Origin of the sequence: Exiguobacterium sp. ZWU0009 (assembly GCF_000798935.2) — a bacterium.
GTDB classification, from domain to species: Bacteria; Bacillota; Bacilli; order Exiguobacteriales; family Exiguobacteriaceae; genus Exiguobacterium_A; species Exiguobacterium_A acetylicum.
The window spans coordinates 1537894-1592807 of sequence record NZ_CP018057.1 but is presented as its reverse complement, the minus strand read 5'-3'; the positions used below and the strand labels follow the sequence as shown (position 1 = coordinate 1592807).

General features: G+C 47.9%; 71 protein-coding genes (2 of these 71 only partly in view). 32 read left to right on the top strand and 39 right to left on the bottom strand.

The features are described from left to right. On the top strand, positions 1-3022 hold the 3' portion of the coding sequence (locus L985_RS08310) for an ABC transporter permease (protein ID WP_047395291.1). Its footprint begins 197 nt before the window's first position; only the last 3022 of its 3219 coding nucleotides appear in the window; the start codon falls outside the window, past its left edge; the stop codon is at positions 3020-3022. A 114-nt stretch (positions 3023-3136) separates the two neighbouring features. Here the strand turns inward: L985_RS08310 and L985_RS08305 are convergent, their stop codons facing one another. Further along, positions 3137-3421, bottom strand: a complete 285-nt coding sequence (locus L985_RS08305) for a hypothetical protein (protein WP_052169488.1) — start codon at positions 3419-3421, stop codon at positions 3137-3139. Continuing rightward, positions 3418-3720 carry a DUF2089 family protein gene (locus L985_RS08300; RefSeq protein WP_047395294.1) on the bottom strand — a complete coding sequence of 101 codons (303 nt, stop codon included), beginning with the start codon at positions 3718-3720 and terminating at the stop codon, positions 3418-3420. The genes L985_RS08305 and L985_RS08300 overlap by 4 nt, the downstream gene beginning before the upstream one ends. Positions 3721-3907: 187 nt before the next feature. Here L985_RS08300 and L985_RS08295 point away from each other — a divergent pair, with 187 nt between their 5' ends. Genes L985_RS08295 through L985_RS08285 form a run of 3 tightly spaced genes read left to right on the top strand, consistent with a single transcriptional unit; the run spans position 3908 to position 5964 of the window. Then, entirely contained in the window at positions 3908-4321 is a 414-nt protein-coding gene (locus tag L985_RS08295; protein WP_047395297.1) for a DUF4064 domain-containing protein, read from the top strand. A 24-nt stretch (positions 4322-4345) separates the two neighbouring features. Continuing rightward, positions 4346-5035: an ABC transporter permease gene (locus tag L985_RS08290; RefSeq protein ID WP_047395300.1), complete on the top strand. Its 690-nt coding sequence runs from the start codon at positions 4346-4348 to the stop codon at positions 5033-5035. Then, positions 5035-5964 (top strand): ABC transporter ATP-binding protein, encoded by a 930-nt coding sequence (locus tag L985_RS08285; protein ID WP_052169489.1) that lies wholly within the window; start codon positions 5035-5037, stop codon positions 5962-5964. The genes L985_RS08290 and L985_RS08285 overlap by 1 nt, the downstream gene beginning before the upstream one ends. Positions 5965-6054: 90 nt before the next feature. On the opposite strand, the gene L985_RS08280 is transcribed toward L985_RS08285, so the two are convergent. From L985_RS08280 to L985_RS08270, 3 genes are read right to left on the bottom strand one after another with little or no spacing between them, the layout of a single operon-like run. Further along, a complete protein-coding gene (locus L985_RS08280; RefSeq protein WP_335583433.1) occupies positions 6055-7023 on the bottom strand; it encodes a FecCD family ABC transporter permease in 969 nt (322 codons plus the stop codon). Continuing rightward, a complete protein-coding gene (locus L985_RS08275; RefSeq protein ID WP_071908788.1) occupies positions 7020-8003 on the bottom strand; it encodes a FecCD family ABC transporter permease in 984 nt (327 codons plus the stop codon). The genes L985_RS08280 and L985_RS08275 overlap by 4 nt, the downstream gene beginning before the upstream one ends. A gap of 59 nt (positions 8004-8062) precedes the next feature. Then, positions 8063-8929 (bottom strand): ABC transporter substrate-binding protein, encoded by an 867-nt coding sequence (locus L985_RS08270; RefSeq protein ID WP_442856722.1) that lies wholly within the window; start codon positions 8927-8929, stop codon positions 8063-8065. Positions 8930-9166: 237 nt separating this feature from the next. On the opposite strand from L985_RS08270, the gene L985_RS08265 reads away from it, so the two are divergent. Together L985_RS08265 and L985_RS08260 are read left to right on the top strand one after the other, a co-directional pair. Continuing rightward, positions 9167-9913, top strand: a complete 747-nt coding sequence (locus L985_RS08265; protein ID WP_052169490.1) for an arylamine N-acetyltransferase family protein — start codon at positions 9167-9169, stop codon at positions 9911-9913. A gap of 3 nt (positions 9914-9916) precedes the next feature. After that, on the top strand, positions 9917-10387 hold the full coding sequence (locus L985_RS08260; protein WP_052169491.1) for an NUDIX hydrolase: 471 nt from the start codon (positions 9917-9919) through the stop codon (positions 10385-10387). A gap of 44 nt (positions 10388-10431) precedes the next feature. Here L985_RS08260 and L985_RS08255 read toward each other — a convergent pair whose 3' ends face one another. The 4 genes from L985_RS08255 to L985_RS08240 all read right to left on the bottom strand — a co-directional run bounded on the left by L985_RS08255 (position 10432) and on the right by L985_RS08240 (position 13602). After that, positions 10432-11133, bottom strand: a complete 702-nt coding sequence (locus L985_RS08255; protein ID WP_047395308.1) for a DUF554 domain-containing protein — start codon at positions 11131-11133, stop codon at positions 10432-10434. 16 nt (positions 11134-11149) lie between these two features. Next, positions 11150-12082 carry a DMT family transporter gene (locus L985_RS08250; protein WP_047395311.1) on the bottom strand — a complete coding sequence of 311 codons (933 nt, stop codon included), beginning with the start codon at positions 12080-12082 and terminating at the stop codon, positions 11150-11152. Beyond that, the gene (locus tag L985_RS08245; protein ID WP_047395314.1) at positions 12082-12747 is read right to left on the bottom strand and encodes a GntR family transcriptional regulator; all 666 of its coding nucleotides are present in this window, start codon (positions 12745-12747) and stop codon (positions 12082-12084) included. The genes L985_RS08250 and L985_RS08245 overlap by 1 nt, the downstream gene beginning before the upstream one ends. Before the next feature lie 84 nt (positions 12748-12831). Then, positions 12832-13602 carry a CPBP family intramembrane glutamic endopeptidase gene (locus tag L985_RS08240; RefSeq protein ID WP_047395317.1) on the bottom strand — a complete coding sequence of 257 codons (771 nt, stop codon included), beginning with the start codon at positions 13600-13602 and terminating at the stop codon, positions 12832-12834. A 156-nt stretch (positions 13603-13758) separates the two neighbouring features. On the opposite strand from L985_RS08240, the gene L985_RS08235 reads away from it, so the two are divergent. Both L985_RS08235 and L985_RS08230 read left to right on the top strand, forming a co-directional pair. Then, entirely contained in the window at positions 13759-14082 is a 324-nt protein-coding gene (locus L985_RS08235) for a PadR family transcriptional regulator (RefSeq protein WP_029341625.1), read from the top strand. A 1-nt stretch (position 14083) separates the two neighbouring features. Then, positions 14084-14842: a hypothetical protein gene (locus L985_RS08230; protein ID WP_047395321.1), complete on the top strand. Its 759-nt coding sequence runs from the start codon at positions 14084-14086 to the stop codon at positions 14840-14842. Between the two features lie 59 nt (positions 14843-14901). On the opposite strand, the gene L985_RS08225 is transcribed toward L985_RS08230, so the two are convergent. Both L985_RS08225 and L985_RS08220 read right to left on the bottom strand, forming a co-directional pair. After that, complete coding sequence (locus L985_RS08225; RefSeq protein WP_047395324.1) at positions 14902-15474, bottom strand: GNAT family N-acetyltransferase; 573 nt, start codon at positions 15472-15474, stop codon at positions 14902-14904. 15 nt (positions 15475-15489) lie between these two features. Continuing rightward, positions 15490-16725, bottom strand: a complete 1236-nt coding sequence (locus tag L985_RS08220) for an MDR family MFS transporter (RefSeq protein WP_047395327.1) — start codon at positions 16723-16725, stop codon at positions 15490-15492. Between the two features lie 102 nt (positions 16726-16827). Between L985_RS08220 and L985_RS08215 the strand changes: the two genes are divergently transcribed. Together L985_RS08215 and L985_RS08210 are read left to right on the top strand one after the other, a co-directional pair. Beyond that, positions 16828-18459, top strand: a complete 1632-nt coding sequence (locus L985_RS08215; RefSeq protein ID WP_047395330.1) for an ABC transporter substrate-binding protein — start codon at positions 16828-16830, stop codon at positions 18457-18459. A 139-nt stretch (positions 18460-18598) separates the two neighbouring features. Then, on the top strand, positions 18599-19738 hold the full coding sequence (locus L985_RS08210; RefSeq protein ID WP_071908786.1) for a globin domain-containing protein: 1140 nt from the start codon (positions 18599-18601) through the stop codon (positions 19736-19738). Positions 19739-19789: 51 nt separating this feature from the next. Here the strand turns inward: L985_RS08210 and L985_RS08205 are convergent, their stop codons facing one another. After that, entirely contained in the window at positions 19790-20530 is a 741-nt protein-coding gene (locus L985_RS08205) for a sugar nucleotide-binding protein (protein ID WP_047395332.1), read from the bottom strand. A 379-nt stretch (positions 20531-20909) separates the two neighbouring features. Further along, positions 20910-22109: an MFS transporter gene (locus L985_RS08200; protein WP_047395335.1), complete on the bottom strand. Its 1200-nt coding sequence runs from the start codon at positions 22107-22109 to the stop codon at positions 20910-20912. A 174-nt stretch (positions 22110-22283) separates the two neighbouring features. Between L985_RS08200 and L985_RS08195 the strand changes: the two genes are divergently transcribed. After that, entirely contained in the window at positions 22284-22601 is a 318-nt protein-coding gene (locus tag L985_RS08195) for a hypothetical protein (protein ID WP_023468204.1), read from the top strand. A 47-nt stretch (positions 22602-22648) separates the two neighbouring features. Here L985_RS08195 and L985_RS08190 read toward each other — a convergent pair whose 3' ends face one another. The 3 genes from L985_RS08190 to L985_RS08180 form a co-directional block, all read right to left on the bottom strand. Further along, positions 22649-23584, bottom strand: a complete 936-nt coding sequence (locus L985_RS08190) for a cation diffusion facilitator family transporter (protein WP_047395338.1) — start codon at positions 23582-23584, stop codon at positions 22649-22651. A 66-nt stretch (positions 23585-23650) separates the two neighbouring features. Beyond that, a complete protein-coding gene (locus L985_RS08185; RefSeq protein WP_047395340.1) occupies positions 23651-24280 on the bottom strand; it encodes a class I SAM-dependent methyltransferase in 630 nt (209 codons plus the stop codon). Between the two features lie 116 nt (positions 24281-24396). Continuing rightward, positions 24397-25302: a methyl-accepting chemotaxis protein gene (locus tag L985_RS08180; protein WP_047395343.1), complete on the bottom strand. Its 906-nt coding sequence runs from the start codon at positions 25300-25302 to the stop codon at positions 24397-24399. A gap of 261 nt (positions 25303-25563) precedes the next feature. Here L985_RS08180 and L985_RS08175 point away from each other — a divergent pair, with 261 nt between their 5' ends. Then, positions 25564-25980: a hypothetical protein gene (locus L985_RS08175; RefSeq protein WP_047395346.1), complete on the top strand. Its 417-nt coding sequence runs from the start codon at positions 25564-25566 to the stop codon at positions 25978-25980. A gap of 203 nt (positions 25981-26183) precedes the next feature. Here the strand turns inward: L985_RS08175 and L985_RS08170 are convergent, their stop codons facing one another. Both L985_RS08170 and L985_RS08165 read right to left on the bottom strand, forming a co-directional pair. After that, a complete protein-coding gene (locus tag L985_RS08170) occupies positions 26184-26378 on the bottom strand; it encodes a hypothetical protein (protein WP_029341613.1) in 195 nt (64 codons plus the stop codon). Beyond that, positions 26371-26667 carry a hypothetical protein gene (locus L985_RS08165; protein ID WP_029341612.1) on the bottom strand — a complete coding sequence of 99 codons (297 nt, stop codon included), beginning with the start codon at positions 26665-26667 and terminating at the stop codon, positions 26371-26373. The genes L985_RS08170 and L985_RS08165 overlap by 8 nt, the downstream gene beginning before the upstream one ends. A 73-nt stretch (positions 26668-26740) precedes the next feature. On the opposite strand from L985_RS08165, the gene L985_RS08160 reads away from it, so the two are divergent. Then, positions 26741-27067 (top strand): DUF3139 domain-containing protein, encoded by a 327-nt coding sequence (locus L985_RS08160; protein WP_029341611.1) that lies wholly within the window; start codon positions 26741-26743, stop codon positions 27065-27067. 68 nt (positions 27068-27135) lie between these two features. Here the strand turns inward: L985_RS08160 and L985_RS08155 are convergent, their stop codons facing one another. Both L985_RS08155 and L985_RS08145 read right to left on the bottom strand, forming a co-directional pair. Further along, positions 27136-27384: a hypothetical protein gene (locus tag L985_RS08155; protein WP_029341610.1), complete on the bottom strand. Its 249-nt coding sequence runs from the start codon at positions 27382-27384 to the stop codon at positions 27136-27138. Between the two features lie 770 nt (positions 27385-28154). Then, positions 28155-28904, bottom strand: a complete 750-nt coding sequence (locus L985_RS08145) for an SDR family NAD(P)-dependent oxidoreductase (RefSeq protein ID WP_029341608.1) — start codon at positions 28902-28904, stop codon at positions 28155-28157. A gap of 82 nt (positions 28905-28986) precedes the next feature. On the opposite strand from L985_RS08145, the gene L985_RS08140 reads away from it, so the two are divergent. After that, entirely contained in the window at positions 28987-29394 is a 408-nt protein-coding gene (locus L985_RS08140) for a MerR family transcriptional regulator (protein WP_047395349.1), read from the top strand. Here L985_RS08140 and L985_RS08135 read toward each other — a convergent pair. Continuing rightward, positions 29364-30437: a threonine aldolase family protein gene (locus L985_RS08135; RefSeq protein WP_071908784.1), complete on the bottom strand. Its 1074-nt coding sequence runs from the start codon at positions 30435-30437 to the stop codon at positions 29364-29366. The genes L985_RS08140 and L985_RS08135 overlap by 31 nt on opposite strands. Before the next feature lie 124 nt (positions 30438-30561). Between L985_RS08135 and L985_RS08130 the strand changes: the two genes are divergently transcribed. Both L985_RS08130 and L985_RS08125 read left to right on the top strand, forming a co-directional pair. Further along, the gene (locus L985_RS08130) at positions 30562-31239 is read left to right on the top strand and encodes a hypothetical protein (RefSeq protein ID WP_029341605.1); all 678 of its coding nucleotides are present in this window, start codon (positions 30562-30564) and stop codon (positions 31237-31239) included. A gap of 200 nt (positions 31240-31439) precedes the next feature. Continuing rightward, positions 31440-31733, top strand: coding sequence for a hypothetical protein (locus L985_RS08125; protein ID WP_029341604.1), 294 nt, complete (start codon positions 31440-31442; stop codon positions 31731-31733). Between the two features lie 59 nt (positions 31734-31792). Here L985_RS08125 and L985_RS08120 read toward each other — a convergent pair whose 3' ends face one another. The 4 genes from L985_RS08120 to L985_RS08105 form a co-directional block, all read right to left on the bottom strand. Next, the gene (locus L985_RS08120; protein WP_235609887.1) at positions 31793-32914 is read right to left on the bottom strand and encodes a GGDEF domain-containing protein; all 1122 of its coding nucleotides are present in this window, start codon (positions 32912-32914) and stop codon (positions 31793-31795) included. Between the two features lie 149 nt (positions 32915-33063). Further along, positions 33064-33309, bottom strand: a complete 246-nt coding sequence (locus L985_RS08115; RefSeq protein ID WP_029341602.1) for a phage holin — start codon at positions 33307-33309, stop codon at positions 33064-33066. Beyond that, positions 33306-33941, bottom strand: coding sequence for a M15 family metallopeptidase (locus tag L985_RS08110; protein WP_047390453.1), 636 nt, complete (start codon positions 33939-33941; stop codon positions 33306-33308). Before L985_RS08110 ends, L985_RS08115 begins: the two co-directional genes overlap by 4 nt. Then, positions 33941-34696, bottom strand: a complete 756-nt coding sequence (locus tag L985_RS08105) for a helix-turn-helix domain-containing protein (protein ID WP_047390455.1) — start codon at positions 34694-34696, stop codon at positions 33941-33943. The genes L985_RS08110 and L985_RS08105 overlap by 1 nt, the downstream gene beginning before the upstream one ends. A 90-nt stretch (positions 34697-34786) precedes the next feature. Here L985_RS08105 and L985_RS08100 point away from each other — a divergent pair, with 90 nt between their 5' ends. Further along, a complete protein-coding gene (locus tag L985_RS08100; RefSeq protein ID WP_047390457.1) occupies positions 34787-35269 on the top strand; it encodes a DinB family protein in 483 nt (160 codons plus the stop codon). A 50-nt stretch (positions 35270-35319) separates the two neighbouring features. Here the strand turns inward: L985_RS08100 and L985_RS08095 are convergent, their stop codons facing one another. Then, the gene (locus L985_RS08095) at positions 35320-35805 is read right to left on the bottom strand and encodes an NUDIX hydrolase (RefSeq protein ID WP_029341598.1); all 486 of its coding nucleotides are present in this window, start codon (positions 35803-35805) and stop codon (positions 35320-35322) included. A 19-nt stretch (positions 35806-35824) separates the two neighbouring features. Further along, a complete protein-coding gene (locus L985_RS08090; RefSeq protein WP_029341597.1) occupies positions 35825-36334 on the bottom strand; it encodes a DUF402 domain-containing protein in 510 nt (169 codons plus the stop codon). Positions 36335-36489: 155 nt separating this feature from the next. Here L985_RS08090 and L985_RS08085 point away from each other — a divergent pair, with 155 nt between their 5' ends. After that, entirely contained in the window at positions 36490-37599 is a 1110-nt protein-coding gene (locus L985_RS08085; protein WP_051656259.1) for a GGDEF domain-containing protein, read from the top strand. Positions 37600-37684: 85 nt separating this feature from the next. Then, positions 37685-37933: a hypothetical protein gene (locus tag L985_RS08080; protein ID WP_047390460.1), complete on the top strand. Its 249-nt coding sequence runs from the start codon at positions 37685-37687 to the stop codon at positions 37931-37933. Positions 37934-37979: 46 nt separating this feature from the next. Here the strand turns inward: L985_RS08080 and L985_RS08075 are convergent, their stop codons facing one another. Genes L985_RS08075 through L985_RS08065 form a run of 3 tightly spaced genes read right to left on the bottom strand, consistent with a single transcriptional unit; the run spans position 37980 to position 40493 of the window. Next, on the bottom strand, positions 37980-38666 hold the full coding sequence (locus tag L985_RS08075) for a polysaccharide deacetylase family protein (RefSeq protein WP_047390462.1): 687 nt from the start codon (positions 38664-38666) through the stop codon (positions 37980-37982). 15 nt (positions 38667-38681) lie between these two features. After that, the gene (locus L985_RS08070) at positions 38682-39809 is read right to left on the bottom strand and encodes an MGDG synthase family glycosyltransferase (RefSeq protein ID WP_052169367.1); all 1128 of its coding nucleotides are present in this window, start codon (positions 39807-39809) and stop codon (positions 38682-38684) included. A 54-nt stretch (positions 39810-39863) separates the two neighbouring features. After that, positions 39864-40493, bottom strand: coding sequence for a DedA family protein (locus tag L985_RS08065; RefSeq protein ID WP_029341592.1), 630 nt, complete (start codon positions 40491-40493; stop codon positions 39864-39866). Positions 40494-40707: 214 nt separating this feature from the next. On the opposite strand from L985_RS08065, the gene L985_RS08060 reads away from it, so the two are divergent. The 4 genes from L985_RS08060 (at position 40708) to L985_RS08045 (ending at position 42811) form a co-directional block, all read left to right on the top strand. Next, complete coding sequence (locus L985_RS08060; RefSeq protein ID WP_029341591.1) at positions 40708-41250, top strand: GNAT family N-acetyltransferase; 543 nt, start codon at positions 40708-40710, stop codon at positions 41248-41250. Positions 41251-41275: 25 nt separating this feature from the next. Further along, positions 41276-42079, top strand: a complete 804-nt coding sequence (locus tag L985_RS08055; RefSeq protein WP_047390464.1) for a hypothetical protein — start codon at positions 41276-41278, stop codon at positions 42077-42079. Next, complete coding sequence (locus L985_RS08050) at positions 42072-42440, top strand: hypothetical protein (protein WP_148662022.1); 369 nt, start codon at positions 42072-42074, stop codon at positions 42438-42440. Before L985_RS08055 ends, L985_RS08050 begins: the two co-directional genes overlap by 8 nt. Before the next feature lie 89 nt (positions 42441-42529). Further along, complete coding sequence (locus L985_RS08045) at positions 42530-42811, top strand: hypothetical protein (RefSeq protein ID WP_029341588.1); 282 nt, start codon at positions 42530-42532, stop codon at positions 42809-42811. Positions 42812-42869: 58 nt separating this feature from the next. Here the strand turns inward: L985_RS08045 and L985_RS08040 are convergent, their stop codons facing one another. Beyond that, a complete protein-coding gene (locus tag L985_RS08040) occupies positions 42870-43052 on the bottom strand; it encodes a hypothetical protein (protein ID WP_029341587.1) in 183 nt (60 codons plus the stop codon). Between the two features lie 128 nt (positions 43053-43180). Next, complete coding sequence (locus tag L985_RS08035) at positions 43181-43816, bottom strand: NAD(P)-dependent oxidoreductase (protein WP_047390468.1); 636 nt, start codon at positions 43814-43816, stop codon at positions 43181-43183. Positions 43817-43979: 163 nt separating this feature from the next. On the opposite strand from L985_RS08035, the gene L985_RS08030 reads away from it, so the two are divergent. Beyond that, positions 43980-44411 carry an Rrf2 family transcriptional regulator gene (locus L985_RS08030; RefSeq protein ID WP_047390472.1) on the top strand — a complete coding sequence of 144 codons (432 nt, stop codon included), beginning with the start codon at positions 43980-43982 and terminating at the stop codon, positions 44409-44411. 17 nt (positions 44412-44428) lie between these two features. On the opposite strand, the gene L985_RS16950 is transcribed toward L985_RS08030, so the two are convergent. From L985_RS16950 to arr, 3 genes are all read right to left on the bottom strand, one after another. Beyond that, the gene (locus tag L985_RS16950; protein WP_156501836.1) at positions 44429-44605 is read right to left on the bottom strand and encodes a hypothetical protein; all 177 of its coding nucleotides are present in this window, start codon (positions 44603-44605) and stop codon (positions 44429-44431) included. A gap of 106 nt (positions 44606-44711) precedes the next feature. Further along, positions 44712-45227 carry a hypothetical protein gene (locus L985_RS08025; protein WP_052169368.1) on the bottom strand — a complete coding sequence of 172 codons (516 nt, stop codon included), beginning with the start codon at positions 45225-45227 and terminating at the stop codon, positions 44712-44714. Between the two features lie 20 nt (positions 45228-45247). Beyond that, positions 45248-45649, bottom strand: coding sequence for an NAD(+)--rifampin ADP-ribosyltransferase (gene arr, locus L985_RS08020; protein WP_047390475.1), 402 nt, complete (start codon positions 45647-45649; stop codon positions 45248-45250). Between the two features lie 199 nt (positions 45650-45848). Here arr and L985_RS08015 point away from each other — a divergent pair, with 199 nt between their 5' ends. The 6 genes from L985_RS08015 to L985_RS07990 all read left to right on the top strand — a co-directional run bounded on the left by L985_RS08015 (position 45849) and on the right by L985_RS07990 (position 50449). After that, positions 45849-46379, top strand: coding sequence for a hypothetical protein (locus L985_RS08015; protein ID WP_051656257.1), 531 nt, complete (start codon positions 45849-45851; stop codon positions 46377-46379). Positions 46380-46532: 153 nt separating this feature from the next. Continuing rightward, positions 46533-46952, top strand: coding sequence for a MarR family winged helix-turn-helix transcriptional regulator (locus L985_RS08010; RefSeq protein WP_029341581.1), 420 nt, complete (start codon positions 46533-46535; stop codon positions 46950-46952). A 19-nt stretch (positions 46953-46971) separates the two neighbouring features. Beyond that, positions 46972-47394 (top strand): MarR family winged helix-turn-helix transcriptional regulator, encoded by a 423-nt coding sequence (locus L985_RS08005; RefSeq protein ID WP_023468160.1) that lies wholly within the window; start codon positions 46972-46974, stop codon positions 47392-47394. Positions 47395-47476: 82 nt separating this feature from the next. Then, positions 47477-48238 (top strand): hypothetical protein, encoded by a 762-nt coding sequence (locus L985_RS08000; protein WP_029341580.1) that lies wholly within the window; start codon positions 47477-47479, stop codon positions 48236-48238. A 233-nt stretch (positions 48239-48471) separates the two neighbouring features. Next, positions 48472-49002 carry a PH domain-containing protein gene (locus L985_RS07995; RefSeq protein ID WP_071908782.1) on the top strand — a complete coding sequence of 177 codons (531 nt, stop codon included), beginning with the start codon at positions 48472-48474 and terminating at the stop codon, positions 49000-49002. Continuing rightward, the gene (locus tag L985_RS07990; protein ID WP_029341578.1) at positions 48971-50449 is read left to right on the top strand and encodes a PH domain-containing protein; all 1479 of its coding nucleotides are present in this window, start codon (positions 48971-48973) and stop codon (positions 50447-50449) included. Before L985_RS07995 ends, L985_RS07990 begins: the two co-directional genes overlap by 32 nt. Positions 50450-50489: 40 nt before the next feature. Here L985_RS07990 and L985_RS07985 read toward each other — a convergent pair whose 3' ends face one another. The 4 genes from L985_RS07985 to L985_RS07970 all read right to left on the bottom strand — a co-directional run bounded on the left by L985_RS07985 (position 50490) and on the right by L985_RS07970 (position 54212). Then, positions 50490-51479: a DUF2268 domain-containing putative Zn-dependent protease gene (locus tag L985_RS07985; RefSeq protein ID WP_047390483.1), complete on the bottom strand. Its 990-nt coding sequence runs from the start codon at positions 51477-51479 to the stop codon at positions 50490-50492. A 149-nt stretch (positions 51480-51628) separates the two neighbouring features. After that, a complete protein-coding gene (locus tag L985_RS07980; RefSeq protein WP_047390486.1) occupies positions 51629-52420 on the bottom strand; it encodes an ABC transporter permease in 792 nt (263 codons plus the stop codon). Further along, entirely contained in the window at positions 52417-53211 is a 795-nt protein-coding gene (locus tag L985_RS07975) for an ABC transporter permease (RefSeq protein WP_201247406.1), read from the bottom strand. Before L985_RS07975 ends, L985_RS07980 begins: the two co-directional genes overlap by 4 nt. Further along, complete coding sequence (locus tag L985_RS07970; RefSeq protein WP_029341574.1) at positions 53208-54212, bottom strand: ABC transporter ATP-binding protein; 1005 nt, start codon at positions 54210-54212, stop codon at positions 53208-53210. The genes L985_RS07975 and L985_RS07970 overlap by 4 nt, the downstream gene beginning before the upstream one ends. A 141-nt stretch (positions 54213-54353) precedes the next feature. Between L985_RS07970 and L985_RS07965 the strand changes: the two genes are divergently transcribed. Then, positions 54354-54737 (top strand): hypothetical protein, encoded by a 384-nt coding sequence (locus L985_RS07965; protein ID WP_029341573.1) that lies wholly within the window; start codon positions 54354-54356, stop codon positions 54735-54737. A gap of 125 nt (positions 54738-54862) precedes the next feature. After that, positions 54863-54914, top strand: the beginning of a protein-coding gene (locus L985_RS07960) for a GGDEF domain-containing protein (protein WP_052169369.1). Its footprint extends 1034 nt past the window's final position; only the first 52 of its 1086 coding nucleotides appear in the window; it begins with the start codon at positions 54863-54865; the stop codon falls past the right edge of the window.

The following is a 54914-nucleotide window of genomic DNA, read 5'->3' as shown; positions in this document are numbered from 1 at the left end:
GAGCGTAACGGAAGACTTAAAGTTACTCGAGCCAAACTATATGAGTGGGCTCGATGGTGGGATTACGCGCAAACAATACGAGACGATCAAAAAAATCACTGACGTCGAGATCGCTGCTCCGATTGCGATGATTGGCTACAATCAAACAGTTTCAAGTGTCGGTACGCATACGATCGACCAAGAAGGCATTTATAAACTAACGATCAAAGATACGCAAAATACCGGATTACAGAACGAATCCTCGATTGGAGTCGTCTTCTTAGCAGCAGGATGGGAACCGACAGAAAATGCAGTAAAATCAGGTGTGTCCCCCCTCCCCCTTGGAAAGCAACCTCTTTACGAGTATGGAAGTCAAGTCATGATTGCGGGGGTTGATCCCGAAGCGGAAGCCGCACTCGTCGGCTTGGACCAAGCGACGACAAAAGGAACCTATAGTAACTATTTTTCAAAAGATGATCAGGTCATCTCGTTTGGTGAAGACGGTGTCCAAATTCCAATCCTGTTGAACAATCGTGAATACGTGGACGCGTCACGCATCTACACGTACGAAAAAGTAGAGCTGCCGTCAAAAGAAAAATCAATTAACGATCTGGTACAACAGGTCGAACAAAAAGGCGGAAAAAAATACTTAGAGTCCTTACCGGCAAGTGGTGCGAAACGTTATACGATCACGACACAAGATGTCCAGAAGAAGCTCGTAAATGATATTCTGAAACACACGTTACCGACCGCTGAAGAGACGAACAGCAATTCCTTTACGTGGATTGCTTTAAAGCCGTCTCCAATCGACTACCGCTCGATCAAAAGTCCTTACGCATCACGTTGGCCGTTCACCTATCAAGTCCAACCGAAACAAGTCGAGCAAGATTCCTTGCTCGCTAAACGCAGCATGTACCGGGAAGCACGCATGTTCGGAAAAGATAGCGTGGACTGGCCAAAAGTCAATTTGAACTACATCGGGGTCTTTGATCCGAAGAAATTGAATATCTCGAAAGACCCGCTGACGGAACTGCCGATGGAGACGTACTTCCCGTCGAAAGCCCAGTGGGTGATGGACAAGCATGAACGTCCCGTCAATCCGGTCCGAGACGTCAAACCGACGAATGATCCGTACGATTTCCTGACGAAACCACCATCGATGCTGACGACGCTCGATGCTGCGTTCAAAATTCGTGGTGACAAAGCAATCTCAGCCATCCGCGTCAACGTCAAAGGTGTCGAGACGATGAATGCCGCTAGCGAGAAGAAGCTCCAACAGGTGGCGACAGAAATCGAACAGAAGATAGGATTAATTACGGACGTGACCCTCGGCTCGTCGCCGCAGCTCGCCTTGACCTATTTACCGGGTCTAAAAGACGAATCAGCGCTCGGGTGGGTTCAACAACCGTGGATCAAGCTCGGCTCGTCGATTGCGATCTTCCAGGAAGCAAAAGTCGGGATGAGCGGCATCATCGCCAGTGTCATCGCTGTCGCGCTCGTCTATGTCTTCAGTTCGAACATCATCCTACTGTATGCACGAAAGAAAGAATTCGCGATTTTACTATCACTTGGTTGGCGCCCGCGTCAGCTGGCAAAACTATTGTTCCTCGAGGCCACATTGCTCGGAACACTCGTCGTCTTGATTGCCTGGACGATTCTCGGTTCGTTCTGGGTCACGACGGACAACCCGATTGCGATCGGTCGAATTTTATTGATTGGTCTTGCTGGTTTACTTATTTACTGGGGTGGAACGCTCGTGCCGATGACGCTCATCCGTCGGATCAAACCGTTCGAAAGCATGCGTTCCGGTGAAGTCTCAAAAGGTCGCCGTTTCGTTCGTGCGCGTAGCGCCCTCGGGATGAGCATCAATCAGCTCGTCACGTACTGGCAACGGACATTACTTTCGGTCGTTGCGATCGCCTTACCGACGAGTCTGTTCATCTTCTTCCTCTTCATCACGTTCCGACTGAAAGGCGTCTTGTACGCAACGTGGCTCGGCGAATATGTCGCGCTTGAAGTAGGGACGATGCATTACGTCGCGATGGGTGTCGCTTTACTGATTGCCATCCTGACGACGACAGAAATCATGTGGCAAAACGTCAATGAACGCAAGAATCAGCTTGCTGTCCTTAAAGCGACGGGCTGGCAAGACGGTCAAGTTCGTTTACTCGTGCTAAGTGAAGGCATGATGACAGGACTCTGCGCTGGCGTGATTGGTCTTCTGACAGCACTTGGGATGATTGGCTTCGTTTACGGGCAATTCCCGGTCCAAGAGCTTGGTTTCCTCAGCATCATGCTCTTGATTCCGGTGATCACCGGTCTGTTGGGTGCCTTACTTCCTGCCGAGCGTGCCGTCCGGATCACACCGAATGCCACACTCGGTAGTATCGTCGAGAATACACAGGCGACAGAACGGCGTTTCAAATGGGCACTCGGATCAATCGCTGCTTCCTTATGTGTCGGGGTTGCGAGCCTGTTCTTGTTCGCCTCAACAGAATCCTCGACGACTACACCACAGAATGCTCCTCAACAACAGACGAGCGGACAAAAATTAAAAGACTTAGCTTCTGAAACGAAATCGCCAGCTGACAAGAAAACAGATGATCAAACAGCACTAAAAAAACTGATGAAGAAAGGGGTCATCCAAACGTATCCCGGTGATCCGAAAGCAAAATATGAGCTATTTTATGCTAAATCACTCGCTCCGACGCCAAAAGAATTGAATTTAAAAGAAAAGCCTGGTTATCGGTATGTTACGATTCCTGTCTTCATGCACAACTCGGATACACAAAGTAAAGGTGCATATTCAACTTATAGACCGGGAACATTTACGTTGACGTCACTAGATGGTAAAGAATATTCTACCATTGATTATGTCAATCACAATGAAAAAGCATTCAAGAACGGCTATCAATACTTCGCCCCGTATGAGTCACTTGTCGACTTAGTCTATCAAGTCCCTGTCGACCAAAAGACATTCGTTCTCTTTGCGGCAGATGAAGCTTTTCCAAAGGATACGACAGTGAAGATTGAACTCGATTAGAATGAACGGAATATGAATCTAGCCCGGATCACATAAATGAGAGTAGCCTTGGTTTCATCATCGAAACCGAGGCTACTCTCATTTTCACTATAAAACGATATGTATGGTTTTAAATCACAATGTATCGTGCACGCGCATTCGTTCCAGTTCTTTTTCTTGCTTCTTTTTAAAAGATTTACGACCATTCGACCATTCAACTGAAAGTACAATCCAACCGAATCCTAAAATTAAAGCATAGGCAAGAAAACTATTGTACCCACCATTGAGATATCGCCATGTCATGACGATTGTCAATAGAATTGGCATAATGATGCCGAGATACGGATTGTTTCGGCTTGATAATAACTGCTGTAATCCTAATCCGACGGTGATGAATAAAGCAGAAATGATAAAATTCATTTGTTTTTACCCCTCTCAAGTCGATATTTTTCGATGATTTTTTTGGCATCTTCAATCGTGATGCGGTCCTCGATGGCCATTTGTTTAATGTATGCGATGAACGGTTCATTCTCGATTTTTTCATTCACTTCGATTTTCTGAATGATCCGATCGACGCGAATCCGGACTGTGGGATAGGAGACATCATAATGTTTCGCCAGTTCCTTCAAAGAACCCGAGCTTACGATGAATTTTTTAACGAATTCCATCTCTTCCAATTCTAGAGATAAAACCCAATCTGGAACATCATCTTTTTTCATTTTCTATTTCCCTCCCATGTCACCATAATAGCATTCACTTAAATAAAGTTAAAGTATTTTTGATATTAATTAAACATTTAACCAATAAACAATTAAAATATATTCAATATTTCGCTTGTCATAGTGATTCGAGTCATGGTAGTTTAGGATTGTCAAATCGGAAAAATAAGGAAAAGGAGTGTTTTACTTGAAAAGAACAACGGAATACATATTTGCTGTCATCGGTATCGTCTTGTTTGGATCATTATGTTTAGGTGGGTTTCTATTGTCTGGATCGATTGCGGATCACGCTGGCATGAAGGATTTGGTCGATCAATTCATCCAGGATGAGAACATTACGGATGTCACGTCTACCCAAATCCTCACATCCTTCCAACAATTCTTCTTGTACCTTGGTGCCGTCTCTCTTTTATGTACGATAGGCGGAATCGTCTCAATCGTCCGGATTCGCAAAAACGGTTCAGCAGGAAAGATGTTGATCATTACTGCAATTCTTGGTGGGATTTTCACATTACTCGCCGGTGTCTTTGGTTCAATCGCTTACTTGATCGCCGGTATCACTAACGTCACGAAGAATAAAAAGATAGCACGGCAATACTAAACTCAAACAGAAAGGTGTGTCGATATGTTCGCGATTACACTTCGAGAATTTAAATCGCTTTTCCAAAGTATTCGAGCCATCCTGATCATCGTCGTCTTGTTCGGTGTGACGATTGGTTCTGCTAAACTCGTCAGCCAGTTTAAAGGACAACTCAGTGATCTCGGTCTAGGTGACAACGCCTATATCATCGGTTTGATGCTGCTTCTGTTCTTAGCATCTCCTTTATTCGTGACGAGTATTTCTCATAGTAGCGTCAATAAAGAGATGGAATCGAAGACGATTCGTTTTCTCGCGACGAAAACATCTCGTGAAAACATCATTTTCGGAAAGTTTTTAGGCAACGTCTCGTTTTGGGTTCTCTGTCTGACAGTTGCCCTCTTGTTGATCGTTCCATTTTCAAAATCGTTCCCGATCGTCGATTTGATCCAAAGCATCATCTTCGTCTCTTACTTCATCGGTCTGTCGCTGTTTCTTTCAACAGTCGTCAACAGCTCTGCAATGACGATGTTCGTCGGCATCTTCATCTCGATCGCGCTTCCGGTCATTGGGATGTGGAGTCTTATTTCGAAGAATGTCATCGTTGATACGTTGTCTTACTTGACGCCCTATTATTACTACACGCAAGAAAACACTGCATACACGTATCTTGTCTTGATCCATATCGCCGTCTTCGTCATCGCGAGCTTGATGATCTTTAAAAGGAGAGATTTATGATGCTAGCCCTTCACGCAACAAATCTAACGAAACAGTACGGCAATAAGACCGTCGTCAACCAGTTGAATCTCGAAATCAAACAAGGGGCCATCTTCGGCTTCCTTGGTCAAAATGGCGCCGGTAAATCAACATTCATCAATATGATCACAGGACTTGTCCGCCCGACATCCGGAACGTTCGAGTTACTCGGAGCACCGAACGATTCCTTGAAGGACATCCGAACTCGAATCGGCGTCCTGCCGGATTACTCGACCTTTTACGAAAACTTCACGGCGCTCGATCACTTGAAGTATTTCAGTAAAGTCCTCGGTCTGAAGACGACGACGGACGAGTTAAAACAACTCCTCCGTGATGTCCAACTCGAAGACGCCATCGATGTGAAAACGAAGAACTACTCCTTTGGGATGAAAAAAAAGCTCGGGATCGCCCAAGCCCTGATTAATCGACCGGAAATCCTATTTTTAGATGAACCGACGTCTGGCGTTGATGCCAACTCGATTCTCGGGATTCATACTTTGATTCGCAAGATCGCAGCAGACGGAACGACGATTTTCTTAACGTCTCATAACTTAGACGAGGTCGAAAAACTGTGTACGGAGATTGCGATCATGCAGGACGGAACGATTCAGACGCAAGGCACGATGGAGGAGTTACGGGAACAACATGAGAAGAACATCACCGTTCACGTAAAACATGCGTTGCTCGACAATGATACACAACAACATCTGCAGACCAAGTTGTCGACACTTGCGAAAGACGTCAACGTCTCCTCTACTCACTCGACGTTCATCGTCCAAAGTGAACACGATATTGCTACGATCAATAGCTACCTCGTCTCGCAACAGGTTAACGTGTATCGACTCGAAGTCGAGGAAGCGTCCTTGGAAGAGATCTTCTTGAATCTAGGTTCGGAAGTCCGCTCAGCATAAAGTGAAAAACATGCCTCATGATGAGTTAAACAAAAACAATCCCCTCATTTCATAATTGGAATGAGGGGATTGTTTTTTTCTGCTATCCGTTCATGAAGCCCGCTCTCTCCGTAAGAGATACAGGAAGTACGGTACACCGATGATTGCTGTGATCAATCCGGCTGGTACTTCAAGCGGCGGATGAATGCCGCGACCGAGCGCATCGGCAACGACGAGTAACCCACCGCCGAGTAACAGCGCCATCGGTAAGACGGCGAGATGTTTATATCCGACGAGACGCCGTGCCATATGCGGAGCAATCAGACCGATGAAGCCGATTGCACCGACCGTCGCGACGGCAACACCGGCTAGGACGACAGCGAGCGCCAAGAAGACGTGCCGTGTTCGCTGAATCGGTAACCCAAGACCAATGCTGACTTCCTCACTAAGTGATAAGACATCGAGTTGACGGTGTCGATAGAAGAGGATCGCACCAATCACGACGAGCACCGGCGCTAAGATCAACATTTCCTGCCACCCTTTCCCGAACAGACTACCAGCGAGCCAGACGAGTGAATCGTTCGTCTGAAGTGGAAATTTAATCAACAGGTATTCTGTTCCCGAGGCACAGATCGCACTAACGGCAATACCAAGTAACGCAAACGAACTGCGGGAGACGTTTCCTCCCCGCTCAAGCATCATCAACGCCAGCATGACGAGTGCTGCTCCGATGAAGGCGGCGATTGGTGTCAACAAGAGCGGACCATCCGGCACGAGGGCAATCGTCAAAACGGCGAACAGAGACGCTCCGTTCGTCACTCCGATTACGTCCGGTGAGATCAATGGATTACGGATGACACTTTGTAAGATGACCCCGGCAAGAGCGAAACTCGCTCCTGCTAAAAAGGCGAGGACCGTTCGCGGCAGACGGTAATTTTGGACGATGAAGGCATCCTTTCCACTAAAGAACGACTGCCATAGTTCCGTTAACGACAACTGAATCGAGCCGACCGACAGTAAGGCGAAGCTTGTGATAAAGACGATTACTGCGACAAATAGAATCCGACGCATCTCTCTCATCGTAACCCCCCTTTCATCTGGCGCCGTGCCAGCAGAAGAAAGAAGGGTGCCCCGAGCAATGACGTCACGATGCCGACCGGTGATTCATACGGATAGGCGATGAAACGCGCCAGGACATCAGCGTACGTCAACAATAGACCACCGATGACGGCAGAGACGGGTAAGACGATTCGGTAGTCCTCGCCTACGAGTCGTCGTGTAATGTGCGGCACCATCAGACCGATGAAGCCGATCGCTCCGGCGACGGCAACCGTCACGCCTGCGAGTAAGACGACACTGATGCCGGCAATCAGACGGATCCGCGTCACTTTTTGACCGAGTCCGACCGCGACGTCTTGCCCGAGTTGGAAGACGGCGAGCGACTTCGCAAGACTTGCCGCAAGAATCAAACCGGCGAGCGACCACGGTAAGACGATCCGGAGTTCGAGCCAGCTGGCGTCACTGAGCGAACCAGACAACCAGTACAAGACGTTCGTGATTCGATCATTGAACAAAATCAAGCCTTTCGTTAGCGACGTCAACAAGAGATGGATCGCCATCCCGACGAGGGCAAGTTTTAACGCCGTCATCCCGCGAATCGAAGCGAACGAAAAGACGAGCACGCCACCGAGTAAGGCACCAGCAAAAGCGAAGTAAAGCAAGTTCGCCGTCCCGAGTGACGGAAAGATGAGCAGGCTTAAGACGACGAGAAACGACGCACCGGCATTGACCCCAAAGACTTGTGGTGAAGCGAGCTGGTTCCGCGTCACAGCTTGCATGATCGCTCCAGCGACGGCAAGATTCGCTCCGAGCAACAATCCGAGTAAGAGCCGTGGCAAGCGCAGATTCGTCAGGACGAGTCCCGCTTTAGAGGTCGTGCCACTGATCCACTCCTGCACTAAGTGGACCGGATTCATTTGTGTGATACCAAAGAACAAGCTACTATAAACGGCCAAGCAACTGAGTAAGATAAGTACGAAAATCAGACGTTTCCGCTGCACCGGATGTTTCCCCTTTCATAAAGACGAAAAGCCGAATTGCTCCGGCTTTTTGTCGTTCGTTATTTCTGTTTGAGCAATTGAATTGCTTCGTCAACGATCTGTTCAGCAGCGTCCAGACCACGGTAACGTGTCCAGAGGTCACGATTGACTTCGTAGACTTCTCCGTTCTTGACTGCTGTGATCTGGTTCCAGAGCGGATTATCCTTCCACTCTTTCAGCAGTTTCGGATCGGCTTCTGCCATGAAGATCACGTCTGGATCCCATTTGACCATTTGCTCTAACGTGATCGTCACAGTCGGTTCCGCTGTTTTCGTAACGGCATTCTCAATCCCGATCTTCTCGAGCAACTCACCGTCAAACGACGTCTCACCGTGTGCTGTCAGTGAATCGGCGCGGAAGACACCGACCATGACTTTCCGGTCATCTTTTGGATCAACCTTCTTCTTCGCTGCCTGCAAGCGCTCTTCATGAAGCGCAAGGCGATCGTCCATCTGTTTCGTTTTGCCGACCGCTTCCGCAATCGTCTTGAACGAATCGATGTTCTCTTCATACGTCGCATTGCGACTCTTCAAGATGATCGTCGGTGCGATTTCTTGTAATTGCTTGTAGATCCCTTTATGACGGTTGAAGTCGCCGATGATCAAATCCGGTTGCAAGGAACTGATCGCTTCAAGATTCGGTTGTTGGCGTGTACCGACTTCCGTGAACTCGATGTCTTTTCCGAGTAATCCAGAGACATCCGTCTTGTTTTCTTGTGCAATCCCGACCGGTGTGATCCCGAGTTCGTCTAACGCATCAACGAACGAGAATTCGAGCGCAACGACCTTCTTCGGCTTTTCCGGTACTTTCGTTTTTCCTGCTTCGTGCGTGATCGTCCGCGTCTTTTCGTTCGATTGCTCTGCTTGACTAGAACAAGCCGCAAGCATCAAAATGCTCAACACGAGGAGCGTCAACGCTGTCATCCAAGTTTTCCGTCTCATGGTGAGACCTCCTTTGATTCGTGATTCGACATTGAGAATCATTCTTAATTAATCCTGTCTCAGCATATCAAAGATTTCCATTGAACAAAAGAGAAATCCTTATTTTCAGATAATATAGACTGAAATCCACATTTTCTGAAGGAATATGGGATAATCAGGTAGTGAACAAAGGAGGGATCAGAGATGGATTGGATGAAAGACTTAGAACAGCGAATTGAGTTTCCGCTCGATGCAATCACGTTTGATCAGTTACCTGACTTACTCGAAGCCTTCGCCTACCAGTTACCGTTCGAGAATACGACCGTCCTTGAGAAGCGCATCCGTCCGTTTAACGACGAGCGCTTCATCGAAACGTTTCTGACAGAACGACGCGGTGGTGTCTGTTATGACTTAAACGGACTGCTGCACCGGGTCCTGCAGGAACGGAATTGTCCCATTCGACTCGTGCATGCGACTGTTTATGATACGAAGTCGGACGCCTGGTCAGCGACCGGACCAACCCATGTCGCGATCATTTGGAATGAAACACACCTGCTCGATACCGGCTTCGGCGTTAATTTACCGCTCGTTCCGGTTCCGTTGAATGGGGAGACCGTTGATTCCGCGAGCGGCAGTTACCGGATCATCAATAATGACATACTTGAGATGAAGCGAACGGGACAAGCAGAGTTTGTGACTGGATACCGGTTCGACCGAGAGACATCCATTACAACAAATGACTTATCGAAGATGGAACAGATCATCCAGCAGAGCGACGCTTCGCCGTTCAATAAAGGTCGCCTCGTCGCGATGCGGACGCCGCGCGGACAAAAGACGTTGACTGAGCGGACGTTACGAATTGAAGAAGCGACGACAACCGAGTTACCGGTCGCAGGTCCCGCCCAATTCGAGATGCTGTATCAGACTCACTTTATAGGACGGGAGTCGTAAACTATGGATCGATATACGCTGTGTTTAATCCGTCACGCAGACCACTTTCTACTCGTCAACCGGCAAAAACGTCCAGCGATGGGCATGTGGAATGGCGTCGGTGGCAAAATCGAACCGGGCGAGACACCTGAAGCTGCCGTCATCCGCGAGACGTTCGAAGAGACAGGCATCACGCTTAACAAAGTGACGCCAAAAGGCATCGTCCGCTTACACGGGGAAGAGACATCTGGCATGTACCTCTACCTGGCTGATTTAGAAGATCGTCCGTTTCCAACACCGGTCATGACAGTTGAAGGAATCCTCGATTGGAAACCACTCGACTGGATTTTAAGCGACGATAACATGGGTGTCATCAGCAATCTCCGGCACTACCTACCGATTGCTCTGTCGACCGAGCACCTGTTACTGCATGACTTCCATTACAATGGACATACGATCACGGCTTACGACACACATGAATTGATCGAGACATAATACAACATCCCCGCTCGTCCTTTCGGACAGGCGGGGATGTTTCGTTAGAATAGATGTAAGCCCGTCACGATGACAGCGACGATGACGATGCCCGGTAACAAGTTCGCGACACGAATCTTCGTGATTCCAGCTAGATTGAGACCGATCGCTGCAATCATCACCCCACCGGTCGCCGTCATTTCCAAGATGAATTCTTGCAGCGCGGCGTCAGGAATGAACTTCGTGATCGCAACAGCACTCAGTGCAATCGCCCCTTGATAGAGGAAGACGGGAATCGCTGAGAACATGACGCCGATCCCGAGCGTTGAACTGAGGACGAGCGCCGTGAAGCCGTCAATCAACCCCTTCGTATAGAGGACGTCGTGATCCTGACGCAGTCCACCGTCAAGCGCACCGAGGACACCCATCGCTCCGATGACGAAAATCAACGTCGCGGTGACGAAGCCTTCGGCGATATTTGATGGACGACCGCGACTGATCTTGCGTTCGAGCCACGCCCCCATTCGGTCGAGCTTCTCGTCGAGGCGGAACCACTCTCCGATTGCTCCACCGAGGACAAGACTACCGATGACGATCAAAAAGTTCGTGCTTTTCATCCCCATTTGGATCCCGAGGACGACGACGGCTAGACCGATCGCTTGTAAGACCGTCTCCTTCATCCGTTCCGGAATCCGGTGGAACATCAATCCAAGCAACGTCCCGATGATGATCAGGACGGTATTGACGAGTGTACCTGTTAAAACCATCTGACAGCCTACTTTCTCAATTGATTTTTCGTTTATCAGGACGGACGACCGTTCGCTCCGCCTGATTCAAGCTATGCAGCGTCATCCCGAGCATGACGAGGATGATCCCGAATGTCGCGAGTCCCGTCGGCAGTGCCGCGTGGAGAAACAGCATCTCGCCAAGAACGGTAAAGACGATCTCAAACGATTGCGTTGCTTCGATCGCAGCTAACCGAACCGGTTCTGTCCGAACGAGCGACGTCGCGTAGAAAAAGAGCGATGTCGCGATGACGCCAGAGAATAGGGCGACGAAGCCGGACTGCGTCACTTGGCTGACACTCGGTAAGCCGACCTGTATGTAAGCAATCACGGAGAGAACGATCCAAAATGGCAGACTTGCGATCGTCATTCCAAGAATCCGCTCAAAAACGTCAAGTTTGTCCCCATACCGTTCCATCATCTTTCGGTTCCCGAGCGGATAGGCGATCGCAGCGACGAGCACCGGCAAGGCACCGAACAGAAGCGACTGCAGCGACAGACTTCCTGCGACGGATACTTGCATGACGACGACACCGAGGACGATCAAGACGGAATACTTGAGTGCCGACCACGGAATCCGTTGTTTGAACAAGGGCGCAAGCAGTGGTCCGGCTAAAATCGTCAATTGCCACGTTCCGGCAATCAGCCAGCCCGGTGCATGATCGGCAGCGAGGCAAATGCTACCGTAAAACAGCCCAAAACCAATCGTTCCGTACAGTAACCAAAAACCGATATCTGTTCGCAGGGCTTGTATGACACGTCCAATGCCCCGGCGCATCAAAACGATGACGATGAAGAATGGCAACATCAAGAAAAAGCGGAGCGACGCACTGTAGATCCAGTGCCCCCCTGCTCCTTGCATCGATTGATTCAAGATAAAGGTGACGGCAAAGAACATCGCCGCTAAGATGCCGTAAACGATCGGTCGCATCAGCTCTCCTCCTTTAGTGTTGAAACAAGTAGACGACCGAGCCCGTTCCAGTTGTGTTCCGTCGCCTGGACGAGCTGTTCAACATCCCGTTGTTCACACGCAACTAAAATCGCGGCATGGTCGGCAATCGACTGACGTCCGAGTCGATCGAACTGGGCGTATTCGAGCCGGCGGATCAGCGGTGTCAATCGGCGAATCGTTTCTCCTAGTTGAGCGTTCTGACTCCGCTTCACGAAGACATCGTGAAAAGCATCGTCAAGCGTCAGTGCCGTCTCCGTATCCTGCTGATCAATCGCCGTCGTGAACTGTTGATGAATCGTTTGAAGTTCCGTCACGTCGTCTTTAGTCAGCACTGGTCCCGCCAGGCGTGCTGCTAGTCCATGCAATGTCGCGATGATCGGATAGGTTTGCTGTGCCTGTTCAGCATCGAGCTCCGTCACGATCGTCCGCGAACCCCGTTTCGCAAAAATCAATCCCTCCTCTTCGAGTCGTTTCAAAGCTTCGCGGACCGGCGTCCGACTGACACCGAACATTTCCGCGAGCGCTTGATCGTTCACCTTCTCACCTGGGGCAAGGCGTAAGGTGAGAATGTGATGTTGCAAACGTCGATACACTTCCTCACTGAGAGGAAGTCGTGCAATCGCTAAATCATCTGTAGGTTTCATACAAGTAATATATTACATATTAATCATCGTTACTACCTTTATTCAAAATTAAAACTCACCGTCACATGACGGAGAGTCGGCTATTCAAACATTTCGCGGATTCATCGGTCCATTCAAGTGACTGAGATCATGTCGTTTTAACAAGATCAGTTGAATGACGATCGCAACTAAAAGATAGACTTGCGTTAATAGCGAGGTAATCCCTAAATTGACGTTGACGACATCCGCAGCGATGCTCGCGAAATCCCATAAGGCATGGAAGATGATCAACGGCCATAGATTATTCAGCTTCAGTGCGATGATCGCAAAGAATACACCAAATACGAACGTGTTCGCGAGTTGGAACAGCATCGCTGCCGGTGGAATCAAGGCAATCAGATTCAGCAGATGAAACGACGAGAACAGAAGCGCACTGATGAGGACGGCACGATACGGATGTTCATTCGGTCGAAGGTAACGCAGGATGATGCCTCGAAACAGAACTTCTTCGTTGAAGCCGACGAATAAGGTCGTCAGGAAGACGATCCCTACGAGTTGAAGCACCGACGACGAAAGTGACGTGGTGAACAGGGCGTTGACGATCAGTCCGACTTGAAAGAGAACGATCAATAGTAACGGAATGTACCAGACGAGTCCTCTTGCTTGTAGTTTCGAAAACCCAACGGCAGCAAACGTGGCATGACGACGAATGTACCAAACGAGAAAGAGTGCTGACGCTACTTCACCAAAAATCGCGATCCGTAACAACTCAGGATCACCGTAACGAATGCCGAAGCCAAATGCCGAGACAGCCATGACGATACCCATGATGACGAAGATGACGGTTGCCGAGACAATGGTGTTCCGCTTATCCACGATCAGGACCTCCTTTTCAAACGAGCGACCTTCCTTCTGTATCATTGATTTACCTTTTTTTCAGAGAAATGAACCTTTTTCCCCCACTACCTTGCAATACAAAATAGCTTAGCGTATCATTACCTTGTAATACCAAGTAGCGAAAGGAAGATGCGGATGTCTTCGACACAAATGTTAAAAGGGATTCTCGATGGCTGTTTACTTGCGCTGATCGCGGAAGAAGAGATTTATGGCTATGAACTGGCGACGAAACTCAAAGCATACGGTTTTGCTGACATCAGTGAAGGAACAATCTATCCCTTATTGATCCGGATGCAAAAACTGGGCTGGATCGAAGCGACTTCACGCGTTTCCCCGTCTGGTCCAAAGCGAAAATATTATTCGATCACGACGAGCGGTATGGAAGAACTTGCTGCTTTTACGAAACGATGGCATCACCTTTCGATGAGTGTCGAAAGCATTTTAAAGGAGGATGATTGAGATGACCCTATCGACGGAATCAACACGATTTTTAGAAGACTTAAAGGTATACCTACTTGCTTCCGGAAAAAATGAACAGGCAACGAACGAGATTGTTCATGAACTCGAAGACCATCTGATCGAAGCGGAATCGGACGGGAAATCGGTTCGTGCGATTACTGGCGAGAGTCCTGCTGCCTATATCCAGTCGATTTCGAAAGAGATGGCGTTTGATCCGAAAGAAGCGTTTTGGCTCGTCTTGCAAGTTTTTCTCGGCGCATCGAGTTTTCTCTATCTCCAAAATTTCCTGAATGGAACAACGACGTTCAGCATGCTGCTCGTTGGCGGATTTTTACTAATTAGTATTGTGTATTTGACGACACTGGCGCTTCTATTCCGTCAAGATGCTTTACGGGATAGCGCGCGCCCTCGTATCATGCTTTACGGGATTCATGGGAGTGTTCATATTTTACTCATCATCGGACTATTGATCGTCAATGGACTTATCGATTCGCCAAAGATCACGTTATCCCTAAGCGTCGGCTGGATGATTGGTGCCCTATTGATTGTTTGGATTCTCGTCACAGCATGGAAGACAAAGACATGGATTTTGCCGATTGCATTACTCGTCTATTTTGCTCCTCAAATCATTCTCCGTTCTGTATTTGATTGGTCGGAATTGACTTCTGGACTCGTCGGATATGCTGTTGCTGCTATTACAATCACAGTTGCTTTTATTCGAGAATCTAAACAAGATCAGTCAAAATCGTCGAGTCACTGAAAAATCTGCTTTCGTTCTGATAGTAAAAAACGACCTCAGCGATGAGGTCGTTTTGTGTATTACGTATTCTTTATCCCGTACTCTGCCTCATACCGCTTACGCGTCCAGTTGTAGACATGACTCGTCACGGTCCGACCGTCGATTCGCTCTAAGACAAATGGTCGATCAAGGACGTGTGTAAAGCCTAGTTTTTCAACGACACGGCGTGATTGGTCGTTGAAATCAAAGTGTCCGCACCAGACGACATCAATCGGCAGTTCCCGGAAGATGAAAGCGAGCATTGATTCGACGATTTCCGGCATCCGCCCTTCTCCCCAGTAGTTAGGCGCGAGGACATACCCAATCTCGACTTGACGGTCATGGGTGATCGACGCATCCGGTCGACGATTGAAGTGAAACCCGAAGCTCCCGATCACTTCCCCCGTTTCTTTATCAGTCACGGCATATTCGCCAGGTGACGCTTGAAAGATGCCAATCACTTCCTGGCTTTCCTCAAGCGACGCGTGCGGTGCCCAGCCTGCTTTCGGTCCGACATTCGGATCCTTTGCGTAAGCATACAATGCTGCTGCATCTTCGTCTTGCCAACGGCGTAACAAGTGCCGCGGTGTTTCAATCGTATCTGGTAAGTTCATCTGTACTCCCCCTTATTATGATACATTTCGCTGTCGTTCGACCGATTCCTTCACGAACAGACTTGTATAAACTAAACCAAAGCCAGTCAAAAGAATCAATCCGAGGTAAACACTCATCATCGACGGGATCAAGAAAGTTCCGACTAGAATCGTCGACCGAGAAATCAAGTCCGCTCCAGCAAACGACGTTCCGGCGAACGCTGAGTATGCCCCGCGTTGATCGGCTGGCATCATGTTCGCTTTTTGTGTGTTCAAGACCGGGGAGTAGAGCAACTCGCCGATCGTCGCGATGAAGATGAAGACCATCAGCGCTGTCATACTGTTAGCACTCGTCACGACGACGTAGCCAATCGTGTAAAGCATCAGACCAGCAGCGAGCGTCCGGCGCGGAGACAAACGCTTCGCTAGTCGCTGAACGATGAACGTCAACGTGACGACGAGCAACGTATTTTCGATGTTGATGATACTCATCATCCGGACCCCATTGATCGACCAACCAGCAAACGACAGCGGTTCGAACGAATCGGCGAGGCGGACGGCGACGTAACTGCCCATCGAAAACTCAGCCGCCAAGATACACATCGAACCGAAGACGACCTTAACGAACGGACGGTCTCGCCAAGCAAGTTGATAGCTCGTGAAGATATCCGTGAGGACTCCACGTAACTTTTGACGCTGCCACGTCCGTGGTGTGTCGTCAAGAAACAGGTAGTACGCAATCGGTAAAACGGACGACGTGAAGCTCAAGATTCCGAACAACAGCAACTGGTTACTGACGTAGAGCCAGCCTCCGAGCGCTGTTCCAATCGCGATCGAGAGGTTGATCAACCAGTAGTCGAGCGCATAAACCGCTTGTCGATTTTCCTTCGTCGTCGCATCGATGATGATTGCGCCCATCGCCGGACGACCAAGGTTACTCGTCACTGAGAAGACGGCGTAGATAACCATGAATAGTAGCATCCAGTCGAGTGATAATGAAATCGTCATCGTGATGAACGTCAGCGCTGTGAGCGCAGAAGTCGTGACGAGTAGACGTTTGCGAGAAAAACGGTCGGCGAGATATCCGCCGAGTAGATTGGTGATGAAGCTGACGAAGACCATCGCGATCAAAAATGCACCAGCGATGACTTCGTTGAATGCCTGGACGAACAGGAGGGCCATGAACGGCATGATGGAGAACGAGACAGCCCGGTTGAAAAACGATGTGATGAGACGTACTTTAATTGGTTTCGGTATTTCCTTCCATTTCATATTGTCACCTTCCATTCTCTACCTGTATCATAAACAAGACAAGACACAGGAAAAATGGACGTCATTCAAAAAAGATGTCCCCTTTTAAGGAGGAGAAGTACGATGGATGCTTATCTTTTTATGTTATGGAAGACTTGCCGAAATGGACACTACTCGATTGCGACGCTTGCCGACGCCATCCATCTCAGTCCTAAACAAACGAAACGATATCTCAATAAATGGCAGGAAGACGGCTGGATTGGTTACACGAGTGGGCGTGGACGGGGCAACTTAAGTGAACTCGTCTGGTTGCGTCACGTTGAACGGGAATATGCGAAACGGATGCTCGAGCGGATCGACCGCGACTCAATCGAATCGGTGACCGAAGAATTAACGTGGGACTGGTCGCCGGCGCAAGCAGGACGCTTCATGCGGCAACTCGAACGGAAATTCGGCTATACACAGACGACGTCTGATGCGTTATTGATTCCGCGAAAGCGGAACTTCCTGACGACCCACCCGTTAGAAGCGGCGGATATCCATAGTGCTCATCTCGTCCAGAACGTCTTCAACCGCCTGTTTACGATTGACGTCGACGGTAACATCCAAGGTGAACTGGCGCATCACTATGTCTGGAACGGGGCGACGCTCAGTCTCTTCTTACGGAAAGACGTCCGCTTTCATGACGGTTCGCTCCTGACGAGCAAAGAAGTGACGAAGAGTCTGCGTGCTTTGATTGCTTACCCTGCTTACGCCTATTCCTATCGGCACGTGAAACAGATCGTCTCGAACGGTCCGTACCGGGTCGATCTCACACTCGATCAACGGCGGAGTTCGATTTTGCCACAGCTTGCCTCGATTCACACGAGCATTATCAAGGACGGTGTCGGAACAGGACCGTTCCAACTGACGCAACACGACGACAAGAAGACCGTTCTGACGGCTTTCCCGAACTACTTCGGCATCCGTGCCCTGCTCGACCGGATTGAATTCATCCAGATGCCGGAGCAATACGACCCGGTCTACCGGACATCGGCTTCTGACTCTAGTCCAATTGATACGATCGCCACACAATCCGGCTTTGGTCTCGTCTTGCTTCATCCACGTGCTGGTGGTCCGTTCGAATCAAAAGCAGCGCGGCATTATATCCACCGGCTTGTCGCAGAAGTACGCGGTGGCATTCATGACTTTCATGAACGGGCACAACCGAACGACTGTGGTTTTCTGGAGTCCTATAGTCAACCGTATGCTGTCCCGGATGGTCCTGCCGTCTTGTTCACGCAACCGATCCGAATCAAGCTGACTGATTTTACGGACAAGGTGACACGCTGGCTCTGTCAGCGATTTGATCAGGACAGAATTCCGTATGAGTTCGTCGGAGTTGGGTTTGAAGAGAGCATCACGGATTTTCATGCGTACGATACGATCGATCTCGCCGTCCACGCCGAAGTGTTCGAGCGGAATGTCCAGTACGCCTTCTATCAGTTCATGACGAATACGTTTTCACCGCCGATCCGACTGTTTCAACAGATGCCGGAGATGCTGAAATCGATTGAACAATACGATGCGACACCGTTTGAAGATTGGCTTCCGATACATCAAGCGATTGAGCGTTACCTGATCGACGAATCGTATTTCATTCCGTTCTATCACGATACTCGTCTGATTCCGTATCCGATCGAACTGCAAAATATCACGATTGACTCGTTCGGTTACTTTGATTTCTCAAAGCTCTGGATCTCCAATCAATCGTGACGAATCGTTGACGAATTCTTGACCTGCTTGTGACAAAACGCACGACATTCGTCAATCTAGTATTTTAAATGTTGTATTAAAGGTGAGGCTACGAAATACTAAGACTGTCTTCATTACTTAATGAAAAGGAAGTGGTCTTATGTTATCAACCTCTACCATTCAAATCGTTCAATCGACTGTTCCAGTCCTTGCGTCACACGGCGCCGCAATCACGAAAGTCTTCTATCAGCGCTTGTTTCAGGCTCATCCGGAACTGAAACACGTCTTCAATCAATCAAATCAACGGAGCGACCGACAATCGCAAGCACTCGCGACTGCCGTGTATGCCGCTGCTGCTCACATCGATCGACTCGAGACGTTAAAGCCGGTCTTATTACCGGTACTCCATAAACACCGCAGTCTACAAATCAAACCGGAGATGTATCCGCTCGTCGGACAAGAATTACTCGGAGCGATGCAAGACGTCTTAGGTGAAGCAGCGACGCCGGAGATTTTGCAAGCGTGGGGCGAAGCGTACGGTGAAATTGCCGATCTGTTCATCGCACTTGAAGCTGAACTATACGCGCAGGACGAACAGGCGAAAGGCTTTTCCGGTTATCAGTCCGTCGAGATTTCTGACATTCAGGAACAAGCAGACGGAATTCGCTCGCTGACTTTTAAAACGAACGGTCCGCTTCCTGTTTATCAAGCAGGGCAATACATTACGGTACGAATTCAAGATCAAGACGGCTTATGGCACAACCGTCAATACAGTCTGACGACGGCATCGAACACGACGACCTATACGATTGGCGTCAAACGAGAAGGAATCGTTTCGGATTACTTACATGCAGCTGGAATCGGTGACACGGTATTGATTAGTGCGCCGGCTGGTGCCTTCACGCTTGATGCATCAGGTGAACCCGTCGTATTAATTGCTGGCGGAATCGGGATCACGCCGATGCTTGCGATGGCAGAGGAAGCGTTAGCTGCTGGTCGCCAGGTAACGTTACATTACGCCGTCCAAGATGAACGCAATCGTCCATTTAACGAACAACTCGCCTTACTCGAGCAACGTGGAGCGCGCGTCGTTCGTTACGCGGAACATCAGGCAACAGATCAAGCGGGACGCTTACCGAAAGACGTCATCGCAAGCATCACGGATCCGACATACGTCTGTGGTCCGGAAGCAATGATTCAATTTGTCATTGAGCACTTCAAAGCATCACCTGATAAACTTCATTACGAAATCTTTGGACCAGCGCTTGCTTTTGCAGCGGAAACGCCAGTCACGCAGTAAAAAAAACATCCCGCTCTCTTTGACACGCGTCAAGAAGAGCGGGATGTTTGATTAAAGTGGTAATCGTTCTGATAACGGACGAACTAAGACGACATCTGTCGCCATTCGGTTATCCCGGCGTGGTTCATCAACTGGTTCAATCGTCCAGTTTTTCGCGTGGAGTGTATTTAAGGCACGCGCTAAATCGTACATCGAATAACGATCGTTACCGTTCAACTGATAGAGGCCTGCTTTCTGTTCGAGTAAAATCGTAACGAGCGCTTCAGCTGTATCCTCGAGTAGCGAACTCGACGGATACCAGTTTCGACTCGCTTGAATGACGCCGTGCTGCTTCATCTCGTTCGTGAAGAAGTCGACCATATTGTTCGAACCAGCTTCCGTCCCGATTTGCCAGCCGATCCGGACGATCTTCGCTTGTGGATCGAGTGTTTGAATCGCTTGCTCGCAAGCAATCTTGTAGGCACCATATTCGTTGGTCGCATCCGGTACCGCGTCCTTTTCGATCGGTGCCGGCACGTCGTCCGAGAAAACAGACACCGTACTCGTGAAGAAAAATGGAATCTCATATTCTTGGCACAAGCGAACGAGCGCTTCCGTCCAACTGACGGACCCCATCCCGATATGTAAGAAATAATCTGGTCGTTCCGTTTCTAGAAATGTGCGCATCGCCGATTCGTCAGTCGTCGAAACTTTCGTCCGGTCCCACGCGACTGTCTTGATGTCGTGCTTTGCTAAGACATCCGCAACGACGGGTGCTACCGTTCCGTTCATGCCTGTAATGATTGCTTTCATGTTGATGCTTCCCCCTTATCTTCGATCGAAAAATCATGAAACCGCTTGCTACTTCAGTTTACACGGGAAGTATTGATTTAACTAATCTGAGGTCATTTTTCTACGACCATTTATGCCTCAAATGAAAAAAACGTCCGCTGTCCAATCTAAAATTGGTAAGCAGACGCACTGTTTAGTTAATTCATCCTTACTCCGAAACGCCTTCCGTTGCCATTCGGCGCCACAGTACATTCAAGAAGACCGTCATCCCACTGATCGGAATCAAAAACAATAGTGCCGTGATCCATAAACTCTCCATCGACTCCACTCCTCATCGTTCATTTCTATTTCTAGTGTACAAAAGCGGGAAACCGCTTACCTCCACCTCAAGGCGGATATTTCATCCGACCTTGTCCTGTCGTACTTCGGAAAAGGACAAGGTACGATGAATCAGTAACCAGATACTGGTCATGACAAGACCACTCAAGGCAAAGAACAGGAAGACGAACGAGATGCTGAAGAACGTCGTCAAGTACGACGATAGACCGTAACAGAGCGCGGAACACGCCGTTGATGCTGCGACCATCGCGGTCCGGACCCGTCCGAGCAAGTGCGCAGGCGTCGAGCGTTGTAACAAGGTCGAAAACGGAATCCCGAACAACGTCAGCGCCATGCCGAGTAAGACGAACCCGCCAATCGCAAGAGGAACGGACGAGACATAAGCAACGATTGCAATCGCGAGCCCTTGCAGTACAACAGCGACGCGAAACAGCTTATCCTGTCTTATCGAGACGACCCACTTCCCGTATAGGAGCGACATCGTGATTCCCCCGATTACTGTTGCTAGCTCAAGCGCAGAAAAGGTCTGTGCATTCCCCGATAAGACGTCCTTCGCGTATGGCGCAAGTAAAGTGTTCATCGGTGTGATCATCCAATTCGCGAGGATCGCACAACCAAGGATCCATTTCAAGCGACTGTCACGCGCGACGTGGCGAATTCCTTCGAGTAACGCTTCGCGGTACGATCCGGTACGCACCCCTTCAGCCACCTGTCCCGTCATGTGACGAACGAGCAACCAGGCAACGAGATGCAGTCCAAGATCAAGCCATAAGATACTCGCAATCGAAAAACGGGCGATCATCATCCCACCGAGCAAGAATCCGCTTAACGTCCCGATTCGTTCAATCGTTGCGAGATAGGCATTCGCTTGCGGTAATTGGTCATCTTCGACTAAATCAACGACCCATGTGAAGACGGCATTGCCACCAATGATTTGTAAAATCGTCTGAACGACGAGTAAGCCGAGTAACCACGGCAGGACGACGTCCGTCATCCCGATTCCTGCTAACGTAATACCAAGTGCAAGCAATCGAATGAGCAACGACATTTGGTACAACGATGCGCTGACGAAGCGGTCAATCCATGGTCCGACGAACGTTGAAACGAGAAAACGAATCAAGAATACACCAGTCGCAATCAGGGCGACGCCAGAAGCACTGATCTCTTCCGCGCTCAACCAGTAGATCGCGATATAAACGAAACTCGTCCCGACGGTCGATAACAAATCCGAGACATACATAAAACGAAACGCACGTGACATGATTCTTTATTCCTTTCCTAAAACGACTTCTTGTCCATCTTACAATTTTTCTCAATTACTGCCCATTCTTTTTTCGTCATCACATCGTCATCGTCTGTTAAGGCATTCTTACCCGTCTGTAACAGAGCCGACATGTTCATTCGCTATACTAAACGCATAGAGAGGTGAAGATCCATGAAAACGCAAACGCGTTATGACTATGAAACCGAACAGGAACAGGTCGACGTCCCATCTGAGGCACGTCTAGGCTACTACTTTCTTTTGATCGTCCTGCCGCTTGGTCTCGCGCATCTTGTCCAGTCGCTTGCTCCTTCGCCGGATCAACACCACTCGTCCGTATTGACGGGTTTGACGTTCTTATCCATCGTTTTTTTCATGTACTTAGGTAACCGAGCTGCTGGAAATGCCAAAACGACCTTTTTCGGATACTCGATGTTCTTGAGTATCAGTCTGTTCGCGACGCTGTTTCTACCAACGGTGCCGATCATTTGAGCATAAGCAAACGAGCACACGTCCGATTTGGACGCGTGCTCGTTTTTTTAATGCGTATGCGATTCGTGTTTGCCGTCACAATACAACGTATTGCCATGTGCGTGCTGATCCGTCTCGACCTGGATGGTCGCGTGGTTAATACCGACGTGTTTCAAATCGTGATCAATCTGTTCGCGAATTGACTCTGACTCCCGGACGGTCATGTCCTCTTTGACGACGACGTGACACGATAATGCGTTATAGCCACTCGTGATCGACCAGATGTGCAGATCATGTAGTCCGAGGACGGCTTCGTTCGTCTGAATCGTCGAAACGACCTCATCGATGTCGACATCGCTCGGCGTTCCTTCCATCAAGACGTGAACGGATGCCTTCGTCACGTAATAGCCGCTCCGTAAGACGAGGATCGCCACGATGACACTCGCCAGTGGATCCGCCCATCCCCAACCGAAGAACATGATCAGAAGAGCAGCTGCAATCGCACCGACCGATCCAAGCATGTCGCTTAAGACATGCAGATAGGCACCGCGCATGTTGAGGTTGTGCTCATGTCCACCGCCACGTGTCATGATCCAAGCAACGAGAATGTTGACGAGCAAGCCAAGGACACTGATGATCAGCATCCCGGTCGTTGCGACAGCGGGTGGATCGATGAAGCGTTGGATGGCTTCAATGAAAATATAGAGAGCGATGACGATCAATGTCACGCCATTTATGATTGCGGCTAAGATTTCAAAGCGTTTTGAACCGAACGTCTTGTTCGCATCCGGTGCTTGACTCGAGAACTGGAAGGCTAACAGGGCAATTGCAAGTGAAATCGAATCACTGAGCATATGCCCTGCGTCCGATAACAACGCTAGACTATTCGTCCAAATCCCGCCGATGACTTCGACGACCATGAACGCGGTGATGATCAGGAACGATAAGAGCAGTACCTTTTTATTGTCGGTATGATGATGGTGGTGATGATGATCATGTGCCATGACGTTGCCTCCTTTATCAGTTCATTCAAACGTCTATTTGAATTATAACGTGGATCCTCCCTTTGGTCAACGGGCACATCCTTTATATCCCACAAGTGCTACCGTATGAAACGACCGAATGATTGGACCGCGTATTAATGCGACATTTATAAAACCAGCTTGTTCAGCAAGTGGAATGAACTCCTGTTCGATTTGTTTTTGAAGATCTAACCACTCAATCCCTGCTTTTCCATCACAGTATGTTAAAACGAATCGCCCGCCTGGTCGTAAAGCGCGATACAGTTCTTGTAATGTCTGATCGACGGATTCCCAAAAATATACCGTATGAATGCTAAAGATCCCGTCGACCGTCTCATGGAGTAATTTTAAATGATTAATATCGGCTTGTTGAATCGTCGCTCGGTTTGCTTGAATCGCTTGCCGATTACGAAAAGTTGCTGACCGGACCATCGTCTTTGACAGATCGAGACCTGTAACGTGCTTCGTATCTGTTTGCGAAAGCAAATAGGCAATGCCATGTCCCGCACCTGTACCGAGTTCTAAAAAAGTTTCTCCTGCCTGAACGTTAAGTATGTCGATCGTCCATTTCATTTCTTCATGATGTTGCCGGACCATGATCTCACCAATTGACGCTCCAATGATTCCCCGTGGTTTCGCATATTGTTGATCGATGAATCTATTCCAAAATTGCTTCATTTCTATCCTCCTGACTATCTACTCCCATGACTCCATTATCATTTCCTAGATATTTCAACACTATCAAAAAAGCAATGTGATCCCCTCACATTGCTGAAATATCGCAGGTAATTGTTTTAAATGAACGACCGGAAATCCTCTGTTTGCTGCTCGAGTTGTTGTGCGACCTCTTCGATTGCGGTAAAGCGTTGCATCGTTTCTTTTACCGTCGCAAGGCTCGACGCGACTTCGAGATGGGACGCTTCAATCTTTTTCATCATCGCCATGATTTGACGATTCATCGTTTCCGTATTCGTCCGCACTTCGACAACTGCACTGCCGACTAAATCTGATAAATTTTTGACTTCACTTGCAACGACCGTAAAGCCTTTACCGTGTTCTCCAGCCCGTGCCGCTTCGATTGCTGCGTTCAGTGACAACAGGTTCGTCCGGGCAGCAATCTCCTTGATCGTATCAGCAATCTTCGTGATCTCGATTGCTTGGTCATATAACGTTTCGAACGTCTGTTGGTTTTCTGCCGTTTCACTCGCGATCGTGTTCATCGTTTCTTGAAGCTGGGTTCCCTCTTTCGATCCTTGAATCGACTGCAGATTCAGTCCTTCAGCAAGCGTCTGGAAGCTTTTCGCATATCCTTGCACACGGTCGATCCGGTCCGTGATGTTACTCGCGATCTTGACGACGCCGACGACCTCTTCTCCTTCAAAAATCGGCATGTAGGTTGCTTCAAGCCATAAGATGTCGCCCCGGGCATCGACCCGTTTGATTTTATCCGATGTACTGAAGCCCGAAAACAGGCGTGTCCAAAAGTCCTGATACTCACGGCTGTTCGCGAATTCTGGTGTGCAAAACGTATGGTGCTGTAGGCCAATCATCTCGTCTCGTTTATATTTCATCGTTTTCGCAAACAAGTCATTGACGTCGACGACACGTCGTTGGCGATCAAAACAGATCATCGCGACGTTTGCTTCAAGGCTCGACAAAATCGCTGGTGAACGTAACGGTCTCGGTAAGGTTTCATTCATGGTGTCATTAACTCCTTCTATGTATCGTTCATGTACTAAGACAGTTTTTCAAAGGAACAATCTGTACCTATCTATCGTCATCGATTGACCTTTTTTATAGCTGAATCGGCGATTATTCAAGTTGTTTTTCACGAAAACGAAATCACTTCGATAAAAAGATTGTGACAGTTACAATCGATACACCATGGCATTGTCAAAAAGCGTAGTAGATGCTACATTTATTTATGTAGTAAATACTACACCTTTAAGAAGGAAATACAAATGACACATGATAAGCCCCCTCTATTCTCGAAAGGACAAGCTATCGTCTTGGTCGTACTTGGTGCAGCATTTTGGTTCGTCGGTGCCCTGTCAGTCAGATTCGGATCTGGAATCGGCATGTTCGAAAATGTTGGAAACGTGATTGCCTTCCTGATTGGTTTACCGGTTTCGTGGATTTCCGTCATCATCATAAAAAAAGTTGCATGCTTGAATGCTGAACAGATGGTGCCGGGTGTCAGTCTCGGACTGTTAATGGCGACGTTTTTAGAGGGAATCGTTCTAACGTGGGGCACATCGCTGTATGGAACGGATCCCTTACTCGTCGGACGTGGGGCAGCATGGATCCTTTTGGGGGGCTTCGCCTTTCTTGCTGCTGCTTTCATCGAGGCGAGACGAATGGGATATAAAATGATCTAAGGCGATGAAATGTGTTCTACAGGACGACAAATAACACAAATAGACCATTGGACTCGTCACTCGTCCAACGGTCTATTTGTGTAAAAGCAGGTGAATTCCAGTGCGTCGGTGAAAAAGATAATAAATGGAATCGTATCGTGATTACCTTGAAGATTTAGTTCGGTGGGGTCATATTTAAAAAGAACGATGGACTTCAAATGAAATCAATCGTTCTTCGTTTGCGCTTCGATTTTCTCGTTCCGAGCAGCCTCAAAGTTGCGATAAATCGTAAATCCTACTAAACCAATCAACCAGATAATGCCATACCCGAGTTCCCAGTCGAATCCATAATACAAGATTGACGACGTGATGACGACAATCAGAATTAAGCGAATACTCGATAGATGATACTTACTCATGTCCCCCTCCTTTTCTTCCGCCACCGAAGTAGATGTATGTCACGAAAAGAATCAACGTCCACGTAAAGACAGCGAATATGATTTTAAACAGACCTTCAGGCAGTATTTTCGAGATGTATAACATGGTCATTAAGATCGAGAACGTCAAATGATTATTTCTCATTTGCATAGTGAGCTTTTCCCAGTGGAGTAGGACAAGTAATACCGCGACGGGTGCGAGGAGTGCCGTTAGGAAGAAGAACGGAACGTTCCTCATATAGTACGGTATCTCGTCTTTGTTTTTTCCCATCACATATCTCTCCTCATCTTCAATATAGAATACCTAGCTTCTCTATTCATTTCATCGGAACGGATGTGATTGTATGAAAAAAGAAGTACGTCCACTCATCTATACACTTATCGTTCTCGTCATCTTGATAGCTGCCTATCCGACTCACCTCTTCGTTTCTAAAACGATGACTGAAATCAAGATTGAACGAATGTTAGTTGAATCAGAATACGACCAAGATATTTCAAAAAAAGAAACGGTCTTTGAGTCGAAGACCGGAAGATACGTGTTGGAAATCAAATACACGAATGAACCAGACTATATATACAACTATGAAATCGTTGAAGATCATGTACTGACGACTGTATACGACCAGCATCATGTTGAAGTGACTGGCTCCGTTCAACATGAATTAAAGTAGATGTCGTACTTTAAATAACAATCGAGCCCATTCAGCGATCGCACGAATGGACTCGATTGTTTGATCACTTAACATTCTTCCCTCATATTCAATGATTCTGACGAGCGAATCGTAATCTGTTTTGTAGCATCGTCGATGGAAATGACACAATCCCACGTCGGCTTTAACTGAAGGACATCATTTCGATCCATCCATAAGACCGCGCTTAGTTCGATGAAGTTCCCCATCACTACCATTTTTCTCGCCTTCTCATCAATGACAGCATACAGTTCATCCTCTAAATTGATTTTCCAGTCAAAAAATTCATTGACGCTCATTCTCTCTCTCCCAATTCTTCATACGTTCTCTAGATCATTCCGCAATAGAAAACGTAATCTTCCATTTTTTTCGCGCAATCAATACTATGATCAGCGAAGCCAACAAAGATATTTTCAGCGTCGTATCACTGATGAGATGTAGCCCATAATGAAGTAAAAAGAGCATCGTGAGTAAGAGAACGACGAGTCCTAAGAACATCATGTTTTTCATTCGATCACCTTTTTTCCAATGGTCATTTGACGTTACTTTCAATACTCTGACATGTTCCGTCCAACTTGATTCCCCTTGTTTTAAAATGCGCGATATGTTTAAACTAATACAAGAACACAAAAAAAGGAAGTAATTCATGATAAATAAATCCATAAAATACTTTTTATTGTCATTTATGTTGCTTGTTATCATCTTGAATCTCTTGAATGGTCGAGTGATTGAAAATGAGCGATTAACGTTAGCCGTGAACATCGCTATCGTGCTGATGGCGTTATTCTTTATCAGCTTGAGGTTCTCAAAACAAAAACGTAAATAAAATGCTTACTCCTCTTAAAAAGGATTTAAAGGTGGTTAACTCGTGGGGCAATTTATGATTTTCGGTGCCTTGATGAATCTTCTGATCATTAGCGCAGTCGTCTATGTCGTATGGAAATTAGCGAAGAAAGTCTTTAAAAATAAGTGATGGACGTCCTTTTTTGATCCATTCATGAAACTTGTTCGAATTATGCTTACATAAGCAAGGTCCCTTTCTCATTCGAAAAAGGGACCTTGTTCTATTTTATCCTGCGTAGTTGAACAACGGACCACGCAATTCGAACTCATACGTCTCACCGTCGACGATGCCGACGATCGCGTCACTTTCGATCAACTGATGCAGGAAGCCTGCCATCTCAGCCGCTGTATGGTATTTCTTGACGTTCTTGCTGTAGTCGAACCCTGCTTCCCCGCGTGAACGATCCGCGAATTCCGTCTCTGTCGCAGCTGGTGCAAGCACTTTCGCCCGAAGTTTTGCGCCACCTTTTTGCAGTTCTTGCGCGAGCCCTTCTGTATAGGCACTGACATAGAACTTCGTCGCACAATACGTGACCGCGTTCGGCACGATCCGGTAACCGCCGGCTGATGAGATATTGACAAGTGTTGTTCCTTCGACGTCATGATGATCGCGAACGAACAGACTCGATAAAATCGTCAACGCCTCGATGTTCAAGCGGAGCATCTTTTCGATTTTTCCTAGGTCGATGTCTTGGACGAGATCAAAATCACCGAACCCGGCATTATTGATCCATGTTTCAATTTCGAGTTCTTTTAAGCCTTCGTACAGATCATGGACGTTTTGGTTATCCGAAAGATCGACCGACTTGAGGATGACATCACTGTCTGGTGAGATTTGTTTGACTTCATCCCGAAGTTTTTCGAGCTCAGACGTCCGCCGTGCGACGAGGACGAGTGATTTTCCTTTTCCTGCGAGTAGTTTTGCTGTCTCATATCCAATTCCTGAACTTGCTCCTGTAATGACCGTGTACTTCATGTAGCATATCCCCTTTTTGATTTGGTATAGTGAGAGTCTAATCCTTAGAGTGAACTCTAAGTCAAGCAGAAAGGTGAGATGTATGTATACGATTTCTGAAATCAGTCGATTGACCGATACGAGTGCCCATACGATTCGCTATTACGAGAAAGAAGGGCTACTGTTTCCGAAGCGCCAGAACGGTCAACGTCGATACGACGACCAAGATGTGACGTGGCTTCGGTTCGTCCTTCGCTTGCGCGAAACGCATATGCCGATCGAGCAGATCCGTTCGTATGTGACGCTGTTCCTTGCCCACGGCGAGCAGGATACGACACGGGAACGGCTCGCATTGCTTGAAGCACACCATGCGAACGTCTTGGCACAACTGGCAGCATTACAGGAAACGGAGCGAATGATCGCAGAAAAAGTCGACACCTATCGTCGCCTCCATCCTACGATTCCCGCTCCTGATGTTGTTCAATCCTCGGAAAATGCCTCCGTCAATTGACGAAAGACCGTTTTCCGCTCGTCAGGCGTTAACGCAAGAAAACTATCGCCGATGTTGATTTCTGTTGCGCAGCCGATGTCTTTCTCAACTAGATAGCCGGCGATACCAACCGGTCCTTGCAACTGGATGGCAATCAATTTTTCTTCGACGACTTTTTTTTCTGCCTTGAAGTAGAGATGAAACATGTTTGAGACAGGCTCAAGGGGACGAGTCGAGATGCCTGGAATTGCATTCAACCTTCTCGCTAGTGCTTTTGCGGCTGCATGGTACTCCGCCATGCGGTTTTTTCGTTGTTCATAATAATAGTCGGCGGATAGGATATACGGATAGAGACTGATCAAATCACCGCCATAGCGCCGTTTCCAGATTCGCGCCTCTTGGCAAAACGTTTCTGGTTCGGCTAAAATCGCTCCTGCAACACCGCCGAGTCCTTTATAAAATGAGATATAGACACTATCAAACAGTTGCGCGATGTCCTTTGCTTCTGCCTCATAATACGGTAAGACCTCAAGTAAACGGGCACCGTCCAAGTGAAGTCGGATATTCTGTTTACGGGCATACGTGCAGATGATTTCAAGTTCCTCACGTGACGGAAGCAATCCACCGAGTTCGCGTTGTGGCAGTTCGAGTAACAGACAACTGACGTCCGGCAAAGCTTTGATGTCGTCCATCGTCATCAACCGATCGGCTTCTCCGACTAGTACTGGTTCGATTCCGTGCAATTTCTTTAAGCCGTCCTGCTCATGGATTTCGAGATGACAAAGCGGATGATAGGCGACCTTGCGATTACCCTGTTCATCCGACCAGATGCGTAGCGCAATCTGTTGCGCCATCGTACCACTCGGGAAAAAGACCGCATCCTCATGCCCAAGTAAGTCTGCCATCTTGCGCTCGAACGTCTTGATGAATTCGCCGTTGCCATAGATGTCACTTGGTTGATCAGCTGAGACAGTTCGCAGCGCTTCTTGTAACACGCCAACCGTCCGACTACCATGTCCATCTAAACGTTTCGTCGTTTCTTGGTAACTCGATCGTAAATCCATCTCTTTCATTCCCTTCTAAATCAATGACTATTTTTTGAAAAAATCAAAATATTCCCTCTCCACTTTTGCTATACTGTGTAGCGAAAGTCTGTTAAACGTACTCGTCAAAGGAGGTGTCCCTATCGTGCAAACGCTTCGCACTCGCCTATTGCTTCTTATCCCACTTGTCTGTCTACTACTACTTACCGTGCAACAATTCGTCCCGTCGCTCTATACGTCACTGCTTGGACGAATTGATCCAGCAACGAATACATATTGCGTCGATCGTTGTGGTCCAAAGGAATCGATCTTCGATACGATCGAAGAAGGAACGTCTTATGGCGAGAGCACGGTCACGATGAGCGAAGTCGATCCACCAGCTCCATGGTTCCGGACAGGGTTCGATTCTTCGGTGACGACACCTCCTTATCTTCTCATACTATGTCTCATTCTCCTGTTTTGTAGCTGGTTTTTCTGGCATTATCTCCAGTGGTTGCGTCGACCTCGTATCGATCCATCAGGGTATGTGCTTCCGCCACGATTTCCAATCTTCATTTATGAGACAAAAGACCTGCCTGCTGACTCGATTCGAAAACAACTCGCTCACTTTAATGCACAATTGCCACTGTCCTTACAACGCCGGACCCACGAGACGGTAACGGAATGGTTTGATCGGATTGCGTTCCCATCTCCTGTTGATCCGCTCTACTTTGAAGTGCGGTATGGGAAGGTACCGGTCATCTCGACGCATCAATTGACCTTCTTCGGCCAAGCGATGGAGCAGTATCTTCGAACATGCCAAGTTCAATCATCGATCTCTTGAATCCTGCCGCCCTGCTCATTGAAGCTCGGCGGTTTTTCTTTTGCTGTCGAGTAGGATGACATCTTAAAAAAACGTTTCAAGTGTTTTTAAAGTTTGGATTGACTATTTTTCAAAATCAGACGATTAGTTGCCAGAAAACTGGGTAATATAGACTATAGTAGAGAAAAAGTCGTTCAACCAGGAGAGTGAGGTGAGAGAAGATGATCAGTGCACAAGAAGCCTATTACATCAAGAAGGAATTGAATGAAAAGTTCGAGGATCCGCGGATTTCCTGTGATTTTTCAATCTTTTCGCTTGAACCGTTCCAACTTCTCTTGCACGTCCAAGAAGATGTCGATGAGCTCAGTACTGAAACACGCTATGGCTTAAGCCGCAAGATTCGGTCCCAGCTCAAACAACTCGATGCACGTGTCGGTGGTGTTCCCGTCAAAGCGGTCTATGTCATATCGGCGCCTCTCATTTCCGATCGATCATATTGCGTCATCTTACAATGAAAAAATCCCACACGTGAGCATCGCATCTCACGCGTGGGATTTTTGTCGAATTCATATTTTCAGCCTGCCATGTCACCGATTTGGTTCCGACCATTCTCTTTCGCCCGATACAACGCTTGGTCGGCTTGATCGATCACCTCTTTTTCCGTCGTCTCTGCTCCGGGTACGAGCGACGTCAAGCCAAGACTGACACTGACCCGGCAAAGTGGTTCATACCGTTCATGTACGATATTCAAATCGAGAATGTCCTGACGGATTCGTTCTGCAATGTGCCGGGTTTCTTCTGCTCCACGCGACAACAAGACTGTGAATTCCTCCCCACCGTACCGTGCGACTTGTCCGTGACGCGCTTGACGCTTTAAGACGCGGGCGACTTCTTTTAAACATTCATCCCCTTTTAAATGACCATACGTATCGTTATACGATTTAAAGGCATCAACATCGATCAGAATCAGGGAGAGTGGTGTCTGATGTTGTTTGGCTTCTTCAAGCAGTTGCTCGAGTCGTTCATCGAACGCCCGTCGATTCGGGATACCAGTCAAGGCGTCGTGAAGAGAACGATGAATCAAGGCTTGTTTACTGCGCTCCATCCGAAACGTCTGGATGAAGGCGATCAAGACGATGACCGCGATGCTTGCGACAACGACGATGACCCATTTCGCAGCACTCGATGCTTGTTCGGAACGATTCGTTGCTTCAGCAATGATGCGATTGACGTCCGTTCGTAGACGAGCATCGATCGGACGAAACGTCTCGATGTACTGCATCCCCTGATATCGTTTTGCCTCAGCCGCTGCTTGATCTCCACTTCGAGCGAGTTCCAGTTGCGCGTCATAAAAACGCGTCGCCGTCTCAATTCGGGGAATCGCCTCGGTCCGGACGAGTTTTCGCATGATCGGATGATTCTCATCGAGTTGATTGAGTCGCTTGACCGTTTGATTAAGCCGATCAATCGTCCGTTCATACTGGGCTAAATCCGCCTCGTTCGGTGAGAGGATATAACTGCGGACGACGAGTTCAAGGTTCAATAACGCTGGAAATAATTCTGCTGCTTCCGTCGAGATGGGAATCGCCTCGTTTAAGATACGAGCATTTTCTCGTTCGATTTTCAGGAAAGCTTGATAGCTCCAGACGCTTGTAAACAAAAGCGCACAAAGTGCTAAAAACAAATACCGCTGCAACGTTGACCATTTCACAAAAAGACCGACCTTTCTTTCTTTATCTACTTGACTAAAGTCTATCCCTTATATCGGTGTCTTGAAATCAAACTGTTAGTCGTTTGTATGAAATAATGCCCGTTGCTGACACATTCCAAACGCTTCCAGCCTTCTTAATCGGTCAAGGATGTGTTTTCCAGCTGTTCCTGTGCCTGTCTTCGTCTCAGTGCACGCTCGGTCACGTCATTGTTTTTCCACCAAGCAATGAAAAGACCGACTAGTCCAATCAGACCCGTCACGAATCGCTCGACGTCACTTGACGACACCGGTAATGCCGAAAATCCGAGCGTCGGTAAGAGTAACTCAAGAAAGACGTAGAGCGGAATCAAGAGTCGAATCCACGCTTGAAAACGAATCATGGGGACACCGGAAACAAACGATGCCATGTTAGTGGACCAACAATTCCGTCAACGACAAGACGACACGTCTGTTGGAACGTTCGAACGGCGTGCGTCAATCGGGCATCAAACACTCCGGTTACCGCTAGACCTAATCGTTTTTCAATTGCCCGAACGAGTTCCGGTGCTTGAATTCGTTCTCGCAGATAATGCCCCGGTTTTGGCACATGATGCCGTGCCAAACTGACATGATCGTACAGTTCGAAATGCGGATAGTCGGGAAAACGGGACCAATCCCCTCCCCAGTCCATTCCGCGCCGCTTCATCACCGCAACGATCCGCCGGAGTCGCGCATCTGGCGGAGAAAGGAACAATGCGCCATTTTCGTAATGGAAGACGTCGATTGCGACACCGAAGTTATGGTTTGATTGACCCCCTCGTGCCTGTGTGACGATCGGTCCTTGTGTCGTCCGTCCCTTCGCATATAACGCGTTCTGTTCGGCTATGCTCCGAAAGCTTTGCGCTATACCGAGCTTGATCCCTTGCGGATAGAGCTCACGAATCACGTCACGCGCGATTCGGACGACTGTCGGGTGCATGCCGGGGACAGTTAGTTTTTGGTTTGCCCGTCGCAGTAACTCTTCTAATTGCATTAAGCTCCCTCCCTTGTCAATGCTTGTAACAATTCAGCGATCTCGGCATCGTCAGGAATGACTTGCTGCTCTTGTTGTTTCGCCTCGTAAGCGCGTTGTGATATTTTTTCTTGTTCAACCCAATTCGGTAATTGAAATAATGAAGTTCCTTTCCGCGTTCGATGAGTTATTCGTTTGGAACGTTTAGTAGCGGATCCGGTCGCGAGGCGCTTGACGACTTGTTCGATATAACCGAAGTGACGACTATTCGCCCGTGCCGCTTCTTCGATTGCGTACTGAATCCGCTCGACTGGGTGCTTCGACGCAAGCTGAAGCAATTCTTGCTTGATTCGGGGTGTCGCTTTGCCGAGATTCGTCTCGTACTGCTGCACCAGTTCCTTTTTTAAAGTCGTTTTCTTCAAGACCTCTTCTTCGGAGGCAACAAAAACCTCGGGGGCAGTCGTCTCCTGACTTACCGGGGGTGTACTGTCAACACGAGGCAGGACACGATAGGCATTTGATGTCTGCCCTCCGTGTTTCGTAAAGCGTTCGACCTTTTCAATCCGACCGCTCGCAATCAAGGACTGGATACACGACTTGACCGTCGATTTGCTGCACGGGACAGCATCGGCAATCGTCTGATAGGACGGAAACGCTTGACCATCCTGACCGCTGAAACTCTCGAGGATCAGGTAAATCATCTTTTCATGGACGGACGCGAATGCCGTCCCGCTCCGTAAGAGCGTATGGGGAATCGGAAGATAAGGGGTTTGCATAGTGATTCCTCCTTTCTAGGAAAGATGACAGGAAGAAGTGACTGTTTGTTCGAAAAGAATAGGGAGAAGTTTTTTGAGAGGAGTGACGAAATGAACGAGCTATTTACATTTTACTTACACGAACTGGATCACTATCGTCCCGATGAATTAATCCATCACATCGATCATGACACATGGTCGATCAGTCAGATGTATGATCACCTGATTGTCGTCAGTCATGAATATTTAGATGAAGTCGAGGCATGTCAGTTCGCACCAGTAACAGAATCCGGGAAGTCTCCGTTCGGTGAACGATTATTTACTGCCGGCGCGTTTCCGGCGACTCCAATCCGATTACCGGATACGATGAATGCACCACCTGACGAGACGGATCAAATCGAGCGACTACGGACGCGCTGGCGACAGCTGAGCGATCGTCACGCCGCGCTTGCAACGATCGCTCAGTCGACAGCATCTGACCAAAAGACGCGTCACGGTGGAATGGGCTGGTTGAACGCAGCAGAGTGGTATGCTCTCGTTTCGTACCATCTCGCACATCATCAGCATCAAAACGACGACTCGATGCTGCATTAGCGAATCGAACATGAAAAAAAGCGCTCTCCTCATGCGAAGAGCGCTTCGATTCATTTCAAGACATCCCAATTTGAAAAGTGCCTTGCCTCGAGATCGAGTTGCTGTTCCTCAATCCAGCGAAACGCTTCGAGTACGAGCGGTGACGCGTTATCGATCGAGACGTCACTCGCCTTGACCCAGCGCGCACCGAGCGAGTCTTGTCCGACGAATTGTTCAGGGATACAAAGCGTTCCACCCGTCTGTCGGACGAGATAAAAGACGGCGATGTGATGGACTTCTTCGAACTCGCGCCAATCCCACGGAAGCTTGAAGTCCGCGACGCCGATCTGCCGTTCGAGTGCCACCTCGAGCCCTGTCTCTTCCGTGAATTCCCGGCGCATCGCCGTAGCGAGCGTCTCCCCTTCTTCGAGGCTCCCCCCTGGTAAGTCATAGCGATTGATATACGGTCCACCATTCTTGTCGATGACGAGTAAGGCATCATCCTTCATCAATAATCCATAGACACCGAATGCCCGGTGACAACGAATCGTCTTCATGTGTCATTCCCCCTTCTCTTCATCTGCAGGACGGTCGGGATGAACGGATCCAAAAAGCCGTCAAACGGAAACTCTGCTGCGAGATTCGCTGTTGTAGGTTCAGTAACGATGCACGAGCTCGTTCAATCACATCAGTCGGATAGTCGTACAATTGTTGGTTCTCTAAAAATTCGTCCTCGTCGACGACCGTCCACACTCCCTCTCGATGGACGAGATCGAGATCCAGATCGATGAACGATAAGGTAGTTCCTTGAAGAACCGACGGTAAGCAAATGTTACAGTAATACGTCACTTCTCCCGTCCGCTCTAAATCGAGACCGACTGTGAAATCAGCATCAAGCGGATAGAATTCCAGACTATAATTGTCATATGTATACACCGCTTCGCGACAATGATGTAAAAGTGTCCGTCCGGGCATATTCGCGACGAGCAGATACGCTTCCGTCTGAACAAGAACGTCTCCGTCCCACGAATAGTGCAGACGTCCGTCAAACTTCCGCGCTTCAATCGTTAGATGTTTCGGTTCCAACCTCATCCCTCCCTTTCCCTAAAGCTCTCTTATTTTACCAAATGATCATATCGAAGCAAGTCTTTACCTGATTTACTAAAATTTTGAGAGTCTCTCGTTGACATCCTTTATCAAACTGCTATCGTGAAGGTATCATACTCAAGGATGTGGAACCGATGTTCATTGCCGAGTTGTTATTGAATGCTTGCATCGCCTTCACCGGCTTTTATTTAATCGCCAAAATCATTTATAGTCAACGTCTCGCGTCAAGTAGCTTGAAATCCCTCATTGTCGGTCTCGCCACCGGGCTGCTCGGGGTACTATTGATGTTTAAGGGGATCGCCATCAACGAGTCGTTACGGATGGACTTGCGACATTTACCGCTCGTCCTGCTCGCCTTTTATGGCGTCCGCTCGCCACTGATCATCGCGACGCTGATCATCGGTTGCTCCCGGTTCTACTTCGGTTGGACTCCACAAGCGGTCGTCGCTTTTCTCGCTGTCCTTGGCATCAGCACCGGGATGTACTTCATCCACAAGCGGTTGCTTCATCGACCATTCTTGCAAAATCTGATCATGAACGTCTGGGCGTTGTTCATGATTTCAATCGCCGTCTCAATCAATCTCGGTTTCAGTGACGCCGCCTTTCGCTTACTCGCTTCGACATGGACGATCGGACTCGCGGTTGGACTCTTATCGAGCTTATTGACGATTGATTTTCAGTTGCTTAACGAACAGGTGCAACGCTATAAACAATCCGCAGAACTCGATCACTTGACGGGTCTGTACAATCGACGTGTTTGGGATGAACGAACGGCATTTCTCGAAGAAGAAGGACGCGTCTACAATGTGCTCGCGCTCGACATCGACCACTTCAAGCACGTCAACGATACATACGGGCATGCGAATGGGGATCTCGTCTTACAACAGTTCGCACGGATCTTACAGGAAGAAACGCGTCCGCATGATATCACGGCACGCATCGGTGGAGAGGAATTCATGGTACTCGTCTATGATTTGACGCCTTCGAAAGTCGCGAAGGTCGCCAACCGAATCCGGGAGCGGATCGCGAACACGCGCTTTCAGCTCGACGGCTTTCCCGCCATCTCCATCACGGCGTCCGTCGGTATCGCCCATGGGAAACACGTCGCCGCCCAGCGGATGAATATCCTTGCCGATGAAGCGTTATATGCCGCCAAGGAGCAAGGGCGGAACCGTGTCATTCTGTACGAGGTCGATGCCGAGGCAGCGATAACGACGCAAGACCGCGAACCGGTCCGTTCTTAATCTTTATCATACCCATTAGTTTGTTTAGTAGAGTACGCTGGATGATGCTAAAAAAACAGATCATCCATCCATAAGGAGTGAAGCAATGAAATCCGATTTTGAGTTCATGACGACATCAGAAGCGATTCTGTTCGTCAGTTCCTTTTTCATGTGGTTGTACATCGGGCGTCATTTCGTCATGATCACGACGTTTGATGATTTATTTTTAACGCAATCGTGGTGGTTACTACTTCCGCTCGTCACCTTCATCTTATTCTTACGCTCGTTCGTCGTGCGGCGTTTGATTCTCCATCATAGCCAAGAAGACGAGGACGACATGTCACACGAAGCATGATCCATGCAAAAGAGGACTTACCATGAAACCGGTAAGTCCTCTTTCTTTACGCTTGATCGATCCGCCGAAACTGTAAGCCGCGTGCTTTCCACTCCGGCAAGAGTTCTTTTAGCGCCGCAATCGTCTGCACGGGCGCTTGTGCATCTGCCCCGAACGTATCCCCGTTATCGTGGAGCAAGATGATGTCTCCTTCTGACACATTTGATAGCAGTCGTTTGATTTTTGCGCTCCCGCCCTCTAGCTTCCAGTCCTCCGCCATCTTCGACCAGAGAATCATTTTGTAAGAAGGAGGACAGAGGACATCTCCAGCATTAAGCGCCCCCCACGGTGGACGGTAGACCGTCGGACATTCGCCCGTGATCCGTTCAATGATTGCTGCTGTCCGCTCGATGCCTGTCCGGACTGTCGACGGTCGCATCGACCAGTTTGGACGATGGACATAGTTGTGAATACCGAGTTGATGCCCTTCTTCGTGCATCCGGCGAATGAGATCCGGATGTGCCTCCGCTTTATGACCCACGACGAAAAACGTCGCCTGAATCCCTTCTTGTTGTAAAAGGTCCAGTAATTCTGCTGTATAGACGGGATCTGGACCATCATCGAACGTCAAGGCGACGGATCGTGAATCCATTGATTTCGTGACGCGCCATCCAAAGACGCGTGAGGCCATATACGGAACGACCGTATAGGCAAGTGTAGCGAGAACTCCCGCTGTGACAAGGCGTGACCGCATCTGCATAATTCTCCTTTATCCGTTTACTTGACGCTGACCACCTTCAAGACAACCCGCAATCCGTTTCTCAAAAAAACGTCGATCGGCAATCACTTGCTCACTTTGATACTGTGAGATCGCTTGCTGCCATTGGTGCATGACGTCCGGATTCTCAAGTGTTCGACGAATGACGTCAGCGAGTGTATCTGTTTGATCGAACGAAAAGGCAAGTCCTTTATCTAATAAATAAGTTCGATTGATTTCTTCTTGCCCTGGTAGGACATGCTGCATAAAAAGCGGTACCCGTTTTTCGAATGCTTCACTGACCGTTACGCCACCAGGCTTCGTGACGATTGCATCCATCCGTTCATATAGCTGATTCATCTCATCACGTGAATCGATATAGGCAAGTGGATGGATGTGAGCTTGTTTCTGTGACGACAATCGTTTGTATAACGAGCGATTATTGCCACATAAGACGTAAAAATCCGCTTCCGCACAGTGCTCGATTTGCTTCAGCAACGTCTCCAGTTGACCGAGCCCACCGTTTCCTCCAGCAACAAGAATTTGTTTGCGGGACTGCGTCGAGCGAATGATCGAACCGCCAGAGATTGCTGGATGGACAGGGATTCCCGTCACAAATAAGCGCTCTTCCGGCACGGCATGTTGCGTGAGTAACTCCTGTTTTGCCTCACGATTCGGCAACAAATGATACTCGATATGCGTCTTTCCCCAAACCCGACTGACGAATAGATCGGTATAAGCATTGATGACCGGTACGTCACAAAGGTTTCGTTCTTTCAATTGATTCAACAGATAGGACGGAAACGCATGTGTACAGATGATGACATCCGGCTCTTCCGTCCGAATGATCCGTAACATCTGTTGTTGGAAATAATGCGACGTCCACCCTGTCGAGCGCGCGTTACTCGAACGTCCGGCGATGTGCCGATGATAAAAACGACTATAACCGTTAGAGAAATGGCGAATCCAGTTCAGATAAAACTTCGATGTCACCCATTCCGCAAACGGGCTGATTGTACTGAGTAACTCTACTTCCTTGACTTCAACGTCTGGTCCCTGCAATCGTTCGGCGATGGCTTCCGCGACGAGATGATGACCGGATCGCATCCTTAAAAAAGGAAAGATCACTATTTTTTGCATCGTATGTCCACTCCTTCAAACTATCCGCAAAAATCCTTTAAAAAGAAGTATCGCTTAGTCTTCTTTTCCCGCTTGGTTTTCCCTTGAAACGACGCGTTTTTCGAGCCGTTTACGCTTGATCCATTTGACGAGGACACCGAGCAGGAACAACACGAGTAAGGCAAGTCCGAAATACGGGACGACTTCCGGCTTGATATGAAACGTCTTTCCGGCAAAGTGACCGAGTAAGACGAAAGGAACGACCCATAGTGCGGAACCAAGTGCCGACACCCAGAAATACCGACCGAATGGAATCCGCTTCATCCCTGCAAAATATGGATTGATTTGCCGCACACCGGGAATATAAAGACCGCCAATGATCGTCCGATTGATTCGTCCCATGTAGCCGTTTGACACCCGTTCCCAGCGCTCCCTCGTCAATCCGATAAACCGACCGTACCGTAAGACGGTCGGTCCAAAGAAGCGCCCCGCGCCATATGCTGTCAGCATGCCGACGAACGTCCCGGCGTAAGCGGTCAAGATCGAATAGATCAAGCGTTCTTCGTTCTGACCACTTAAGATACCGATCAGGACGAGTAGTGATTCTTCCGGTGCCGGGATCCCGACGATACCAAAAAATAAAAAGATGAAAATAACGCCATATCCATAGGCATCGAGATACTGGTTGACCGTATCCATGTTCATGTTGTCACGTCCTCTACTGCTGTCTCTCTGTACTGTTTCATCGTCTTCTGACTATGTATTCGTTCCTGTTCATGCAATTCCTTTTTTAGAAAAATTAAAACCTGTTTCATTCGAAAATTGACCCATTCTCTCATCTCACCTCGTGACAGTTCTCAGTTTTTAGGAGATGATAAAGAGACTGAAGTAAATCTCTATAGAAAGAAGGAGAAGGACGATGAAAGAGACTGAACAACTGACGATTCGACCGCTCTCGCCCGAGCATATTCCACTCGTCAATGATGCCAACGATCCCTTCCCAATCATCGGACGCATCGTTCCGCAGTTTTCGGATGCCGCATGGACCTACACGGAAGAACTATATGAAACAGCTACTCAAACCCATTTCCCGGACGACCGACTCGATTGGACGACCTACATTGATAACGAGGACCGAATCGTCCTCCTCGCCTTCTCCGGCACTTCTTGTATCGGACAGATTCGCCTCGTGCGTGACTGGAACCGTTTTGCCTACATCGAGAATATCGCTGTCAAACAAGCATTTCGTAAACATGGCGTCGGACACCAACTGCTCACCGCTGCGACGAAGTGGGCACAACAACGCGAGCTGCTTGGTCTGTCGCTCGAAGCACAGAACGACAATCTAATGGCTTGCCGCTTCTACGTCCGAGAGGGCTTCGTGCTCGGTGGTGTCGATAGTCTAAAACAATCTGCCAATCCTCATATCGATTTGACGTTATACTGGTACAAACTATTTTAAACGTCAGCCAGAAAGGACTTATCTGATGTTGTCTATCGTAAAGAACAGTTTTATTTCTACGATATTGTTCGCTTTCTTGTACGCACTCATTGCTGGGCTTGAGATGGGTGATCTAGCAATATACGGCACGTCCTTCACCGACTTCTTCTTAATTGGTCTACTGTTTGCCGGTCCTGTCATCCTGATTGGCGCACTCTTGACAGAATGGCTTCCGCTCCTGTTATTCCGTTCGACTGTTTCATTCGCACAACGATTCATCCTCAATCAAGTCGTCGCCCTATTTGCTAGTGTCGCCCTCTATCTGATTCTGCAATCCAATCAATTTTTGTTCTACTTTGTCTTGTTCTGTTCTGGTGTAGCGTTGATGTATCTTATCGTCTCCGAGTCGGCACGGAAGTATCCGTCATTCCTACCCTATCTGTTCGGGTGGCTCGGTCGGACCGTCTTCAGCTTTTTTCTATTTCTCCATTTATTTGGATCGATGACGATGATGGTACCGTTTATGTCCTACACGGTGCAGTTGGTCAATGAGCACTTGGACGCAGTCCTGCTGTTGTACTTCAGCAGTATCGCGATTGCTGACGCTCTTTTGGCTGTCCGTTTCACGAAACGTTCGCTACCCTGGACGACGCATCTTCTCGTTCATCAAGGTACAGTCTTCATGTTTGCTGGCGCATTCACCTTGTTCACTTCGCTTCCTGCAATATTTTTCATCGGAAACGTAGTCGCTGCCTTTTTGTACGTGATGATCACCCGTCTCTTCATCGTCATGAAAACGGGGAAGGAGGAGCACTATGGTCCGTCTATCATTTCGACTTCTGATGAGTAACTGGATTTTTTTGATGCTGTATCAACACCTCCCATCGTCACCACGACTCATGCCAGGTACGGACGTCGGCTATTATTCAGGTGTCTTCGAGACATTGCTGTCGTTTATGATTGTCATCACGATCGGTGGCATCCTGACTGACGCAATCCGTTACTTCGGCTTCCGAACGCGTCCATTCTCCTGGAGAGCACATCTCTTTTTGAATCAAGGCATTGCCTTATTAATTGGTGGCATCTTATTAATCGTCTTCAATGGTCTGTTTCAACCGCTTTATTTTCAAGCAATTGCAAGTAGCGCTGCTTTCCTCTACTTTATGATGACGCGTTTGACGTTATTATATAAAGAAGACAAGGTTGTTTGAAATCAGCCACTTTCTTACATTTTTGTTAGGTAAGAATGACAGCCTAGGCATTATACTGAATCTATCGTTCAGTAAAGGAGACATGCCGCATGTTTCGTCAAAAATCACTTCTGCACTTACTGATATTCTTGTCCTTCGGTTTAGCCTTCGACACGGTCACAGGATCGTCTCTCGTTCCGTTCGTCGAACCTCTTCATCAATTGATTGCCTCACTTGCATTGACGATCACGACCGCCTGTTTGACACTGTTCTTTCTGTTCTACCACGGCGTTCGTCCGCACCTTGAATTACTGATCGTCCTCCCCTTTTTGATTTTGACGAGCGGCATCACGTTCTTGTTCGTTTTCTTGAACGCAATGACCGTCATCTAACGTCACTAAAAAGCCCGTCTTCTTCAAGGAGACGGGCTTTTGCTCAGCGATATGTAGATCACGGTTTGGCATGAAGCTCCAGCAACGGATCGCTTTCACTCGGCCAATTGATTTGTCCCTCGTAATGATCCTCGATCGTCGCGACCGGTTCCGAACGTTCGAATCGGGACGGTTGCGTAGACGTCGTACAGACGATCAAAACAGCTAACAGACTGATGATACTAAAGCATCGTCGCATCATGATTTATACTCCTTTAGTCGTTTCTATCCTCATTTTAAGCAAACCGAGCTACTATGCCATCCGCCCTCCGCTGTATCTCGTCCTCCACCCATCAAAAAAGACCGACTACTTAAGTCGGTCTGATACCATCATCCTTGTTCGCCAACGACCGAGAACCGCTCGTTGAGGTGTTGTCCCTTTTCTAGCTCATCGACTACAGCGATGGCATAATCCGCGTAACTGATGTAGCTTTCCCCTTTTGCGTTTAGAATCATCTGCTCGCCGCCGACTGTATACGCTCCTGTGCGTTTACCGTTCGGATCAAAGAATCCCGCCGGGCTGAGATACGTCCATGTCACGTCTTGCTGTCCTTGCAGTTCAATCAGGTTTTTCCCCATGTTCGAGGCTGTCGGGTAGTACGCTTCCGGGAAATCTGGCGTTTCCATGACACGTACCTTATGCTCGGCATCGACGAATAAGCTTCCCGCACCACCGACGACGAACAGGCGCGTCTTGCTTCCTGCTAATACGTTGATCAAATGACGACCGACTTCTATATGTTTTGTTTCCTCACCCGGTGCAGCGTTAAACGCATTGACGATTGCGTCAAACCCGTTCAGATCATCTTTCGTCAGCGCGAGCACATCGCATTCGAGAATCGTGACGTCTGCGGTTACTTTTGCGGCGTTACGGACGATTGCCGTGACGTCGTGTCCGCGTTCGATTGCTTCTTGTACGATTAATTTCCCTGCTTTACCAGTTGCGCCGATGATTCCAATGTTCATGATGATTCCTCCTTTTGATATGTAACTATTTTGATTACACGTAACCAATATAGTTACAATCACTTTGTTTGTCAACATTGTTGTTCCTATTCCCCGTTTCTTGCCAAATGAACGATACAGCGTATAATGAGAGAACAATGTTTTTAAGAAGGAGGGTCATCCGTTGACCATCAGTACTCGTTTTTCCGTCGGCATTCATATTCTCTCGTTGATCGCGACCGACGAGAAGATGACATCCGACTTGATTGCCGGCAGCGTCAATACGAATCCGGTCGTCATTCGTAAAATCATGAGCATGCTGAAAAAAGCTGATTTGATCGCGGTCCGCCCGGGTGTCGCCGGTGCGCGACTTGCCCGTCCGTTATCTAAGATCACGCTACTTGACGTCTATCACGCCGTTGCTGTCGTACCGGACAAGGAATTGTTCGGCGTCCATGCCGCACCGAACCCAGACTGCCCAGTCGGACGAAACATCCAATCGACAGTCACACCCATCTTCGAGCTCGCACAATCCGCGCTTGAGAAGGTACTCGCTCACGTCACATTAGATGATATCGTCAGTGAAATCGAACAAAAAGAAGCATCGTCCTCGTAAGGGCGATGCTTCTTGCTTTAGAAAAACCATTGATATAGTAGATATCCTCCACCGAGGACGACAAGCACCGCGAGCATCTCCAGACCACGCATCCCGTCGTTTTGCCCACGTGGTACGGCACTACCAAGACCTTGATCGACACCATCGCGGAGATGATCGAGTGGTTGTTTCTTTTCTTGTTTGAAACGAGACATATAAACGACCCCCTTTTTACATATTGTACCATTCCAAATTCACCTTGCAGTACATTTTGTCAAAAAGAATCCGTGGTAGTGCTTATCTTACATTCAATTCGTTTCTCTATTCATTTCGAAGCAATTTTATTAACCCCATCTTTTCAACGATCAAAACATCCTGCTCGAAGCGTTTGATGGAACGTTCCGTCGATCGATCGTCAATCAAATTCGGATGACCGAAGCATACATTTAAGATCGAATTGAGTTTCTCTGAATCACCACCGATAAAATAGTGAGACATATAGGTGTTGTCTTCTGAGGCAATGACGACGAATGTCGCCATATCAAGCACTCCTTCGATGCTTTCTGCTGTCATGAGTTTGTCTTTCACAGATGCATTCTGAAAGTCATACGATTCGATGGAGGCAATCCTACCTTGCAACAGATCAAGAATTGATTTTCGATAGACACAATAGACTGCAACGATCGTTTCAACAGGTGGAACGAATGGATCTTCGAGGATCGTGATCAAACGCTCGTCGTCTTGATTCAGGCGGATGGCATGCAAGTGATTAACTAATAATTGATCAATGACGTTCACGTTCGTCGGTTGGATCGATTTAAAATCGTATACAGGCAAGCTTTTCTCCCCCCGCTCTTTTAGTCAATGATTGTATCCTTCCCTTCTGCGCGTAAACGCTGCAAGGATGCTTTCATCGTCTCAATCTCTTCATCTGTATGCCGCTCCCACGTTCCGAGTTCAGCAATGATCTTCACGGGTTCTGTCGACCGATACGACCGAGTCGGATTGCCTGGGAACCGTTTGTTCGTCAAGTTCGGATCATCCTCATACGCTCCGAGTGGCTCGACGAGGTAGATATGCTCCGGAGCGTCAGATTGTGCGAGCTCCGCGCCCCACTTCGCTGCATCAAGTGTTGCTGTGAAATAGACGTGCTGGAGCGGTCGTTCACGAAAATTCGACGCGTGCCCTGGTTTCAATTCGTCACCGATTCGCAACGTGGCTTTCGTGCCATGGAAAAACGGACCTTCGACTGGTTTCATACGCTCGCCTCCTGACTGGATACATTTAGTATAGACAGTCGATTGATTCAGGTGTAGTCTGTTTCAAAATGAAATTTCACGGTATACTTATAGCAAAGGAAGATCATTTGTCGTCAGATTGTAACTCGTTTTTTGTCTAGCCATCAGGCATGATGGGAATAGTCATTTTACATACCCTATAGGAGGTCATCCGTTCAACGTGAAGTTCTTTAAAGCTTTAGCGAAAACCGAAGAGGCTGTCTGGATTCCAGAAGCCGAGTGGCAAACCGTTTGTGAGCAAGAAGGACTGACCGTGCCGCATCATCCACAAGAACAATTTGTTGGTCTCGCGTACAACAATCAGCGGCAAGTCGTCGAAGTCACGCGCAACATGCGCCCCCCAGCGCTCAGTTATTACGTTACGATTCTTGAACCACCCCATAGTCGATCTCTCATCTCAAAACGTTCGTTCTTAACCGTGCTTCATGAACGAACGGAGCGCACGTCCCTCACCGAATACGGTACATTCTGTTTACTTGAGATCAACGTTCGCGAGGAAGGACTCGGCGAGCGTGGTCTGTTACTTGAGTCATTGATTCATGATATTGAAAAAAAGTACACTCATTACGCGATTCGTGGCGATTATGCGACGATCACCTTACAAGGACGCGTCTCAGATCAATGTTTTACGAAATATGGATTCCAGTTAACGGATTCCTATCTCACGCTTTCGAATGGGATTCCTTCCTGAACCGACCTGACACGTTCAGGTCTTTTTTGTACAGTTCCTAGGCAATGATGGGAAGTGATGGGTTTGCGTTCAAACTAGTAGCACTACATATTTTTAATATGGTATGGTAAAAGTAATTCATCAGCAGTACATTCTACATTTAAGAGGTTCCCCATGACAACAATGACCGAGACATATCCCATGACATGCTGGCATACGATTTCGACGTATCATAATCAACAAATCAAGCGCGTCAATGCTTTCTTGAAACAATGGGATCTCTCCCATACGAATCTTGAAGTATTGCGTTGCCTACAAACGACCTCATGCACGAGCCAGAAGGAAATCGCGGAACGGATCCAAGTGACCGATGGCACGATTTCACACGGAATCAAACGTTTATTTGATCGGCAACTCATCACCCGCAAGCGCAAATGGAAGACGAACTATCTGCTATTGACGGAAAAAGGAACAGCTATTCTGCAAGAAGTGTTGCCCGCCTACGAACGTTTTCAACAAGAACAATTCGCCGCTTTGACGGCTCGACAACAGGAAGAATTAATCCGTTTCTTCGATAAGCTCAACCCTGCATGACAGAAGAGGAGGAAAAATCATGACCTTCACATTCGAATCTTCAATGCAACACTGGAACGCCATTCAGCGAATCCATTCTCGTTATTCGAAAGAAGTCAACGATGTACTGAAACCAAAAGGGCTTTCAAAATCCCAATTCGATTTATTGATGACCCTGTATCATCAAGAGAGTGCGACACAAAAATCACTTGAACGCACGCTCGAACTCTCAAGCGGTGCCATTTCGCAAACGGTCAAGAAGTTGCTCGCGGAACACCTCGTCATCCGAAAACGAATCAACCGGGAAAAACGGATTCTCTTGACGGAAGATGGTGCAGCGCTGATTCAAACGTCAGCTCCCGAGATCGAAGAGATTGATGATCGTTATTTCCGTGCCTTTACATCAAAGGACCACGAGACGTTCGACCAATTGCTCCATAAGATGCAAAGCGATCATTTTTGATCGCCCTGACACTCGCGGACGCTTCCCTAATGAGGTGTCCGCAATTCTTACATATAAACACCATAAAGAGGGAGCAACAGAGATGACACATACAGACGTATTATTGGAACGATTAGACGCAATTGGGCAAACGATTGCACAAACAGATGATGCGCTCGTCCTGCTCGGACTCGGTTCTGTCGGTCAAGAACTTGAACGACTCGATGACTATTCGGACTTAGACTTTTTCGTCATCGCAAAGCCCGGTAAAAAGGCTCGATTCATCGAGCAACTCGACTGGTTAGAAAACACATACCCTTTACACTTTCAATTTCAAAATACGCAGGATGGACATAAAGTCATGTTTGACGACGGTATCTATGCCGAATTCGCCATCTTCGAACTAGATGAACTTTCTGAAATTGCATTTTCCGCTGGTCGTATCGTGTGGTGCGATCCTTCCTTCGACGCGTTTGAACGCTTAGTCCCACAACCACGTAACAGTTCGAGCGAACATCCATCCGTCGATTACGCCATCCATGAAGCACTGACGAACGTATATGTCGGGCTCTGTCGCGAAGCACGTGGCGAAACATTATCAGCCTTCCGTTTGATTCAACAATTTGCCGTTGGTCAATTGTTACACGTTCTGTCCTCATTTGAAAAAGAGGAAGCGACATCTGTTGATCCGTTTGCTCCGGAACGTCGGATTGAGCAACGTTTCCCAGAAATGGTCAACCAATTCTCAGAGATGATGCCAGGCTATTCGCATAATAAAACGGCTGCACTAGTGATCCTCGATTACATCGAACAGATTCATCCTGTCTCCCCTGCCATGTCAAACGCTATCCGTTCACTCGCTTAAATGATGTCTTCTAAAAAATACGTCCGGATGTCCTAAGTCATAGGAGATCCGGACGTATTGCGTTTAGGATGAATCAGAATCCACTTCAAAAGAATACTTCATTACAGTTTTGAAAGGAATAATATTCCTGTTAGTGATAGGTTTGCTCCCCTATGCATGATACCATTATTTTACACTATGACAATGAATCAAAGATGTATCTCTAAAAGAAGTGTAGAAAGGAAACGATCTGGATGTATGAATTAAAAGAACCTACTCAAACCATCTCGAAAGACGCGATCAAGGTGTGGCGCTTGACCGACGCGTTGGTTTCGACTGCCGTGTTGATCGGATTGATTGGTCTTCTGTTCGTCGATACGTACTATCAGTGGTCCAGTTGGATTGGGATCGTCCTCTACGTGTTGATGGCAGTGACGATCATTTCAGCTTTGATTGAGTGCACCGTATTGCCTGTCTATCGGCAAAAGACATGGCGTTATGAGATTGATGCCAAGTGCATTCAATTAAAGCATGGCGCGTTCATGCGTACGCACCTAATCATTCCGATCGAGAAAATTTATTTCGTTAAGACATCGCAAGGACCGCTCAGTAAACAGTACGGTCTTGCGACAGTCAAAATCGGTACGATCGGTTACGTCCATGACATTCCGTTTTTACCGCTTGCGCAAGCAACGGAAATCACGCAACGGATCACTGCCCTATCGGACCGTACGTCACGAAAGGAGCGAGCTGATGCGACAGGAACCGCCCCTGACTTCCTTTAAGCTCCATCCTGCCTGGATTCCGTATCGCTTTGGCATTGCTATGAAAGAATTCGTCTTCGCTGCTTTTTTGATTTCCTTCTTGTTCCGCCGCTTATCCATACCACTGTTCTCTTGGTATGGATACACGTTGCTCGGTAGTTTCATTCTCGTGCGTCTAATCGGTCTCGTGTTGCAGTGGAAACACTTTACATATCAACTCAAGGAACAAGAGCTACTGATTGAAAAAGGGGCGTTCGTGACGGAGAAAAAGCAGATTCCCTATGAACGGATACAAGGAATCACGGAATACGAATCGTTGTTTCATCGCGTGACGGGTCTGACATCACTCGTCATTGAGACCGGTTCAACGGATTCCGATGCCGACGTTCGTCTCGAGATGCTATCAAAACAAGAAGCAACGCACATCAAGGAACAGATCGAGTCGATCGTTACACGACAGCATGATCCTCAGGCACTACCAGAAGTCGCAACGACCATGCTAGCGCCAAATCCAGAGCAATACGCGATTCAATTCAAGGAGATTGCGCTGGCTTCGCTGACGTCACTCAGTCCGCTATTCTTTTTCTTCCTTCTGTACTCTGTTTATCAAGAATTGAGTCGTTTTCTTGAGCTCGATGATATCGTCTCTTCGCTCGTTACCTTCAGTACCCAATCTAACGTCATGCGTGTTGCGATGATCGGACTCTTGATCATCCTTGCTCTCAGTTATGGTGTCTTTCGGAATTATCGCCTATATGCGGGCTTTCGCATTGATACAAATCAACGATCGATCCAGATTGAAAAAGGCTGGGAGAGCGTCACGCGCTTTTCGATTCCAAAAGACCGGATTCAAGCTTTGACGATGCGGAGTCGCTTCATCCATCAGTTACTCGGAATCAGTCAAGTCAAGATGATCAGTTCGATTGATCCCGAGCAACAAGACAAAAACACGTCCGCTGTTTTGTTCCCGTTCATCCGGCGTTCAAAAGCGCTCGACTTGATTCCGAAAATATTACCTGATTTTCAAGTGGCACCTCGGACGCTTCCGATTCCGAAACAGGCGGTCGTCGTCAAATTATGTCGGACCGTCTTGTTATGGGCTGGCGTTCCGATTTGCCTATGGTTCATGTTTCCGAACTTACGTCTTCTTGCCGTGTTAATCTGCTTTACTGTCATCACGTCACAAATCTTGAGTCGCCGCTTCAGTACATATACGACGAGTCCGACAGTGCTACACTTCCATCAAGGGGGACTCGCACCTCTTACGTACTGGATGCGCCGTGATGGCATCGAACGACTCGAACTGTCCGAGTCTTACGTGCAACAACGTCTTGGTCTTGCTAGCGTCACCGTCACCTTACATGCGACACCAGCAAAGGAAGTACGGATTATGGATGTTCCGATTGATTGGGCGAAGCAGTGTCAAAGATGGTATATCGAAGGACATAATCCTGAAGTACAAAAATAGACCAATCAGCTTCTTGATGCTGACGGGTCTATTTTTTGAATCAAAGTAGATCATTTTTATACTTGTAATCCTTTAAAATCGTTTCCGCGTCTTTAGTCGTCCAATCTGCTATCGATTCTGAAGGATGTTTTTCAAGATATGCGTCCATGATATCTTTACCTAATCGGTACATACTCCACATAGGTACATCCTGTTCCTTATTGCCGTCCATGATATCATCTTGCGTTAACTCACCATTTTTCATTAAACGTAGAACACGCTGTTTCGTCTCTTCTTCTAATGGCTCGACCCAAGCTGGTGTCACACCTTTAACGACGCGTTTCGCGAACTGATCCGCTTTCCCTTCAAGGAGGAGTGAATGGATCAGTGGACTAGCTTCCTCTCCTAAGGAAGTATCTAGCTTCATCCGATCATATAAAGCAGTGTGGTGATATTCATGGGCTACTGCATATTCCAACATTTTCTTATCGTAGTCAGCGGTAAGGAATAGCATGAAGCAATCTCTAGTTGCCAATCCTGCGACCCCTCCCATGACATCCATACGCTCCATGAATTCCGAGTTAACAGGCACGATGAATATCGTATTCGTTTGTTTTGGTAATGCCCGATATGAAGCAGTGTAACTTTTTTCAATGATTTTTTTGATCTCTGTATCTTGTTTCATCAGCTCTTTCGTCCGACTCACCAATTGTTCTTTATACTCAGTTGCTTGTAGCATAAAGTAACTTTTCATATATGTTAGATCGAGATCTTGTTGCTCACCAATTTCATCGATGTAACCTAAGACATGTTTTAGGTAACTGTTCGTGTTGTCGTCTGAGTTTCCTGTCTGCATCGCTTCTTCTAAGTACTGATTGTATTGCGTATAGAGCGGAACGATCTTGACCTGATCCTCTTGACCAATCTTGATCGTCTTGTTTTTAATCGTTTCGTCGTTCGGTGAAAAGAAGTTTTCTGTCCTTTCCCAAACGGTACAACCCGATAAGGTAACCAACATCAAACAGAGTAATACGAGCCATCCCTTTTTCAATGTAACCCCTCCCTCAGATTTATGTCTCAATATTTTATACTGTCATTTAATAACAAAAGTTTCATATTTTAGATAAAAAGTCCACCTCCAGATTGACTATAAACAAAAAGAACCTTGAAGCGTCGCAACACTTCAAGGTTCTCCTTCTTTCATGATCCCGTACTCGCAAATGCCTTTAGTCCTAATAACCAGAACCGATAAGCAATCAAACAGGCGATGATCGCGACAAGTGGTGTCGCGACTGCCATCGCGCCGTAACCTCTTCCGTCAAAGAAATACATCGCCGGATAAAAGGCGGTAAATCCGAACGGAATGATGTAGGTCAAGACGAACATCAACACCTTCGAGTAAATCGTCATCGGATAACGGGCGAAGTCACTCAAACTGAAGACCGCTGAGACGATCGGTAAACTGTCGACCATCCAGAACGAGAACGTCGCAAAAAACAGGTTGATTGCGATATAGAGCAATCCGCTCGATAAGACGAGCACGAGCAACATCAAGACATCACCGAAGCTCCAGACCATATCGAGATGATCCGAGGCGATGTACAGTACGCCACCGCCAATCAATAGTTGACCGAACCCGTCTTGCTGGACCCGCTCAGCGATGATTTGAAACAACGGATTGACTGGGCGCATCAACAACCGATCCAGATTCCCGGTCCGGATGTACTGCCAGCCGATCGTCCAAAGATTATCAAAGAAGATATGATGTAAGGCTCGTCCTAAAAAAGCGATCCCGTAAATGAATAGGATCTCGTAAAAGTCCCAGCCGTTTAACGTCTCGATATGCTGAAAGACGACCGACAGGAAAAAGAGTGAGGCGAACTGTTGACCGAAGACCGACAAGACACCGATCAGGAAATCGATCCGGTATTCCATCATCACTTTAAAATGACTTTTGACATACAACCAGTAGAGTTTTATGTATCGTTTCATCCGCCGAACACCGTCACTTTCCGGATCGCGAGCGCGAACGTGATCCGCAAGATGACAAAGAATCCAATCAACCAACCGATTTGAATCAGTAACGCTTGCAGGATACCGCTTGCCCCGATCTCTCCCGTATAGATTGCAACCGGGACGTAGACGAGTGAAGCAAACGGTAAGTACAGACTAATCGTCTGAAACCAGTCCGGAAACAGCGTCAACGGGACGATCGCACCGGACATGATCGTGATGACGGCGTCTTGTAAGACGGATAGTCCCCAAATATTGACGGTGTAGAAGGCGAAGATGCCGACGAGCAGGTCAATCAACGTCGCAAGCAACACGGCACAAAGAACGCTGCCTACGAAGGCGAGTCCAGCCAGCCACGACTGTGGTCGATCCACGCCGATGAACAGGATTGAGACGAGAACGAGTGGCAGGATCGAGCGGAACAAGACCGAGACTTTTGAGCCAATATCTTGAGCGAGTAATTTATCGAGCAAGTGATACGGACGGAGCAACTCGATTGCAATCGCCCCTTGTTTGATCATTCGGGCAAGATCACGTCCGGCACCCCCTCGGAACTGATCGATCATCGTCGCAAGCACCGCATACGTCAGCATCGTCGACAGTGAGATACCGGAGACATCGGTCTTATTGGCATACACGGCTTGCCAGAAGAAATAGAGGATGAACAAACGCATCGTCACGCTGAACATGCTTGCCCAGTACCAGGCCGTGTAGGCGAGATCAACCTTGATTTGGGACCGCATCAACGCGGTATATTTACGGATTCTCATGCACTGATCCCCGCTTGGTAGAGCTTGCGGATTAACGTCTCCATCTTCGGTACGGACACGGAGACGTCCCGAACGGCGTACAGCGAAACGATTTCCTTGATGACTTGACCGCTTGACAGTTCTCGGTCGTCGAAGGCGAGCTCATACGTTAGTTCATCCGTCTCAAACATGATCACACGATTGATCAACACTGTCGGTAAAGCGAACGGCACCGGTTCTTCGAGCGTGATTCGAAGTGTCCGCTCGTGACTGAAGGATGCCTTCAATTGATCAATCGTATCGTCATAGATGATTTTGCCGTCGTCGAGGACAATCACACGGTCACAAACTTCCTCGATGTCCTGCATATCGTGCGTCGTCAAGATGACGGTCGTTCCCCAGCGATCACTCATCTCGCGGATGAAGTGACGGATCGTCTCCTTGATCTCGATATCAAGCCCGATCGTTGGTTCGTCGAGATAGACGACTTTTGGTCGATGCAGGAAGGCTGCGGCTAGTTCACAGCGCATCTTTTGTCCGAGCGACAGTTGTCGGACCGGTACGTCTAGAAGCGGTGCGAGATCGAGCTTCTCCCGAAACCACGCGAGCGTTTCGTCAAACTCGGACGTCGGTACTTGATAGATTTCCTTCAACAGCTCAAACGATTCTTGGACCGGAATGTCCCAGAACAGTTGTGTCCGCTGACCGAAGACGGCTCCGATTTGTGACGCGTTCTTGACGCGGTCGGCGTGTGGATCAAGTCCGAATACCCGGACGTTCCCCGCGTCCGGACGTAAGACTCCAGCGAGCATCTTGATCGTCGTTGATTTCCCCGCACCGTTGAAACCGATATAGCCGACGCGTTCTCCTGGCGCGATCGTCAAATCAATCGCTTTGACTGCCTCTTTCGTCCGGTATGTCCTGCGAAAGAGTGCTTTGATCGCCCCGCGTAGCCCCGGTTCCCGTTGTAGGATTTGATAGTGTTTCGTCAGTCCTGTTGCTTTGACGGCATATGGTTGCATGTATTCTCCCCTTTTTGTGCAAACGCTTTCCGAAAACGTAGTATACCAAAAAAATCCAAGATTCTTCCATCTCTTTTGAAAATTTTTCTCGATATTCTGACGTAGTCGCGTAATAATAGATGAAAAAGGAGTGGTCTGACCATGCTATTACGCCATATGACACATCGGCTTCATATGAAATCAATCGTGACGCGCGGTGGGTTGTCACCGACATTTCAAATCGATGCACCAACAGGCTGGATCGCCTTTGAAGTCGATCCTCCAAGCGTAGCGTATCAAAATCACTTTCATCAATTGAAGAGTGATTGGCAGGATGGAGATGTCGTTACGCTCGAATTTGACGGGGAGCGGATGCAAGCGGCAGGCTTCGAGATTCTGCAATCATCAGAAGACGTCCGCAATCAACAGGCAGAGAGATTAGGCGTATCCATCGAGGAAATCGGCTCGTATGCATTCATTCGTAATTTCGTCTCACTTGATTATCTAATCGAGTCTTCACGCGAGAAAATCTCCGAATATTATTGAGCTAGACGAGAAGTTCTCTTTTTTAAAAGATAAGGAAATATTGATATTTCTCAACATCGTTAGGGTATCGGACCAAGTACTGTATAAATGCTTTTAAAATGAATCATTTCGAGAGGAACACGAACATGTGGAATACATTGAATCATCTTATCCTCAACGTCGCTCTGACCTTTTTCT

Excerpts from the sequence above, each read along its gene's own strand:
- L985_RS08305 (WP_052169488.1), bottom strand. The coding sequence starts at position 3,421 with ATGAATTTTATCATTTCTGCTTTATTCATCACCGTCGGATTAGGATTA.
- L985_RS08300 (WP_047395294.1), bottom strand. The coding sequence starts at position 3,720 with ATGAAAAAAGATGATGTTCCAGATTGGGTTTTATCTCTAGAATTGGAA.
- L985_RS08290 (WP_047395300.1), top strand. The coding sequence starts at position 4,346 with ATGTTCGCGATTACACTTCGAGAATTTAAATCGCTTTTCCAAAGTATT.
- L985_RS08285 (WP_052169489.1), top strand. The coding sequence starts at position 5,035 with ATGCTAGCCCTTCACGCAACAAATCTAACGAAACAGTACGGCAATAAG.
- L985_RS08280 (WP_335583433.1), bottom strand. The coding sequence starts at position 7,023 with ATGAGAGAGATGCGTCGGATTCTATTTGTCGCAGTAATCGTCTTTATC.
- L985_RS08270 (WP_442856722.1), bottom strand. The coding sequence starts at position 8,929 with ATGCTTGCGGCTTGTTCTAGTCAAGCAGAGCAATCGAACGAAAAGACG.
- L985_RS08265 (WP_052169490.1), top strand. The coding sequence starts at position 9,167 with ATGGATTGGATGAAAGACTTAGAACAGCGAATTGAGTTTCCGCTCGAT.
- L985_RS08260 (WP_052169491.1), top strand. The coding sequence starts at position 9,917 with ATGGATCGATATACGCTGTGTTTAATCCGTCACGCAGACCACTTTCTA.
- L985_RS08255 (WP_047395308.1), bottom strand. The coding sequence starts at position 11,133 with ATGGTTTTAACAGGTACACTCGTCAATACCGTCCTGATCATCATCGGG.
- L985_RS08250 (WP_047395311.1), bottom strand. The coding sequence starts at position 12,082 with ATGCGACCGATCGTTTACGGCATCTTAGCGGCGATGTTCTTTGCCGTC.
- L985_RS08245 (WP_047395314.1), bottom strand. The coding sequence starts at position 12,747 with ATGAAACCTACAGATGATTTAGCGATTGCACGACTTCCTCTCAGTGAG.
- L985_RS08235 (WP_029341625.1), top strand. The coding sequence starts at position 13,759 with ATGTCTTCGACACAAATGTTAAAAGGGATTCTCGATGGCTGTTTACTT.
- L985_RS08230 (WP_047395321.1), top strand. The coding sequence starts at position 14,084 with ATGACCCTATCGACGGAATCAACACGATTTTTAGAAGACTTAAAGGTA.
- L985_RS08225 (WP_047395324.1), bottom strand. The coding sequence starts at position 15,474 with ATGAACTTACCAGATACGATTGAAACACCGCGGCACTTGTTACGCCGT.
- L985_RS08220 (WP_047395327.1), bottom strand. The coding sequence starts at position 16,725 with ATGAAATGGAAGGAAATACCGAAACCAATTAAAGTACGTCTCATCACA.
- L985_RS08215 (WP_047395330.1), top strand. The coding sequence starts at position 16,828 with ATGGATGCTTATCTTTTTATGTTATGGAAGACTTGCCGAAATGGACAC.
- L985_RS08210 (WP_071908786.1), top strand. The coding sequence starts at position 18,599 with ATGTTATCAACCTCTACCATTCAAATCGTTCAATCGACTGTTCCAGTC.
- L985_RS08205 (WP_047395332.1), bottom strand. The coding sequence starts at position 20,530 with ATGAAAGCAATCATTACAGGCATGAACGGAACGGTAGCACCCGTCGTT.
- L985_RS08200 (WP_047395335.1), bottom strand. The coding sequence starts at position 22,109 with ATGTCACGTGCGTTTCGTTTTATGTATGTCTCGGATTTGTTATCGACC.
- L985_RS08195 (WP_023468204.1), top strand. The coding sequence starts at position 22,284 with ATGAAAACGCAAACGCGTTATGACTATGAAACCGAACAGGAACAGGTC.
- L985_RS08190 (WP_047395338.1), bottom strand. The coding sequence starts at position 23,584 with ATGGCACATGATCATCATCACCACCATCATCATACCGACAATAAAAAG.
- L985_RS08185 (WP_047395340.1), bottom strand. The coding sequence starts at position 24,280 with ATGAAGCAATTTTGGAATAGATTCATCGATCAACAATATGCGAAACCA.
- L985_RS08180 (WP_047395343.1), bottom strand. The coding sequence starts at position 25,302 with ATGAATGAAACCTTACCGAGACCGTTACGTTCACCAGCGATTTTGTCG.
- L985_RS08175 (WP_047395346.1), top strand. The coding sequence starts at position 25,564 with ATGACACATGATAAGCCCCCTCTATTCTCGAAAGGACAAGCTATCGTC.
- L985_RS08170 (WP_029341613.1), bottom strand. The coding sequence starts at position 26,378 with ATGAGTAAGTATCATCTATCGAGTATTCGCTTAATTCTGATTGTCGTC.
- L985_RS08165 (WP_029341612.1), bottom strand. The coding sequence starts at position 26,667 with ATGGGAAAAAACAAAGACGAGATACCGTACTATATGAGGAACGTTCCG.
- L985_RS08160 (WP_029341611.1), top strand. The coding sequence starts at position 26,741 with ATGAAAAAAGAAGTACGTCCACTCATCTATACACTTATCGTTCTCGTC.
- L985_RS08155 (WP_029341610.1), bottom strand. The coding sequence starts at position 27,384 with ATGAGCGTCAATGAATTTTTTGACTGGAAAATCAATTTAGAGGATGAA.
- L985_RS08145 (WP_029341608.1), bottom strand. The coding sequence starts at position 28,904 with ATGAAGTACACGGTCATTACAGGAGCAAGTTCAGGAATTGGATATGAG.
- L985_RS08140 (WP_047395349.1), top strand. The coding sequence starts at position 28,987 with ATGTATACGATTTCTGAAATCAGTCGATTGACCGATACGAGTGCCCAT.
- L985_RS08135 (WP_071908784.1), bottom strand. The coding sequence starts at position 30,437 with ATGGATTTACGATCGAGTTACCAAGAAACGACGAAACGTTTAGATGGA.
- L985_RS08125 (WP_029341604.1), top strand. The coding sequence starts at position 31,440 with ATGATCAGTGCACAAGAAGCCTATTACATCAAGAAGGAATTGAATGAA.
- L985_RS08115 (WP_029341602.1), bottom strand. The coding sequence starts at position 33,309 with ATGATTCGTTTTCAAGCGTGGATTCGACTCTTGATTCCGCTCTACGTC.
- L985_RS08110 (WP_047390453.1), bottom strand. The coding sequence starts at position 33,941 with ATGCAATTAGAAGAGTTACTGCGACGGGCAAACCAAAAACTAACTGTC.
- L985_RS08105 (WP_047390455.1), bottom strand. The coding sequence starts at position 34,696 with ATGCAAACCCCTTATCTTCCGATTCCCCATACGCTCTTACGGAGCGGG.
- L985_RS08100 (WP_047390457.1), top strand. The coding sequence starts at position 34,787 with ATGAACGAGCTATTTACATTTTACTTACACGAACTGGATCACTATCGT.
- L985_RS08095 (WP_029341598.1), bottom strand. The coding sequence starts at position 35,805 with ATGAAGACGATTCGTTGTCACCGGGCATTCGGTGTCTATGGATTATTG.
- L985_RS08085 (WP_051656259.1), top strand. The coding sequence starts at position 36,490 with ATGTTCATTGCCGAGTTGTTATTGAATGCTTGCATCGCCTTCACCGGC.
- L985_RS08080 (WP_047390460.1), top strand. The coding sequence starts at position 37,685 with ATGAAATCCGATTTTGAGTTCATGACGACATCAGAAGCGATTCTGTTC.
- L985_RS08075 (WP_047390462.1), bottom strand. The coding sequence starts at position 38,666 with ATGCGGTCACGCCTTGTCACAGCGGGAGTTCTCGCTACACTTGCCTAT.
- L985_RS08070 (WP_052169367.1), bottom strand. The coding sequence starts at position 39,809 with ATGCAAAAAATAGTGATCTTTCCTTTTTTAAGGATGCGATCCGGTCAT.
- L985_RS08065 (WP_029341592.1), bottom strand. The coding sequence starts at position 40,493 with ATGAACATGGATACGGTCAACCAGTATCTCGATGCCTATGGATATGGC.
- L985_RS08060 (WP_029341591.1), top strand. The coding sequence starts at position 40,708 with ATGAAAGAGACTGAACAACTGACGATTCGACCGCTCTCGCCCGAGCAT.
- L985_RS08055 (WP_047390464.1), top strand. The coding sequence starts at position 41,276 with ATGTTGTCTATCGTAAAGAACAGTTTTATTTCTACGATATTGTTCGCT.
- L985_RS08050 (WP_148662022.1), top strand. The coding sequence starts at position 42,072 with ATGAGTAACTGGATTTTTTTGATGCTGTATCAACACCTCCCATCGTCA.
- L985_RS08045 (WP_029341588.1), top strand. The coding sequence starts at position 42,530 with ATGTTTCGTCAAAAATCACTTCTGCACTTACTGATATTCTTGTCCTTC.
- L985_RS08040 (WP_029341587.1), bottom strand. The coding sequence starts at position 43,052 with ATGATGCGACGATGCTTTAGTATCATCAGTCTGTTAGCTGTTTTGATC.
- L985_RS08035 (WP_047390468.1), bottom strand. The coding sequence starts at position 43,816 with ATGAACATTGGAATCATCGGCGCAACTGGTAAAGCAGGGAAATTAATC.
- L985_RS16950 (WP_156501836.1), bottom strand. The coding sequence starts at position 44,605 with ATGTCTCGTTTCAAACAAGAAAAGAAACAACCACTCGATCATCTCCGC.
- arr (WP_047390475.1), bottom strand. The coding sequence starts at position 45,649 with ATGAAACCAGTCGAAGGTCCGTTTTTCCATGGCACGAAAGCCACGTTG.
- L985_RS08010 (WP_029341581.1), top strand. The coding sequence starts at position 46,533 with ATGACAACAATGACCGAGACATATCCCATGACATGCTGGCATACGATT.
- L985_RS08005 (WP_023468160.1), top strand. The coding sequence starts at position 46,972 with ATGACCTTCACATTCGAATCTTCAATGCAACACTGGAACGCCATTCAG.
- L985_RS08000 (WP_029341580.1), top strand. The coding sequence starts at position 47,477 with ATGACACATACAGACGTATTATTGGAACGATTAGACGCAATTGGGCAA.
- L985_RS07995 (WP_071908782.1), top strand. The coding sequence starts at position 48,472 with ATGTATGAATTAAAAGAACCTACTCAAACCATCTCGAAAGACGCGATC.
- L985_RS07990 (WP_029341578.1), top strand. The coding sequence starts at position 48,971 with ATGCGACAGGAACCGCCCCTGACTTCCTTTAAGCTCCATCCTGCCTGG.
- L985_RS07980 (WP_047390486.1), bottom strand. The coding sequence starts at position 52,420 with ATGAAACGATACATAAAACTCTACTGGTTGTATGTCAAAAGTCATTTT.
- L985_RS07975 (WP_201247406.1), bottom strand. The coding sequence starts at position 53,211 with ATGAGAATCCGTAAATATACCGCGTTGATGCGGTCCCAAATCAAGGTT.
- L985_RS07970 (WP_029341574.1), bottom strand. The coding sequence starts at position 54,212 with ATGCAACCATATGCCGTCAAAGCAACAGGACTGACGAAACACTATCAA.
- L985_RS07965 (WP_029341573.1), top strand. The coding sequence starts at position 54,354 with ATGCTATTACGCCATATGACACATCGGCTTCATATGAAATCAATCGTG.